General features: G+C 71.2%; 48 protein-coding genes (1 of these 48 only partly in view). 25 read left to right on the forward strand and 23 right to left on the reverse strand.

Going from position 1 to position 56,487, the window contains the following annotated elements:
• The first annotated feature begins 545 nt into the window (after positions 1-545).
• Positions 546-2,234, forward strand: coding sequence for a L,D-transpeptidase family protein (locus tag HV826_RS21215; protein ID WP_255217334.1), 1,689 nt, complete (start codon positions 546-548; stop codon positions 2,232-2,234).
• Positions 2,235-2,237: 3 nt separating this feature from the next.
• Here the strand turns inward: HV826_RS21215 and HV826_RS21220 are convergent, their stop codons facing one another.
• Genes HV826_RS21220 through HV826_RS21230 form a run of 3 tightly spaced genes read right to left on the reverse strand, consistent with a single transcriptional unit; the run spans position 2,238 to position 4,144 of the window.
• Positions 2,238-2,651 carry a secondary thiamine-phosphate synthase enzyme YjbQ gene (locus HV826_RS21220; protein WP_176418844.1) on the reverse strand — a complete coding sequence of 138 codons (414 nt, stop codon included), beginning with the start codon at positions 2,649-2,651 and terminating at the stop codon, positions 2,238-2,240.
• Between the two features lie 3 nt (positions 2,652-2,654).
• Positions 2,655-3,389 (reverse strand): alpha/beta hydrolase, encoded by a 735-nt coding sequence (locus tag HV826_RS21225; protein WP_176418845.1) that lies wholly within the window; start codon positions 3,387-3,389, stop codon positions 2,655-2,657.
• A 2-nt stretch (positions 3,390-3,391) separates the two neighbouring features.
• A complete protein-coding gene (locus HV826_RS21230; RefSeq protein WP_255217335.1) occupies positions 3,392-4,144 on the reverse strand; it encodes a peptidylprolyl isomerase in 753 nt (250 codons plus the stop codon).
• 188 nt (positions 4,145-4,332) lie between these two features.
• Between HV826_RS21230 and HV826_RS21235 the strand changes: the two genes are divergently transcribed.
• Together HV826_RS21235 and HV826_RS21240 are read left to right on the forward strand one after the other, a co-directional pair.
• The gene (locus tag HV826_RS21235) at positions 4,333-5,295 is read left to right on the forward strand and encodes a hypothetical protein (RefSeq protein WP_176418846.1); all 963 of its coding nucleotides are present in this window, start codon (positions 4,333-4,335) and stop codon (positions 5,293-5,295) included.
• Positions 5,296-5,383: 88 nt separating this feature from the next.
• On the forward strand, positions 5,384-6,481 hold the full coding sequence (locus tag HV826_RS21240) for a peptidylprolyl isomerase (RefSeq protein WP_176418847.1): 1,098 nt from the start codon (positions 5,384-5,386) through the stop codon (positions 6,479-6,481).
• 3 nt (positions 6,482-6,484) lie between these two features.
• Here HV826_RS21240 and HV826_RS21245 read toward each other — a convergent pair whose 3' ends face one another.
• Positions 6,485-7,468 carry a lipase gene (locus tag HV826_RS21245; RefSeq protein WP_176418848.1) on the reverse strand — a complete coding sequence of 328 codons (984 nt, stop codon included), beginning with the start codon at positions 7,466-7,468 and terminating at the stop codon, positions 6,485-6,487.
• 202 nt (positions 7,469-7,670) lie between these two features.
• On the opposite strand from HV826_RS21245, the gene speD reads away from it, so the two are divergent.
• The 7 genes from speD to HV826_RS21280 all read left to right on the forward strand — a co-directional run bounded on the left by speD (position 7,671) and on the right by HV826_RS21280 (position 15,945).
• Positions 7,671-7,949, forward strand: coding sequence for an S-adenosylmethionine decarboxylase (gene speD, locus HV826_RS21250; RefSeq protein WP_255208242.1), 279 nt, complete (start codon positions 7,671-7,673; stop codon positions 7,947-7,949).
• Positions 7,946-9,841, forward strand: coding sequence for a DUF4178 domain-containing protein (locus HV826_RS21255; RefSeq protein WP_176418849.1), 1,896 nt, complete (start codon positions 7,946-7,948; stop codon positions 9,839-9,841). Before speD ends, HV826_RS21255 begins: the two co-directional genes overlap by 4 nt.
• A 32-nt stretch (positions 9,842-9,873) precedes the next feature.
• Entirely contained in the window at positions 9,874-10,035 is a 162-nt protein-coding gene (locus HV826_RS21260; RefSeq protein WP_176418850.1) for a hypothetical protein, read from the forward strand.
• Positions 10,035-10,262 (forward strand): DUF350 domain-containing protein, encoded by a 228-nt coding sequence (locus HV826_RS21265; protein ID WP_002635242.1) that lies wholly within the window; start codon positions 10,035-10,037, stop codon positions 10,260-10,262. The genes HV826_RS21260 and HV826_RS21265 overlap by 1 nt, the downstream gene beginning before the upstream one ends.
• Before the next feature lie 47 nt (positions 10,263-10,309).
• Positions 10,310-11,806 (forward strand): polyamine aminopropyltransferase, encoded by a 1,497-nt coding sequence (locus HV826_RS21270; RefSeq protein WP_176418851.1) that lies wholly within the window; start codon positions 10,310-10,312, stop codon positions 11,804-11,806.
• Positions 11,797-13,431, forward strand: a complete 1,635-nt coding sequence (locus HV826_RS21275; RefSeq protein WP_176418892.1) for an NAD(P)/FAD-dependent oxidoreductase — start codon at positions 11,797-11,799, stop codon at positions 13,429-13,431. Before HV826_RS21270 ends, HV826_RS21275 begins: the two co-directional genes overlap by 10 nt.
• Before the next feature lie 156 nt (positions 13,432-13,587).
• Entirely contained in the window at positions 13,588-15,945 is a 2,358-nt protein-coding gene (locus tag HV826_RS21280; RefSeq protein WP_176418852.1) for an arylsulfatase, read from the forward strand.
• Between the two features lie 21 nt (positions 15,946-15,966).
• On the opposite strand, the gene HV826_RS21285 is transcribed toward HV826_RS21280, so the two are convergent.
• The 5 genes from HV826_RS21285 to HV826_RS21305 all read right to left on the reverse strand — a co-directional run bounded on the left by HV826_RS21285 (position 15,967) and on the right by HV826_RS21305 (position 22,407).
• Positions 15,967-16,554: a hypothetical protein gene (locus HV826_RS21285; protein ID WP_255217336.1), complete on the reverse strand. Its 588-nt coding sequence runs from the start codon at positions 16,552-16,554 to the stop codon at positions 15,967-15,969.
• Positions 16,555-16,581: 27 nt separating this feature from the next.
• Complete coding sequence (locus HV826_RS21290) at positions 16,582-19,140, reverse strand: hypothetical protein (RefSeq protein WP_176418854.1); 2,559 nt, start codon at positions 19,138-19,140, stop codon at positions 16,582-16,584.
• Positions 19,141-19,355: 215 nt separating this feature from the next.
• Positions 19,356-19,676 carry a hypothetical protein gene (locus HV826_RS21295; protein WP_176418855.1) on the reverse strand — a complete coding sequence of 107 codons (321 nt, stop codon included), beginning with the start codon at positions 19,674-19,676 and terminating at the stop codon, positions 19,356-19,358.
• A gap of 125 nt (positions 19,677-19,801) precedes the next feature.
• Positions 19,802-21,154, reverse strand: a complete 1,353-nt coding sequence (locus HV826_RS21300) for a sigma-54 dependent transcriptional regulator (RefSeq protein ID WP_176418856.1) — start codon at positions 21,152-21,154, stop codon at positions 19,802-19,804.
• Positions 21,151-22,407, reverse strand: a complete 1,257-nt coding sequence (locus HV826_RS21305; RefSeq protein WP_255217337.1) for a PAS domain-containing sensor histidine kinase — start codon at positions 22,405-22,407, stop codon at positions 21,151-21,153. The genes HV826_RS21300 and HV826_RS21305 overlap by 4 nt, the downstream gene beginning before the upstream one ends.
• Positions 22,408-22,487: 80 nt before the next feature.
• On the opposite strand from HV826_RS21305, the gene HV826_RS21310 reads away from it, so the two are divergent.
• Positions 22,488-23,639: a hypothetical protein gene (locus tag HV826_RS21310; protein WP_176418858.1), complete on the forward strand. Its 1,152-nt coding sequence runs from the start codon at positions 22,488-22,490 to the stop codon at positions 23,637-23,639.
• A 14-nt stretch (positions 23,640-23,653) separates the two neighbouring features.
• Complete coding sequence (locus HV826_RS21315; RefSeq protein WP_176418859.1) at positions 23,654-25,822, forward strand: bifunctional alpha,alpha-trehalose-phosphate synthase (UDP-forming)/trehalose-phosphatase; 2,169 nt, start codon at positions 23,654-23,656, stop codon at positions 25,820-25,822.
• A 27-nt stretch (positions 25,823-25,849) separates the two neighbouring features.
• Here the strand turns inward: HV826_RS21315 and HV826_RS21320 are convergent, their stop codons facing one another.
• The 3 genes from HV826_RS21320 to HV826_RS21330 form a co-directional block, all read right to left on the reverse strand.
• Positions 25,850-29,509 carry a DUF3857 domain-containing protein gene (locus tag HV826_RS21320; RefSeq protein WP_176418860.1) on the reverse strand — a complete coding sequence of 1,220 codons (3,660 nt, stop codon included), beginning with the start codon at positions 29,507-29,509 and terminating at the stop codon, positions 25,850-25,852.
• Positions 29,510-29,648: 139 nt separating this feature from the next.
• Positions 29,649-30,404, reverse strand: a complete 756-nt coding sequence (locus HV826_RS21325) for an arylamine N-acetyltransferase (protein WP_176418861.1) — start codon at positions 30,402-30,404, stop codon at positions 29,649-29,651.
• A 73-nt stretch (positions 30,405-30,477) separates the two neighbouring features.
• On the reverse strand, positions 30,478-33,183 hold the full coding sequence (locus tag HV826_RS21330) for a M1 family metallopeptidase (RefSeq protein ID WP_176418862.1): 2,706 nt from the start codon (positions 33,181-33,183) through the stop codon (positions 30,478-30,480).
• 160 nt (positions 33,184-33,343) lie between these two features.
• On the opposite strand from HV826_RS21330, the gene HV826_RS21335 reads away from it, so the two are divergent.
• Positions 33,344-33,496, forward strand: coding sequence for a hypothetical protein (locus HV826_RS21335; protein WP_255208266.1), 153 nt, complete (start codon positions 33,344-33,346; stop codon positions 33,494-33,496).
• A gap of 18 nt (positions 33,497-33,514) precedes the next feature.
• On the opposite strand, the gene HV826_RS21340 is transcribed toward HV826_RS21335, so the two are convergent.
• From HV826_RS21340 to rsfS, 5 genes are all read right to left on the reverse strand, one after another.
• On the reverse strand, positions 33,515-34,216 hold the full coding sequence (locus tag HV826_RS21340) for a double zinc ribbon domain-containing protein (RefSeq protein ID WP_176418863.1): 702 nt from the start codon (positions 34,214-34,216) through the stop codon (positions 33,515-33,517).
• A 19-nt stretch (positions 34,217-34,235) separates the two neighbouring features.
• On the reverse strand, positions 34,236-35,777 hold the full coding sequence (gpmI, locus tag HV826_RS21345) for a 2,3-bisphosphoglycerate-independent phosphoglycerate mutase (protein ID WP_176418864.1): 1,542 nt from the start codon (positions 35,775-35,777) through the stop codon (positions 34,236-34,238).
• 252 nt (positions 35,778-36,029) lie between these two features.
• Positions 36,030-37,187, reverse strand: a complete 1,158-nt coding sequence (locus tag HV826_RS21350; RefSeq protein ID WP_176418865.1) for an RNA ligase RtcB family protein — start codon at positions 37,185-37,187, stop codon at positions 36,030-36,032.
• A 63-nt stretch (positions 37,188-37,250) separates the two neighbouring features.
• Entirely contained in the window at positions 37,251-37,715 is a 465-nt protein-coding gene (locus HV826_RS21355) for a 23S rRNA (pseudouridine(1915)-N(3))-methyltransferase RlmH (protein ID WP_176418866.1), read from the reverse strand.
• Position 37,716: 1 nt separating this feature from the next.
• A complete protein-coding gene (gene rsfS / locus HV826_RS21360) occupies positions 37,717-38,274 on the reverse strand; it encodes a ribosome silencing factor (RefSeq protein ID WP_176418867.1) in 558 nt (185 codons plus the stop codon).
• Here rsfS and HV826_RS21365 point away from each other — a divergent pair.
• Positions 38,273-38,650, forward strand: coding sequence for a lipopolysaccharide assembly protein LapB (locus tag HV826_RS21365; RefSeq protein WP_176418868.1), 378 nt, complete (start codon positions 38,273-38,275; stop codon positions 38,648-38,650). The genes rsfS and HV826_RS21365 overlap by 2 nt on opposite strands.
• A gap of 9 nt (positions 38,651-38,659) precedes the next feature.
• Here HV826_RS21365 and HV826_RS21370 read toward each other — a convergent pair whose 3' ends face one another.
• On the reverse strand, positions 38,660-39,724 hold the full coding sequence (locus HV826_RS21370) for a hypothetical protein (protein WP_176418869.1): 1,065 nt from the start codon (positions 39,722-39,724) through the stop codon (positions 38,660-38,662).
• A 96-nt stretch (positions 39,725-39,820) separates the two neighbouring features.
• On the opposite strand from HV826_RS21370, the gene HV826_RS21375 reads away from it, so the two are divergent.
• Positions 39,821-40,357 (forward strand): hypothetical protein, encoded by a 537-nt coding sequence (locus HV826_RS21375; protein ID WP_176418870.1) that lies wholly within the window; start codon positions 39,821-39,823, stop codon positions 40,355-40,357.
• A 23-nt stretch (positions 40,358-40,380) separates the two neighbouring features.
• On the opposite strand, the gene HV826_RS21380 is transcribed toward HV826_RS21375, so the two are convergent.
• A complete protein-coding gene (locus HV826_RS21380; RefSeq protein WP_255217338.1) occupies positions 40,381-41,427 on the reverse strand; it encodes a TetR family transcriptional regulator in 1,047 nt (348 codons plus the stop codon).
• Positions 41,428-41,600: 173 nt separating this feature from the next.
• The gene (locus HV826_RS21385) at positions 41,601-43,010 is read right to left on the reverse strand and encodes a sigma-54 dependent transcriptional regulator (RefSeq protein WP_176418872.1); all 1,410 of its coding nucleotides are present in this window, start codon (positions 43,008-43,010) and stop codon (positions 41,601-41,603) included.
• A 162-nt stretch (positions 43,011-43,172) separates the two neighbouring features.
• Here HV826_RS21385 and HV826_RS21390 point away from each other — a divergent pair, with 162 nt between their 5' ends.
• The 3 genes from HV826_RS21390 (at position 43,173) to HV826_RS21400 (ending at position 46,696) form a co-directional block, all read left to right on the forward strand.
• Positions 43,173-43,754 carry an NUDIX hydrolase gene (locus HV826_RS21390; RefSeq protein WP_176418873.1) on the forward strand — a complete coding sequence of 194 codons (582 nt, stop codon included), beginning with the start codon at positions 43,173-43,175 and terminating at the stop codon, positions 43,752-43,754.
• 209 nt (positions 43,755-43,963) lie between these two features.
• A complete protein-coding gene (locus HV826_RS21395) occupies positions 43,964-44,707 on the forward strand; it encodes a TenA family transcriptional regulator (protein WP_176418874.1) in 744 nt (247 codons plus the stop codon).
• A gap of 189 nt (positions 44,708-44,896) precedes the next feature.
• Positions 44,897-46,696, forward strand: a complete 1,800-nt coding sequence (locus HV826_RS21400) for a methyl-accepting chemotaxis protein (protein ID WP_176418875.1) — start codon at positions 44,897-44,899, stop codon at positions 46,694-46,696.
• On the opposite strand, the gene HV826_RS21405 is transcribed toward HV826_RS21400, so the two are convergent.
• Positions 46,680-48,173 carry a HAMP domain-containing sensor histidine kinase gene (locus tag HV826_RS21405; RefSeq protein ID WP_176418876.1) on the reverse strand — a complete coding sequence of 498 codons (1,494 nt, stop codon included), beginning with the start codon at positions 48,171-48,173 and terminating at the stop codon, positions 46,680-46,682. The two genes, HV826_RS21400 and HV826_RS21405, sit on opposite strands and share 17 nt — an antisense overlap.
• A gap of 309 nt (positions 48,174-48,482) precedes the next feature.
• Between HV826_RS21405 and HV826_RS21410 the strand changes: the two genes are divergently transcribed.
• On the forward strand, positions 48,483-49,034 hold the full coding sequence (locus HV826_RS21410; protein WP_176418877.1) for a dihydrofolate reductase family protein: 552 nt from the start codon (positions 48,483-48,485) through the stop codon (positions 49,032-49,034).
• A 154-nt stretch (positions 49,035-49,188) separates the two neighbouring features.
• Here HV826_RS21410 and radA read toward each other — a convergent pair whose 3' ends face one another.
• Entirely contained in the window at positions 49,189-50,556 is a 1,368-nt protein-coding gene (radA, locus tag HV826_RS21415; protein WP_176418878.1) for a DNA repair protein RadA, read from the reverse strand.
• Positions 50,557-50,738: 182 nt separating this feature from the next.
• Here radA and HV826_RS21420 point away from each other — a divergent pair, with 182 nt between their 5' ends.
• The 6 genes from HV826_RS21420 to HV826_RS21445 all read left to right on the forward strand — a co-directional run bounded on the left by HV826_RS21420 (position 50,739) and on the right by HV826_RS21445 (position 55,622).
• Complete coding sequence (locus HV826_RS21420) at positions 50,739-51,008, forward strand: GlsB/YeaQ/YmgE family stress response membrane protein (RefSeq protein WP_176409613.1); 270 nt, start codon at positions 50,739-50,741, stop codon at positions 51,006-51,008.
• A 140-nt stretch (positions 51,009-51,148) separates the two neighbouring features.
• Positions 51,149-52,189 (forward strand): biotin synthase BioB, encoded by a 1,041-nt coding sequence (bioB, locus tag HV826_RS21425; protein ID WP_176418879.1) that lies wholly within the window; start codon positions 51,149-51,151, stop codon positions 52,187-52,189.
• 7 nt (positions 52,190-52,196) lie between these two features.
• A complete protein-coding gene (gene bioF / locus HV826_RS21430; RefSeq protein WP_176409615.1) occupies positions 52,197-53,372 on the forward strand; it encodes an 8-amino-7-oxononanoate synthase in 1,176 nt (391 codons plus the stop codon).
• The gene (gene bioD, locus HV826_RS21435) at positions 53,365-54,048 is read left to right on the forward strand and encodes a dethiobiotin synthase (protein WP_176418880.1); all 684 of its coding nucleotides are present in this window, start codon (positions 53,365-53,367) and stop codon (positions 54,046-54,048) included. Before bioF ends, bioD begins: the two co-directional genes overlap by 8 nt.
• A 132-nt stretch (positions 54,049-54,180) precedes the next feature.
• Entirely contained in the window at positions 54,181-54,459 is a 279-nt protein-coding gene (locus HV826_RS21440; protein ID WP_013935584.1) for a hypothetical protein, read from the forward strand.
• Positions 54,456-55,622, forward strand: a complete 1,167-nt coding sequence (locus tag HV826_RS21445) for a pyridoxal phosphate-dependent aminotransferase (protein ID WP_176418881.1) — start codon at positions 54,456-54,458, stop codon at positions 55,620-55,622. The genes HV826_RS21440 and HV826_RS21445 overlap by 4 nt, the downstream gene beginning before the upstream one ends.
• Positions 55,623-55,634: 12 nt before the next feature.
• Here the strand turns inward: HV826_RS21445 and HV826_RS21450 are convergent, their stop codons facing one another.
• Positions 55,635-56,487, reverse strand: partial view of an ABC transporter substrate-binding protein gene (locus HV826_RS21450; protein ID WP_176418882.1) — the 3' portion only. The gene runs 578 nt beyond the window's last position; 853 of the gene's 1,431 nt are visible here — the last part of the coding sequence; its start codon lies off the right edge, out of view — the gene reads right to left on this strand; the stop codon is at positions 55,635-55,637.

A 56,487-nucleotide genomic window follows, 5' to 3' on the forward strand; every position in this document is an offset into this window, starting at 1 on the left:
GGGGGATGGGGCCCGGCGGCAGGGGAGGCGGGCACCCGGGCGCCAGGCTCGGGGCTGCCGCGGGCTTCCGGGAACTGGCTTCACCGGCGCGCCGCCGTGGCCTGTATGCGGGGTGAGGAGCGGGAGCCCGTCGCGTGCCATGGGCCGCGGACCCTCATTTCCGCTGCATGTGACAAGGGCCGCTGCGATGGCACGAATTGCCCACTCACACGGAGCCCCACGCAGGCGAGCGTACCGTGGACGACGTTGAGTGTGCCGTCACTCCTCCGTACCGTGTCAGTTCCATGCGCCGTTGGCTTCCGCTCGTTCTGCTGCTGCCTGGAATCGCCTGCACGCCGCCTCCCGGCTCAGGGTCGTCTGAGGACGGTGGGGAGGTCCAAGCACCTCACGCCGACCCCAACGCCCCAGGCCAACTCCCCGCTGAGCCGGAGGTGTCCGTGGCCGTCACGGAGTCCGTGTCGGGACAACGTGCCCTGGCCGGCGCCGGAGCGCGTGCGCTCCCTGACGCCGCGGCGGACCCTCCCGGAGCGGGTGCCTCGCGCGCCATGACCGACGCCGCGGCGGAGGGCGGCAGCCCCCTCTTGCCGAGCGCGAGCGCGGATGCCCGGCGCACGGCCTCGGATGCGCTGTTCGCGGCGTGGCAGCGCACCACGGCGGATGCTGGGACGGACGGCGGCGTTGATGGCTCGGCCGAGGCGGCGCTGTCCCCGCCGCGACGCACGCCAATCGACGGGGCGGCCGTGGCGCACGACGAGGTGCCGGCGCTGACCGTCGACCCCGCCCTGGACGACCTCGCCCTCTCCGAGGGGGAGGAGGACCCGCCGGGCGAGGAGGCGCTCCCCCTGCCCGAGCAGCTCACCGTCATCCCAGACGGGCTGCGCCCAGGAGAGGAGCTGGTGCTTGGCCCGGACGGCGAGCCGCTCGAGGACACGGGGCTGGTGCTTGAAGACGTCGACCCGGTGCTGGAGCCGGTGAGCGGCGCGGCGGACGCAGGCACCTACGCGGTGCCCTTCACTCCGGACGCGGGCTCGCTGCGGGTGCGCCGGTCCATCGTGGTCCGCCAGGAGCCTCGGCAGGACGCACCGGCACTGGGCACCGTGGCGCAGGACATGCGCGTGCGCTGGCAGGGCGAAACGGCGGTGCGCGGGCCGGACTGCGAGGCCTGGATTCAGCTCGAGCCGCGCGGCTGGGTCTGCGAGCGCTACCTGGAGCCCAACTTCCGCGAGCCCCGCGTGCGCGAGCTCCCGAAGCTGCGCGAGGGCGAGCTGACGCCCGGCATCTACGCCCGGGTCGTGGGCAAGCGCGTGCGCGCCTATCGCAGCCTCGCCCTGGCGCGCGCCCGGCGAAGGGGCGTGCTGCTGAAGGGCTCCGTCTCGGTGCAGCTCCGCGGGCAGGTCCGCATCCGCCGCAGGACATACTGGCGCACCACCGACGGCCAGTACCTGGAGGCGCGGGTGCTGCGCGAGTACCGGCCCTCCTCCTTCGAAGGCGTGGACGCGGAGGCCATCGCCGAGCTGCCGCCGACGTTCGCCTGGGCCCAGTCCCGTACCCGTCCCTCCGCCGTTGTGGAAGTCCGCACGGCGCCAGACGCGAAGGCCCCCCGCGAAACGGTGCTGCCACCGCGCACGCTGGTCGCTGTGAAGGAGCTGTCCGAGGACGGCCACTGGGTGAGCATCGCGGAGGACCAATGGGTGGCGCGGGACGACCTGCACGTCGCCTGGTTCTCACACGCGCCGCCGCAGGTGGAGCCCGGCGCCCGCTGGCTGGACGTGGACCTGGATGCCCAGGTGCTGGTGGCCTACGAGGGTGAGCGGCCGGTGTACGCGACGCTCATCTCCTCCGGGAAGCAGGGCACGGACACGCCGGAGGGCCTGTTCCGCATCTGGGTCAAGTTCGCGGAGGCCGACATGACGGGCAGCGGCACCGCCGGCAACGACACCTACCGCGTGGCCACGGTGCCCTGGACCATGTTCTTCCAGGATGACTACGCGCTGCACACGGCCTACTGGCACGACCGCTTCGGCCAGCCCATGAGCCACGGCTGCGTCAACCTGTCGCCGAAGGACGCCCGCGCGCTCTATGCCTGGGCCGCGCCGCAGGTGCCCGTCGGTTGGTCCATGGTCCACGCGACGGAGGACGCGCCGGGCTCGTGGATCCGCATCCGCGGTCAGGCCCGGCCGACGGGCAAGCCGCGCAAGGTGACGGTCGCCGCGACGCGGGTGGGCGCGCCGTAGCGGTCAGCTCACCACGGACACGGTGACGCGGCGCCGGTGCGGCGAGGTCCGGTGCTCCCAGACGTAGACGCCCTGCCACGTCCCCAGGTCCGCGCGGCCGTCCCTCACGGGGATGTTGAGCGCGTTCTGCGTGAGGACGGTGCGCACGTGCGCGGGCATGTCGTCCGGCCCCTCCGCGTCATGGACGAAGAGCGGGTCCCCGTCCTTCACCAGCCGCGAGAAGAAGGACTCCAAATCCCGGCGCACGTCCGGGTCCGCGTTCTCACACAGCAGCAGGGACGCGCTCGTGTGATGAAGGAACACGGTGCACAGCCCCTGGCGAGCGCCGCTCTCCGCGACGGCGCGCTGGACGTCCGCGGTGATGTCGGTGAAGCCGCGGCCCCGGCTGGACACCGTGAGCTCCTTCGCGTGGAACATGGCTCAGCGTCCTCCCAGCCGCGCGGCGAGGAACGCGGCCAGGGCCTCCAACTCCTCGGTGACGATGGCGTGCGGCATGTCGTAGGCGTGGAAGTCCACGCTGAGGCCCGACGCCACGAACATGTCCCGCAGCCGCTCGGCGCCGCCCAAAGGCAGCAGCGGGTCGTGGCGCCCGTGGGCCTGGAACACGGGCAGCCCCGCGCGGCCCTGCGCGCGGGGGCGCCACTCCGGCTCCGACGTCAGCGTGCCGGAGAGGATGCACAGCCCGGCGGGCGGCTCGTCCAGGCGCAGGGCCACGTCCGTGGACACCATGCCGCCCTGGCTGAAGCCGCCCAGCACGATGCGCCCATACGGCAGCTTCATCGCGGCGCACAGCGCGTCCACGGTGCTCCTCAGCGCCCTGCGCGCGGCGGGCATGCCCGGGGGCACGTCGCGCGCGAACTGCTCCCAGTCGCGCTGCTCCCCGCGCATCACCGCGTCGGGCAGGGGGAACCAGGCGCGTCCGCCGTGCGCCCAGGCCATGGGTCCGCCGGGGAAGACGAACCGCACGCGGTCCGCCAGCGCCGGCTGGAGCGCCATCAACTCCGGTCCCAGGGGCACCAGGTCGGTGGCGGGCGCGCCCAGGCCATGGGAGAGGATGACGGCCAGCTCGGGCGTCGCGCCCTCGGGGAGCGCGTCGATGACGTGGCAGTCCAGCTCCCCCAGCCGTGTGGCCACGTGGCGCAGGGCGCGTTCCATCGTCACTTCTCGCTGCCGGCTGGCGCCTGGTCGCTCATGGCGATCTTCTGGATGACCACCGCCTCCAAGGGCTTGTCGCGCGGGTCGCGCTGCACGTTGGAAATCTTCTCCACCACGTCGTAGCCCGACACCACCTCACCGAAGATGGTGTGGCGGTTGTTGAGGTAGTCCGGCGTGGAGGTGGTGATGAAGAACTGGCTGCCGTTGGTGCCCGGGCCGGCGTTGGCCATGGCCAGCAGGCCCTTCTTGTCGAAGGTGCGGCCGCTCTGGAACTCGTCCTCGAAGCGGTAGCCCGGGTCGCCGCGGCCGGTGCCCGTGGGGTCGCCGCCCTGAATCATGAAGCCCGGAATCACCCGGTGGAAGATGACGCCGTCGTACAGCGGCTTGCCTGCCACGCGCTGGCCCGTCTTCGGGTCCGTCCAGGCCTTCTCGCCCGTGGCCAGGCCCACGAAGTTGGCCACCGTCTTGGGGGCATCCTTGGAGAAGAGGCGCACGACGATGGCGCCCTGGTTCGTCTCCAGGGTGGCGTAGACGTCCTGGCCCGCCTGGACCTTCTTCGTCCATTCACCCGAGGCGGCCTCGGCGGGGGGCGCCGCGGCCGGCACCTCGGCGGCGGAGGGCGTGACGGGCTTCGCCGGCGTCGTCGCGGAGGGCGGGCTACCACCCCCCGCGGATTCCTTCTTGTCGGAGTCCTTGCAGGCGGCGAGGGAGAGGCTGAGGCAGAGGAGGACAGTCGTCAGGTTTCGGGTCCGCATGGCGCGCGGACCTTAGCCCATTTCCAATGGATTCCAGGGGCTTGCGGGGGCCTTGGGTGGCTTCTGTCAGATACCCGGAGTGAAAATCGGCAAAGTCGGTGAGTCTGGACGCAACAATCCGAAAGAAAGCCCGATGATCCGGGTAGAGCTGCATAAAAGCCCTTCAAGTTCCCGTAGGAGCACACCCCATGGCGCCTCCGATTCGCCGCAACGAGCCCCGTCCCGTCCCGCCGCCTCCCGCGCCGGCGCGCCCGACTCCTCCGCCGCCTCCTCCGCCGGCGCGCACGGAGGCCCGCCCCGCGCAGGCTGACCGGTTCGAGGCCGCGCAGGGCCACATCAGCCGCGTCGCCAACGGCGTGCGCTCCGTTTCGGATGGCATCGCCGCCACCCAGGTGCGTGACGCCTTCGGTCCCCGCCGCCTCGGCCCCGCCAACCTGCCGGGTGGAAGCGGCAGCGTCGTCGAGGGCGCCAACACCCGCCTGGCGCGTGGCGCTGGCGCGGTCAGCCTCGCGGCCAACGTGGCGCAGCTGCCGGGCGCGGGCTACCTCGCAGCCCGCGACGTGCGCGACGCCATCCGCAACCCGACCGGGGAGAACATCCGCCAGGCGGTGGGCTCCACCGCGGGCGCCACCTCCACCGCCCTGACGGCGGCGCGTGACGGCCTGAACCTGGCGGGTAACGTCAGCAACTACCGCGCCGCCACCAACGCGGCGCGGACCGCCTTCACCGCGGCGGCCCCGGAGGCGACGCGTGCCGCCGCCAACCGCGTGGCCACCACCGCCGCCAACGTGGCGCTGGACGGCGCGTCGCGCCAGGTCGTGCGCCGCGCGGCCGCCGAGGTCGCAGAGCGGGGGCTGGAGGGCGCCGCCCGCGCCGCAGGCACCGCCGCTCGGGGCGCGCTCCAGGGCGGAGGCACCGCGGTGGCGCGTGCCGCCGGCCGCTTCGCTCCGGGCCTCAACGTCGCCATCGCCGTGGCGGACACCGCCGCCGCCGTGAGCACCATCGCGGACCCGAACGCCTCGACGGGCCGGAAGATTACCGCCGGAGTGACGGCGCTGGGCTCCATCGCCGCCGCCACCAACATCCCGGTGGTGAGCCAGGTGGGCGCGGCCGTCTCCACGGTGTCGAGCTTCCTCGGCTCCTTCTTCTAGGAAGCGCCGCGTCGTCAGTCCCAACGCTCCGGGGGGCTTCGGTCCTCCCGGAGCGTTGTGCTATCCGAGGTATCCGGAGCGAGAGACCATGACGACCCATGACGAATCGCAGGGTGGCCGCAACAACGCGCGTCCGTTGGCCGAGCTTCATGCGCTCGGCATCATGAAGAAGATGCCGGCGGCGTTGCAGCTCGACAGCACCGAGCCGGTGAATCTTCCCGCGGTGGAGGCGCCTTCGCTGGACGGGCTGTCGGTAGCGCAGGTGGCTCCCGCCCCCCTGACGGAGGAGGACCTCGTCGAGCGCTTCGATGCGCTCCGCCGCAAGCACGCGGACATCCGCGAGCGGCAGCCGGGCGAGGACGTGGCGGCCGACGACGACGTCCTGCTGGACGTGCTCGGCTTCGCCAACAACCGGCTGATGCCCTTCTCCGCCCGGGAGCACTGGTGGACGCGCGTGACCGCGGACCCGGTGCTGCCCGGCTTCTTCGAGGCCCTGGTGGGCGCGAAGGTGGGCCAGTCCTTCTCCATCGAGCTGACGCTTCCGGAGCGCTACCCCGTGGAGTCGCTGCGAGGTCAGCCGGCGCGCTTCCTGCTGGAGGTGAAGGCGGCGCGTGAGCTGAAGGTGCTGGACGACGACTCGCCGGAGCTGCTGGCGCGGCTGGGGACAGGTTCCCTCACGGACGTCATGCGCAAGCTCGGCGACGAGCTGGCCCAGGAGCGGCTCGCGGAGGCGGACCGGCTCACCCAGGAGCGCGTCATGGACGCGCTGGTGGAGCGCACGCCGGTGGAGGTGTCCGGGGTGCTGGTGGACGAGGAGCTTCGCCGCCGCTGGGCGGAGACCGAGCGGCCCATCCTCCTGCGCAAGGACTTCCAGCAGGACGAACTGCAGGAGGCGCTGGACGGGTGGCTTCAAGATCCGCTCTCCCGCACGGACGCCGCGTACCGCATCACCCTGGCGCTGGCCCTCCGTGCCATCGCCCAGCGCGACGGCATCCAGCCGGACCGCGCGGCGACGGACGCCATGCTGGAGGAGCTCGCGAACTTCACGGGCGTCAGCCGGCAGGAGCTGGGCGTGGCGGTGAAGGAGGACGAGGCGCTGGCGCGCCGCCTGTATGAGATGGCGCTGCGCTTCTCCACCATCGACCACGTGATGAAGAAGGTGACGCTGACGCCCGCCGCGGCGTGAGGCTCAGCGCGCCTCCAGCGCCAGGGCGACCATCACCTCGGTGAGGTCGCCCGGGTGGTAGCGCACCAGGCCCGGCAGGCCGCGCAGCGCGGCCTCCGCGTGGTCCATGTCATGGAGCCGCACCACGCGCGCGCCGGGCACCTCCGCGTCCACCGCCGTCACCATGCCGTCCGCCTGGTACCCATAGCGCTCGTGCAGGTAGCGCTGGAGCGGATACAGCGAGGAGAGGCGCGACAGCCGCGAGGTGGCCAGCGACACGGTGGGGATGTCCGCGGCGGGGTAGGGGTGCTGCTGGATGAAGGCCTGCCGCTGGGGATAGGACAGCTCCTCCACGGAGCGGGACACGCCGTGGAACAGCAGGGGGAAGGCGAAGTCGATGAGCCGCCGGAGCCGGGGCGTGGTGGCCAGGTCATGCGCGATGGAGGAGCCGCCATACGGTGCCTGCAGCGTCACCACCGCGCGCACCACGTGGCGCAGCTCCGGGTAGAGCGCCAGCGTGGCGGTGCACTCCACGCCGCCCTTGCTGTGGCCCACCATCACCACGCTGCGGCCGAAGTACTCCGCGTCGCGCAGCACCTCGCGGAGCACCGCCACGTTGTCCGCGAGCAGCCCTTCGGTGTCCACCGCGGCCTCGCGCACGCTCAGGCCCCGGCGCTCCAGCCGCTGCACGTTGTCCAGCAGGTAGCCGGGCAGCTCGTCGCCCAGCATGCCGCGCACCAGCACGTACTGGTGGCGCCGGGCCTCTTCCGGCAGCACCGGCAGCCCCTGGCGCACGCGCGCGTACAGCGCGTGGAAGCGGGGCGTGAGGTCCTCGGGGGGGAGGGGCAGCGCCGCCCGCTTCAGCCAGCCGGCCATGCCCGCGCAGCCGGGGCCCCACCAGCGCTCGGCGGGAGGCAGCCCGCGCAGCGTGCGAGCGAGCCGGGTGATGGCGCCGGGCGCCGGTGTTGGGGACTGCGGACGTGGAGGCTCCAGCTGCGGCGGCGTCATCTCTTAAGTCAGCGTAGCGGGAAGCGAAAGCCGGATGCCAACGCGGCCTTGAAAAGCCGCGGGCGCGACTTGCGCGCGGACGCGAGGGTGGGCCCGTGATAAGAAGTCCGAGGACGGGAGGATTTCGAAGCTGACCACCGGACAGGAATGGCTGGTTGACGCCAGCGGCTGCGCGCCTGGCAGCCTCAAGGACGCGGCGGCGCTGGCGGCGCTCTTCGAGGCGCTCATCGTCGCGCTGGACCTGAAGGTCGTGGGCCAGCCGCAGTGGCACGTGTTCCCGGAGCCCGGTGGCATCACCGGGCTGACGCTGCTGGCCGAAAGCCACCTGGGCATCCACACGTTTCCGGAGCACGGGTTCGCCGCGCTCAACGTGTACTGCTGCCGGGAGCGCCAGCGTCCGGACTTCGAGGCGCTGCTGGCGCGCCACCTGGGCGCGACGGCGTGCGTGGTGCGTGAGCTGAAGCGGGGGGTGACGGCGTGACGCAGGGGAAGTGTCCATCGTGCGGTGCGATGGTGGAGTTCACCGCCGGCTCGGCGCAGGTGGTGGTGTGCGGCTACTGCCAGACGGTGGTGGCGCGCAAGGGCTTGGACTTCGAGTCCCACGGGAAGATTGGCAGCATCGTCCCCACCGACTCGCCGCTGCAGCTCCGCGCGGAGGGGCGCTACCGCAAGGTGGCGTACACCATCGTCGGCCACCTGCAGAAGGACCACGGCGAAGGGCCGTGGGACGAGTGGTACGTGGAGTTCGCGGACGGCCGCACCGGGTGGCTGAGCGAGTCCGAGGGCGCCTTCCACCTGATGTTCGACATGGGGCCCGAAGAGGGCGTGGCGCTGGAGGACCTGCACCCGGGAGAGCGGCTGCACCTGCGCGACCGCGCGTGGGTCATTGAAGAGCGGGGGCACGGCCGCGTGGTGGCCGCCGCGGGCCAGCTCCCCAGCGACGTGGACCCCACGCAGGACGCCTGGTACGTGGACGCCACGGGGCCCAAGGGCGCCTTCCTCACGCTCGACTTCGGCACGCGTGGGCACTCGCCCGAGGTCTTCGTCGGCGAGGCGCTGAAGCTGGAGCAGTTGGGCATCCCGGCCGGGCAGCTCCGGCCCCGCGTGCGCAAGGTGGAGCTGCAGCAGGCGCGCTGCACGCAGTGCAACGGCAACCTGGACCTGCGCGCGCCGGACAAGACGCTGCGCGTGGTGTGCCCCTACTGCGGCGCGCTGCTGGACGCGCGCCAGGGCAAGCTGTCCTTCCTGCGCCTGCTGGAGAAGCCGAGCCGGCCGCTCACCATCCCCCTGGGGACCCGGGGGAAGCTGGATGGCGCGGACTGGGTCTGCATCGGCTACCTGGAGCGCTCGTGCAACGTGGAGGGCGTGCGCTACCCGTGGGAGGAGTTCCTCCTCTACAACGCGTCGCGCGGCTTCGTCTGGCTGATGAACTCCAACGGCCACTGGGTGTTCCTCAAGCCGTTGCCCGCGGGGGACGTGTCGCTGTCGCCCGGCGTCGCCGCCTTCCACGAGCACCGCCGCTACAAGTGCTTCCAGCACGTCATCGCCGTCACGGACAAGGTGCTGGGGGAGTTCTACTGGACGGTCCAGGTGGGCGAGCGGGCCCATGCGTCGGAGTACGTCGCCGCGCCGTACTCGGTGAACGTGGACGCCACCGACGACGAGGTGTCGTACACCCACGGCGAGTACCTGGAGCCCGAGGTGGTGAAGGAGGCCTTCGGCTTGAAGGCGCCAATGGAGCGGCGGGAGGGCATTGCCCCCAGCCAGCCCAACCCGCACCAGGGGGGCGTGCGCTCCTCCTTCGTGTGGACGGGCGTCTGGATACTGGCGTTGTTCGTGCTGTCGGGCGTGCTGTCCGCGTCCGCCGCGAAGGAGCAGGTGCTGGAGCAGGCCGTGGTGGTGGCGCCGGGCACCGCGCCGGGCTCGCCCGCGGCGATGCACTTCAGCGAGCCCTTCGAGCTGTCCAAGCGCGGCAACATCAAGGTGGACGTCTTCGCCGCGCTGGACAACGAGTGGCTGGGCATCCAGGGCGACCTGGTGAACCAGGATACGAACGACGTGGTGACCTTCTACGAGGAGCTGAGCTACTACCGCGGCCGTGACAGCGACGGGAGCTGGAGCGAGGGCAGTACGTCCGGCAGCGCCTACCTGTCCCCGTTGCCCGCGGGCAAGTACGTGCTGCGCACGACGGCGGCCTTCGACGCGAAGCCGAACCGGACGTTGCCCATGACGTACAAGGTGAAGCTCATCCACGACACGCCCAACGGGAGCTGGTTCTGCTTCGCGCTGGTGTTGATGGGGCTGGGCCCGGTGGTGGCGTTGTATCGCTCGCACAGCTTCGAGACTCGGCGCTGGGCGGAGAGCAACGTCTAGGTTTGCGTCGTCATGGGTGACGGAGGCGCGTCATGAAGTGGTTTGGAGGACTGGTGCTGCTGGGCTACGCGGCATTGATGATTTCGGGCTGGTCCCCCTTCACGAAGGAAGCGCGGGACAAGGTGCCGGGCAACGTGCGGCGTGGGCCGGGCGGCGTCCTGCTGTGGACTGGCGGCTACATGGGAGGGAAGTGATGTTGTTACTTGGCGTGGTGGTCAGCGTTCAGGGTGTGCTGGCGAGCATCATCTACTCGCTCATTGGCTTGGCGGTGTTCGTGGCGGGCTTCTACGTCATCCGCCTCATCATGCCCTTTGACGTGCACAAGGAGCTGGAGGCCGACCAGAACACGGCGGTGGGCATCGTCATCGGGTCCTTCATCATCGGCCTGGCCATCATCGTGGCCGCGGCCATCAGCGGATGAGGGCGCGCGCACCGCGCGCCCAAACCTGTACGAAGTGAAGTGACGCCGTGAACAAGACGCTGCTGTACATCACCGTCATCGTCATCGCGACGTGCGGGCTCGTCTATGAGCTCGTCGTCGGGGCGCTCGCGAGCTACCTGCTCGGCGACTCCATCACCCAGTTCTCCACCGTCATTGGCGGCTACCTGTTCGCCATGGGCATTGGCAGCTACCTGTCGCGCTACATCGAGCGCGGGGTGGCGCAGCGCTTCGTGGAGGTGGAGCTGGCGGTGGCGCTGCTGGGCGGCCTCTGCGCGCCGATGTTGTTCCTCACCTTCACGCTGACGGACCTGTTCCAGGTGGCGCTGTACGGCAGCGTGATTGCCATTGGCGCGCTGGTGGGCATGGAGATTCCCCTCCTGCTGCGCATCCTGAAGGACCAGCTCAAGTTCAAGGACCTGATAAGCCAGGTGCTGTCGCTGGACTACGTGGGCGCGCTCGCGGCCAGCGTGGCCTTCCCGCTGCTGCTGGTGCCGAAGCTGGGGCTGGTGCGCACGTCCCTGCTGTTCGGCGTGCTGAACGCGGCGGTGGCGCTGTGGAGCACCTGGCTTTTGGCGCCGCTGCTTGGCAACCCGCTGCGGCTGCGCGTCAAGGCGGTGGGGCTGACGGTGCTGCTGCTGGTGGGCTTCGTCATGGGGGACCGGCTCACCACCTTCTATGAGGACCAGCTCTACGCGGACGAGGTGGTCCACGCGTCCAGCTCTCCGTACCAGCGCATCATCCTCACGCGCGGCAAGCGGGGCTTCTCGCTGTTCCTCAACGGTAACCTCCAGTTCGCCAGCCTGGACGAGTACCGCTACCACGAGTCCCTGGTGCACCCGGCCATGGTGCGCGCGGGCAAGGTGGAGAACGTGCTCATCCTGGGCGGTGGGGACGGCCTGGCCGCGCGGGAGGTGCTGCGCTACCCGGAGGTCCGCTCCGTCACGCTGGTGGACCTGGACCCGGCGATTACCAGGCTGGCGACGAACTACGGGGAGCTGGCGAAGCTGAACCGCTATGCGCTGACGGACCCGCGGGTGCGGGTGGTCAACGGGGACGCGATGCAGTTCCTCACGGAGGGCGGCGCGCGGTACGACGTGGTGGTGGTGGACTTCCCGGACCCGAACAACTTCGCGCTGGGGAAGCTGTACACCACGGGCTTCTACAAGCTGCTCAAGAGGCGCATCGCGCCAGACGGCGTGGGGGTGGTTCAGAGCACCAGCCCGCTGTTCGCCCGGCGCTCCTTCTGGTGTGTGGAGACGACGCTCAAGGCCGCGGGCTTCTGGACGGAGCCGTACCACGCGCTGGTGCCGTCGTTTGGTGAGTGGGGATATGTGCTGATCGCGCACGAGGCGCCCTCCCGGCGCCGGCCGCTGCCCGAAGGGCTGCTCTTCCTGGATGACGCGACGATGGCGTCGCTCACCCAGTTCCCTCCGGACATGGGGCCGTTGCCCGCGGAGGTGAACCGGCTGAACAATCAGGTGCTGGTGCACTACTACGAGGCGGAGTGGCAGCGGTGGAACTGACGCGGCGGGAGCTGGTCGCCGCGTTCCTCGGTTCCGCGGTGGCGGCCAGCGCGTGCCGGAAGTCAGGGCCGAGGGCGCGTGTCCCCGGCGCGGTGGTGGACCAGTCCGTGGAGCTGGGGCACCGGCTTCGCGGTGGGCCGCTGCCGCGCGCGGACCTCGTGGAGCCCGTGGAGGTGCTGGTGGTGGGCGCCGGCGTGGCGGGCCTGTCCGCGGCCTGGCGCCTGGCGGGCGCGGGCGTGCGCGGCGTGCGCGTGCTGGAGCTGGAGGCGGAGCCGGGAGGCACGTCTCGCTCCGGGCACAACGGCACCTCCGCCTACCCGTGGGGCGCGCACTACCTGCCTGCGCCGCTGGAGGACCAAGGCCCCGTCGTCCGGTTGCTGCGGGAGATGGGCGCCGTCTCCGACGTGGATGATGCGGGCCGGCCGCGCTTCGAGGAGTCGTTGCTCATCCACGAGCCGGAGGAGCGCTTCTTCTACCGGGGGCACTGGTACGAAGGGCTCTACCTTCACGCGGGCGCCAGCGCGGAGGACCTGGAGGAGCTGCGGCGCTTCGAGGCGCGGATGAACGGCTTCGCCTCCGCGCGAGACGCGAAGGGGCGCAGGGCCTTCGCGGTGCCTTCCGGCCTGTCCAGTGACGACGCGGAGTGGACGGCGCTGGACGCGCTGAGCATGGCGGCCTGGATGGCGCGCGAGGGCTTCCGTTCGGCGCGGCTGAAGTGGGTGGTGGACTACGCGTGCCGGGACGACTTCGGCACCACCGCCGAGCATGTCTCCGCCTGGGCCGGCATCTGGTACTTCACCGCGCGGCAGGACGGGAATGGGGAGCGCAGCGAGGGCTACCTGAGCTGGCCCGAAGGCAACGGCCGGCTGGTGCGGCAGCTGGTGTCGGCGCTGCCGAACGGCGCGGTGGAGCGCAACGTGCTGGTGCACACCGTGGAGCCCGTGGAGGGCGGCTGCCGCGTGGACGCGCTGGAGGCGGGCACGGGCAAGCCCCGGGCCTTCCTGGCGCGGCAGGTGGTGCTGGCGTGCCCGCGCTTCATCGCGGCGCACGTGGTGGCGCCGTGGCGGCGGGAGCGGCCGGCGTGGCTGAAGGACTTCACGTATGGGCCGTGGGTGGTGGCGAACCTGACGTTGTCGTCGCCGCCGCGCTCGCGGGGCTTCCCGTTGGCCTGGGACAACGTCTTCTATGAGAGCCGCAGCCTGGGCTACGTGGTGGCCACGCACCAGACGCTGCGCCAGGACGAGCAGGGCCCCACGGTGCTCACCTGGTACCTGCCCATGGACGGCGCGGACGTGAAGGCCGAGCGGGAGAAGGCGCTGTCGGCCAGCTACGCGGACTGGGAAGCCCTGGTGATGGCGGACATGCTGCCAGCGCACCCGGGCATCGCCGGGCAGGCGCAGCGGCTGGAAGTCCAGCGCTGGGGCCACGCCATGGTGCGGCCTACGCCGGGCTTCATGTGGGGCCAGGCGAAGCAGGCCGCGGGGGAGAGCCTGGGGCGCTCGCTGCACTTCGCGCACTCGGACCTGGGCGGCATGGGCCTCTTCGAGGAGGCGAACTGGTTCGGCGTGCGGGCCGCGGAGCGCGTGCTGGCGGAGCTGGGCCGGCGTGAGGTGAGCTGGCTTTAGCCGCCGGTGTGCACCTGCCGGACGCCTCCGGCAGGTGGTGCCCCGTCTGCCCGCCTCCGCCTGGAGGACAGGGGGCATTGTCGGGTCGCATGTGCATCTCCCTCCACGAGGCCCCGCGGCACGTTCGTTCCCGCGCGTCCTCTTGGAGGCCGCACCATGTCGCTCAAGGAATACCCACCTGGAACCGCGTTCCCCGGTGTCATCGGCAGGACGGATGAAGCGTCCTCGCCTGCCTGGCCCGCGCCGCTGCGCGCGAAGCCGGGGGCACCCAACGTCCTCTTCATCGTCCTGGACGACACCGGCTTCGGTCAGCTCGGCTGCTATGGCTCGCCCATCCGCACGCCGAACCTGGACCGGCTGGCGGAGGGCGGGCTGCGCTACAACAACATGCACACCACCGCGCTCTGTTCGCCCACGCGCTCGTGCATCCTCACCGGCCGCAACCACCACTCCAATGGCATGGCGGCCATCACCGAAATCTCCGTGGGCTATCCCGGCCGCAACGGCTCCATCCCCTTCGAGAACGGCTTCCTCTCGGAGATGCTGGCCGGGCACGGCTACAGCACCTACTGCGTGGGCAAGTGGCACCTCACGCCCGCGGAGCAGACGAGCGCCGCGGGGCCCTACTCGCGCTGGCCCCTGGGCCGCGGCTTCGAGCGGTACTACGGCTTCCTCGGCGGAGACACGCACCAGTACTACCCGGACCTCGTTCACGACAATCATCAGGTCCGTCCGCCCAAGACTCCGGAGGAGGGCTACCATTTGACGGAGGACCTGGTGGACCGCGCCATCGGCTTCGTCGCCGACGCGAAGCAGGTGGCGCCCGACAAGCCCTTCTTCCTCTATTTCTGCACCGGCGCCATGCACGCGCCCCACCATGTCCCCCGGGAATGGGCGGACCGGTACAAGGGGCAGTTCGACGACGGCTGGGATGCCTACCGCGAGAAGGTCTTCCAGCGTCAGCTCGAGACAGGCGTGCTGCCGCCGGGCACCCAGTTGTCGCGCCATGACCCGGACGTGCAGGACTGGGACAGCCTGTCTGCGGAGGAGCGGCGGCTCTACGCGCGGATGATGGAGGTGTTCGCGGGCTTCCTGGAGCACACGGACCACCACATCGGCCGGCTCATCCAGTCGCTGGAGGCGAGCGGGGAGCTGGAGAACACGCTCATCATGGTCATCTCCGACAATGGCGCCAGCCCGGAGGGCGGCCTGCATGGCTCCGTCAACGAGCTGAAGTTCTTCAACAACACGCCGGAGTCGCTGGAGCAGAACCTGGCCGCGCTGGACGACCTGGGAGGCCCGCGCCACTTCAACCACTATCCCTGGGGCTGGGCCTGGGCGGGCAACACGCCCTTCAAGCGGTGGAAGCGCGAGACGTATCGGGGCGGCACCACGGACCCCTTCATCGTCCACTGGCCCCGAGGCATCCAGGCGCGGGGCGAGCTTCGCTCGCAGTACTGCCACGCCATCGACATGGTGCCCACGGTGCTGGATTGCCTGGGCATCGAACCACCCACGGAGCTCCGCGGCGTCACGCAGTCACCCATCGAAGGCGTCAGCTTCAAGGACTCCTTCCACGACGCGGACGCGGAGAGCCGGCACCACACGCAGTACTTCGAGATGTTCAGCCACCGGGCCCTGTACCACGACGGGTGGCGGGCGGTGTGTCCGTTCCCCGGGCCGTCCTTCACGGAGTCGAAGGAGCCGTTCGGCATGCTGAAGCTCACCGAGGCCAGGCTGCGCGAGTTCGATACGGAGGGCTGGGAGTTGTACCACGTGGCGGAGGACTGCTCGGAGACTCGGGACGTGGCCGCTGGGGAGCGCGACAAGCTCATCGAGATGATTGCCCGCTGGTACGTCGAGGCGGGCCGGTACGACGTGCTCCCACTGGTGACGCCGTCTCGTGAGCTCTTCGCCGTGGAGCGCCCGCAGCTTTCGCGGGAGCGGGAGCGCTACGTCTACCGGCCCCATACCTCGCCCGCGCCGGAGAACGTGGCGGTGCATGTCCTCAACCGCGCCCACGCCATCACCGCGCGCGTGGAGGTGGAGGACGGCGCGGAGGGCGTGCTGCTCTGCCACGGGGGATTGACAGGCGGGTACTCGCTCTTCGTCAAGGATGGCAAGCTGCACTACGTCTACAACTTCGTGGGCGAGAAGGAGTTCCACCTGGAGTCCTCCGCGGAGGTGCCGAAAGGCCACGCGGAGCTGCGCTTCGAGTTCCAGCCCACGGGCACGCCCGACCTGCCCGCGGGCCGGGGCGCGCCGGGCCGGGGACGCCTCTTCATCAATGGTGACCTGGTGGCCCAGCGCGACATCTCTGAGACGATGCCGCTGCTCATCAGCCTGGGCGAAGGACTGACGTGTGGCCGCGATGAGAACTCCTCGGTGAGTCCGCGGTACCAGCCGCCCTTCGCGTTCAAGGGCGGGACGCTGACGGAGGTGGTGGTGGACGTGTCGGGCGAGCACGTCCACGACGCCGAAACGGAAGTGAGCACGGCCATGGCGCGGCAATGAGCGCATGCGTGGTGGCCTGACTCAGGGTGGCCGGGTGACGTCACAGCGCGCGTTGGCGACGCGGGCGAGGTCCTCGGCCACCGAGCGCAGCAGCACGGTGCCCGTGAGGGTGTTGCCTTCCTCGCCAGGCGCCTGCTCTCCCTGCGTGAGCCACGCGGCCACCCGGCCCAGGCTGGCGGCCGTCACGACGTGCAGGCGGACGCTGATGCGCACTTCATGGCGCGCGGTTGGCTCTGGCCTCTGTTCCAGGGTCCACGCCACGCGCTCCAGCGTCAGTGAGGACGGACCTTCCGGCAGGGGACGTCCATCCAGTACGTAGGCGCCCTTGGAGAAGGCGAGCACCTGCGTCAGCCGGGCGGTGTCCATTCGTGCGTCGAACCAGACGGCGTTGCGCTGCCAGAGCGTCAGCTCCACCTCCAGCCTCCCCGCCATGCCCAGCCGCACCAGCCGGTCCAACTCGGGCGAGACGAAGTCGAAGGCTTCGGAGCGGACCATGACGCGCCGTCCGGACAAGGTGGCGGTGCAGGTGGTGCGCGGCTCCTCCGCATGGGCCGTGGGGGCGTGCAGGCTCGCCACGGCGATGAGCGCCATGCCGAGCCCGCGTCCCATGTGTTGGCGTGACCCGTCCATGCGTCCTTAGAAGGTCCGCTGGAAGAGCAGCCGCGCCTCGGGCGTGGCGGTGGCCCGCTCATCCGTGCGCCACGCGACGTCCATCCGCACGTTGTCGCCGAAGTGGAGGCTGGCGCCCAGGCCGAGCCGCGCATCCGTCCAGGCGTCATCCGCCCGCACCGTGCCCAGGTCCGCGAAGACGCCCAGGGCGCTCCATCGGTACTCCGCGCTGGTGAGCACGGACACGTCGCCGCGGTATTCCTTGAAGCCGAAGCCGCGCAGCGCCGTCCATCCACCCAGCGCCTCGCGCTTCTGTTCGGGCAGGTGGTGGCCACCCGCGGTGCGCACGCGCAGCGACAGGCCGGTGTCCCAGCCGGTGGGCACCTCCAGCGCGAGGTCGCTCACCAGCTTCCAGAAGCGCGCGTCACCGCCCGCGCTCCCCGGACCGTTGCCCACCTCCAGCGTGAGCAGTCCCCGGAGCGAGGCGCGGCTCTCCCAGTCGCCATCCCGGTCGAAGAGCGACGTCTCCGGCGTGCGGAACAGCGAGCCCACGGACGCGGCGGCGGGCACGTTGCTGGCGTACTCCATGCGCACCACCACGGAGTCGAAGCGGCCCTGGGTGACGGGCGCGTTGGGGAAGGGGGCGGAGTCGTTCCGGAACAGGGAGAAGGGCGGCGTGAAGCTGCGCATCGACTCGTAGCGGTCGCTGCGGTACTCGACGCCCGCGAGCCAGTCGTCCGCCCAGCGCCAGGTGGCGAAGGCCGTGAGGCCCTTGCGGCGGAAGTAGTCGCGGTCCGGCCGGTTGATGAGGGCCGAGTAGAGCGACGAGTCGATGTCGCCCATCCGCCACCGGTCCAGCGTGTCGGTGAAGTCGTAGACCTGCGCGCCCAGCTCCGCGAGCCCCACCCGCGGCACCTGGAGCTTCGCCCCGCCGAGCATGTTGAGTCGCCGCTGGCGCTGCGTGCCCTCCGGGTCATCCGGCAGATACTGGCCACCCCACCGCAGCGGGATGGTGAGCGCGGCGTCCACGGTGAGGTGCGCGCGGTCCTTCGCATCCCAGAGGCGCAGTCGCCCCGACAGGCCCGGCGAGAAGCCCGTCACCTGCGTGTGCATCGGAAGCAGGTCCACGTCGAAGTCCGGCCGCCGCGTGCGCAGGTGCACCACCAGCTTCTTGCCCTCGAGGGTGATGCTGTCGGCAGAGTCCACTTCGTCCCACCAGTCGGCGAACTGCCTCCAGTTCAGCTCGAACTCCACCTGCTCCCGGTGGCGCGGCTTCGCGCGCGGTGCTTCCTGCGTGTGGTAGGCGCGGGTGCCGTCCGGCGCGCGCGTCTCGATGATGTGGGCGCGCTGGGAACGCGGGCCGTCGGAGTCCTCCACGTCCGCGGGCTCCAGGAAGGGGAGCCGCGAGGTCAGCCGCTGCACGGCGCGCTTCGCGTCACTGCGGAGGAACACGGTGCCGGGCCGCAGATCCAGCGCGTCCTGGACACGCGCGGCGATGTCGGCGTCCACGCCGCGCACCTCGACGGACTCGAGCCGGCCTTCATCCACCGTCACCACCAGCTTGCCGTCCGGCGACCACACCGCGGACAGGCTCGCGAGCATGTAGCCGTCGTCACGCAGGCGCTTGAGCGTGCGCTCCAGGCCGTGGGCCACGCCGCCCAGGAGGATGCCGGGGTGCAGCGTGCCGCGCTCCAGCCGGCCCACCCAGTCACGGGGCGGGTATCGCGGCGGGCAGGGACGGACGATGGAGAGCGTGCCGCGCCGCGAGTCCACGCGCAGCGTGGCGGTGAAGGACTCTTCGTCTTCGTTCTCGTCCTTGGTGGGGAACCGGTACGGGAGCCGGAGCAGCTCCTCGAGAATCTCGGTGGACTGCAGGTCCTGGAGCCCGTTCACCTCCACGGCGGAGACGACGGGGTTCTCCTCCAGGTGGACTTCGAGGACCGCGGGTTGAGGCGCCTCGGCCACGCGCACGCGCGGCTCCACGCGGGCGAACAACCCCGAGCGAGCGAGCCGCCGGAGGAACAGGTGGAGCTCGTTCCCGCCCAGCACGTCCTGCGCGTCCGCGGGAGGCGCTCCGATGTAGGTCCGCACCTGCGCCTCCGTCAGCCAGTGGAGCCCATGCAGCTCGATGCGACCGGGCGTGAGCGGGCGCCCGTCCACGGTGAGCTGGAGGGGGGACAGCACGCCGCGCTCGTCCGGATTTTCCTCCGCGTCATCGAAGTCGTCGGGGCAAGCGTTCCGTTGCTCCTCGCGGGACTCCGTGCCGACCTGGGTCGCGCGCGACGAGCGGCCCTGTGCGGCGGAGGTTCGCGCGTCGTCCCGCGTCTCCTGGGCCTTCGCGGGGCGCACGTCGCGCGGCGTCACCTGAGCGTTGGTGGAGGGCGACGCGGCGGGCTTCTCTACATCCGGCGTGGCTCTCGATGTGGAGGGTGGGGCAGCGGGCCGCGCTTCATCCTGCGTGGAGGGCTGCGAGGCGGCGGTGTGGGGCACTTCCGCCGTGGCCGTGGATGCCCCGGTCGCCGGCAGCGTGGGCTGGGCGAGCGCGGTGGCGGTGAAGAAGCAAACGAGGAGAGCGAAGCGGTTCATGCACGCAGGGAGAGCACGCGCCGTTCCAGCCAAAGGCTCTGGGCAAGTGCTCGAAAGGACGAGGACCGGGCAGCCGCGTCGATGTCAGGGACACATCCGGATGTGAATCCGTGATGTGATACTGACATCGCGCGCGGCGATTGCACGCGGCCTCGACACGGCGTGCCTCCGTCCCAGCAGCATCCGGCGAAGATTGCTGCCGGGCCGAGCCGCCTTCAGGAGTCGCGGCCGGTGTACTCGGCCTGGTGCGTCTCCCACCACGACAGCCAGTCACGCCGGGTGGCGTCGAGCTTCCCCACGACGCCATCCCCGAACGTGCTGATGCCGGTGATGCGGCGCAGGGCGGCGCCCCAGAAGAGGCTGCCTTCGCGGTAGCGCTCGAAAATCAGGGGCACGGCGGGACGTCCCAACGCCACGAGCGCCTCGAAGGCGGGGTGGTTCAGGAAGGCGTACGGGTTGGACGCCTCGCGGTGCTCGGCGCAGTGTGCTCCCCACTCCTTCGCGAGCCGGTCGAAGCGGGCAGCGACATTACGCATGAGGCGTTCACCGGGGACTGGCGGGGACGCACGTAGACGCGCACCGGCTCACCATATGAAGGACCGCTGAGGTCGTCAGCGCTGTTGTTCCGGATGAGGGGCTGCGTCGCGCCCTTGGCGTGACTTCAGGTGACGGGGAGTCCGAGCGCCTTGATGCGCCGGTAGAGGTTGCCCCGGTCGACCTGCAGCAGCCGCGCGGCCCCGGCGATGCTCTCGCCTTCCTGGAGCGCCGCGCGGATGAGCTCGCGCTCGAAGTCCTCCACGTGCTCGCGGTAGCTCTTCTGTCCCAGTGAGGGGCGGCTGGCCGCGGCGGCGGCTTGCGGCGCGGAGACGAGCTCCGGACCGATTGTGAGCGGACCCTCGCCCCGGAGCAGGTTGAGGCGCTCGATGAGGTTGCGCAGCTCGCGCACGTTGCCCGGCCACGCATAGGCGCGCAGCGAGGTCTCCGCGCCGGGCGCGAGCACCAGTGGCACCTGTGGCCCCGCGAACTCCGCCGCGAAGGCGCGCGCCAGGGGGAGCAGGTCCTCCGGCCGCTCGCGCAGGGGGGGCACCTGGAGCGGCATCACGTTGAGGCGGAAGTAGAGGTCCTGTCGGAAGCGGCCCTCCTTCACCGCGCGGGCGAGGTCCTGGTGCGTGGCCGCGACGACGCGCGCGTCCACCGGCACGGGCAGGCTGCCGCCCAGCCGCTCCACTTCCTTCGTCTCCAGGACGCGCAGCAGCTTGGCCTGGAGCTCCAGCGGCATGTCGCCCAGCTCGTCGAGGAACAGCGTGCCGCCGTGCGCCTGTTCGATGCGGCCCGCGCGCCGCGACAGCGCGCCGGTGAAGGCGCCCTTCTCGTGGCCGAACAGCTCGCTCTCCAGCAGGGTGGAGGGAATGGCCGCGCAGTTGACGGCGACGAGCCGGCCCTTGCGTCCCGACGCGAGGTGCAGCGCCCGCGCGACGCGCTCCTTGCCCGTGCCCGTCTCGCCGGTGATGAGGATGGCGGTGTCGCTGGGGCCCACGCGCGCGATGAGCTGGCGCAGTGACGCCATGCCGGGGCTGTCACCCACCAGGTGGCCGGGGCGGGCCAGCGCGTCCAGCAGCCGCTCCCGCTCTTCCTGGAGCGAGCCCAGCGCCAGTGCGTTTCGCACGGCGGTGAGCAGCCGCTCGGGGGAGGGCGGCTTCTCCACGAAGTCCGTCGCGCCCAGCCGCAGCGCCTGCACGGCCTCGGCGGGAGACGCCTCGCCGGACAGCACCACCACGGGCGCGGGGAAGGGCCGGGGCAGGCGCGCGAGCAGCTCCAGGCCCGTCTCGCCCGGCATGCGCAGGTCGAGCAGCATCATCGCCGGGGGCCCTTCGGGCGCTTCGAGCAGCCGGGAGGCCTCCGCGGCGGAGCAGGCCTCCACGGGCGTGAAGCCCTCGTCGCTCAGCAGTCCGCGCAGGGCCCGGAGGACGCCAGAGTCGTCATCGACGATGAGGATGCGAGGGCCGGGCTTCATGTGGGCGGAGGCGGGGTGAGGGGCAATTCCACGCGCGCGAGCGTACCGCCTCCAGGCGCGGGCTCCAGGCGCAGGTTGCCGCCGTGCTCGTGGACGATTTTCTGGGAGATGGGCAGGCCCAGGCCACTGCCGCCGGGCTTGGTGCTGAAGAGGCCGCGCGTGAGGGCCGGGCCCTCGAGGACGGAGGGGACGCCGCTGCCCCCATCCGCCACGGTGACGCGCACGGTGCCCGGCCGCGGCGACTCCAGCGTGACGTGGACCGGCGCGGTGTTGGCGGAGGAGGCCTCGGTGGCGTTCTTCACCAGGTTGCCGAAGAGGCGGCGCAGGCCATCCGGGTCCGCGCGCAGCGTGGCCTCTTCGCCAGGGCGAAGCTCCACGGGCACGGGGGACGTGCCCGCGTACAGGGTGCACACCTCGGCCAACAGCGGGCGCAGGGGCACGTCCTGGAAGCGCGGCGCGGGCAGGCGCGCGAAGGTGGAGAAGCTCTGGGTCATCCGCATCAGCAGGTCCACCTCCTCCTGGAGGAGGGCCACGGCCTCGGTGATGCGGGTGGTGTCGTGGGGCGTGGACGCATCCGTCCGGTGCAGACGCGCGAGCGACAACTTCATTGCGGTGAGGGGGTTCTTCAGCTCGTGGGCGAGCGCGCGGGCCACGTCCTGCCAGGCGGCAATCTGTTCAGCGGACTTGAGGCGCTCGCGCTGCGACAGCAGCTCCTGGCCCATGCGGTTGAACTGGCCCAGGAGGAATTGCAGCTCGTCGCGTGGAGGCTCGGGCGCGGCGAGCCGCACGGAGAGGTCGCCGCGCGCATAGGCCCACATGCCTTCCGTGAGCGTGCGCACCGGGCGCGTGAGGGCCCGCCCGAGCAGCACCGAGGCCACCGTCAGCGCCGCGCCCGACACGAGCACCAGCGCGGTGATGAAGGCGGGCACGCGGCGCACCAGGGCGCGCCGCGCCAGCTCCGCCTGCGCGAGGTTGAGCCGCGCCTCGTTGAGCGAGTCCTGCGGCAACTCGCGCCGCGTGAGCTCCGAGGCGACCTCCTCCAGCACGCCCTCCACCGGGGCGATGGACACCGACAGCACCCGCTCCAGCGCGGCCTGTACCAGCACGCCGAGCAGCACCAGCGGCACCCAGCTCGCGAGCAGCATCACCGCCAGCAGCCGTCGCCGGAAGCGAGCAGGCGGCAGCGGAAGGTCCGCGGCAAAGCCCACCCTGTCACCGTGCGTACGGGCCTCTGTGGGCGCTGCGGCGTGCATGGGACGGTTCATACCGCATCCGGAAGCGGGCCCGGTGCCGAGTCCCTGGCGCGGAGACTCTGGTAGGCTGCGCGGCTCCGATGCTTCGTCTTCTCGCGCCCTCCCAGGGCTGGCTGTTCAGTCCGGGAGTGGACCTGTCCGTCTTCGCTGGCAGCGCGCTCGTCTCCGTGGCTTTCGTGCTCGCGGCGCCCTGGCTCGGCGTGGCGGGCGGCACGCCGCTGTGGGCCTGGCTGCTCTTCGTCGTCTGCGTGGACGTGGCTCACGTCTGGTCCACGCTCTTTCGCACCTACCTGGACCCGGACGAGCTGCGGGCCCGTCCCGGGCTCTACCTGGGCGCGCCGCTGGCCGCCTACGTGGCGGGAGTGCTCGCGTACCTGGTGTCGCCGGGCGCGTTCTGGACGCTGTTCGCCTATGTCGCGCTCAGCCACTTCGTGCGGCAGCAGTACGGCTGGGTGGCGCTGTACGGACGCAAGGCGCGCGTCTCCCCGCTGGAGCGGCGCCTGGATGCCGCCGCCGTCTATGCCGCCACGCTGGGCCCCGTCGTCTGGTGGCACGCGAACCTGCCGCGCGACTTCTGGTGGTTCGTGCCGGGGGACTTCCTGTCCGGCCTGCCGTCCTGGGCGGGCACCGTGGGGCTGGGGCTCCACGCGGGGGTGCTCGTCGCGTGGGCCGGCTTCCAGGTCGCGCGCGTGGTGCGCGGCGAGGGCGTGCAGGCGGGCAAGGTGCTGCTGGTGGTGGCGACGTGGGTGGCGTGGTTCGGCGGCATCGTCATCGCGCGGGACGACTTCACCTTCACCGTGATGAACGTGGTGCTGCACGGCGTGCCGTACTTCGCGCTGCTCTTCCGCTATGCGCGGGGACGCCTGGAGGAAGGTGGCTACGGCGCGGGCGCGGCGCTGCTGCGCGCGGGGCTGCCGGGCTTCCTGCTGTTCCTGGTGGCGTTGGCCCTGGCGGAGGAGTTCCTGTGGGACCAGGCCGTGTGGCGGGAGCACGGCGCGCTCTTCGGCGAGAGCCCCGTGACGTTGCCGCCGGACGTGCTGTCGCTCGTGGTGCCGCTGCTCGCGCTGCCGCAGGCCACGCACTATGTGCTGGATGCCTTCGTGTGGAAGCCGGGCCGGCAGCCCGCGTTGCTGTCCCGCCTGGGCTGGGCACCGATGGCCACCCGACACGAGGGTCCACCATCTGGCATGAAGCTCGATTCGACCATGGTCATTCCGGTCCAGAGTGACTAATGCAGGAGGGGCCTATGTCCCGACTCCTACTCGTCTCGAATCGGCTTCCTGTCACCGTCAAGGTGGAGAAGGACACTGTCTCCGTGGTCCGCAGCGCGGGGGGCCTGGCCACTGGCCTTCGCCGTCCCCACGAACGCTCGGGAGGGCTGTGGCTTGGCTGGCCCGGGGATGTCTCCCGCCTGACGGAAAACCAGCGCGCCCGCGTGGACGCCCAGCTCGCGGAGCAGCGCTGCGTGCCGCTGACGCTGTCCGCCAGCGAGGTGAGCCGCTACTACGAAGGCTATTCCAACCGCGTCCTGTGGCCGCTGTGCCACTACATGCTGGAGCGCATCCCGCGCCAGGACCGCGATTGGGAGGTGTACCGGAAGGTCAACGAGCGCTTCGCGGACCTGGTGGCGAAGCACTACGAGCCCGGGGACACCATCTGGGTCCATGATTACCAGCTCATGCTGGTGCCCGGGATGCTGCGCCAGCGGCTGCCCGGCGCGCGCATCGGCTACTTCCACCACATCCCCTTCCCGTCGTCGGAGATCTTCAGCACGCTGCCGCGCCGGCGCGAGCTGCTGAAGGGGCTGCTGGGCGCGGACCTCATCGGCTTCCACACGGTGAACTACGTGCGGCACTTCTCCGGAGCGCTGCTGCGGCACCTCGGGCTGGACACGGACATCGACCGCGTCATCTGGGAGGGGCGCGAAGTGCGCGTGGGTGCCTTCCCCATGGGCATCGACGCGCAGGCCTTCGAGTCCATCGCGAGCGAGCCCGGCATGCTGGAGGAGGTGGTGAACCTGCGCCGGTCCTCCGAAGGACAGCGCATCCTGCTGGGCATCGACCGGCTGGACTACACCAAGGGCATTCCGCGGCGCCTCCTGGCGGTGCAGCGCGTGCTGGAGCGAACGCCCGCGTGGCGTAGCCGCCTGCGCTTCATCCAGGTCGCGGTGCCCAGCCGGACCCAGGTGGAGGCGTACGCCAACTACCGCGAGTTGGTGAACGAGCTGGTGGGGCGCATCAACGGGCTGTACGGCACGGTGCACAACGTGCCGGTGCACTACCTCTACCGCTCGTTCAACGAACGGCAGCTCGTGGGACTGTACCGGGGCGCGGACGTGATGCTCGTCACGCCGGTGCGGGACGGGATGAACCTGGTGGCGAAGGAGTTCTGCGCGGCGCGTCCGGATGACGACGGCGTGCTGGTGCTCAGCGAGTTCGCGGGCGCCGCGGCGGAGCTGGGGGGCGCGCTCATCGTCAACCCCTATGACGTGGACGCCATGGCGGACGCCATCGAGAAGGCGCTGGGGATGGCGGAGGAGGAGCGCCGCACGCGCATGCACACGCTGCGAAAGCAGGTGAAGTCGCGGGACGTGCACTGGTGGACGTCGTCCTTCCTGGACCGGCTCCAGTCGCTGCCCGCGGTGGCCGTGCGCGCGGAGGCGGGCGCGCCCGAGGCGCTGGCGCAGATGAAGCAGGCAGAGCGGCTGCAACTGCTCCTGGACTACGACGGGACGCTGGTGGGCTACGCGCCCCGGCCGGAGCTGGCCGCGCCGGATGCGGCGCTGAAGGCGCTGCTGGCGAAGCTGGTGGCGCAGCCCGGAATCTCGGTGAGCATCGTCAGCGGCCGACCCAAGGAGACGCTGGAGGAGTGGCTGGGCGACCTGGCCATGGGCCTGTATGCCGAGCACGGCCTGTGGTCCCGCCCGGCGCCAGGTGAGACGTGGCGGATGCTGGAGGGCGTGACGTTCGACTGGAAGGAGCGCGTGCGGCCCGAACTGGAGACCTTCTCCGCGCGCGTGCCGGGCTCCTTCGTGGAGGAGAAGACGGCGTCGCTGGCGTGGCACTACCGCCTGGTGGACGCGGAGTTCGGCGCCATCCAGTCCCGCGAGCTGCGGCTGTACCTGGCGGAGAAGTTCGCCGGGCAGTCCATGGACATCCTCCCCGGGGACAAGGTGGTGGAGATTCGTCCACAGGGGGTGCACAAGGGCCGCGTGGTGGGCGAGGCCACGAAGGGCGCGGCGCCCGGCGCCCTCGTGGTGGCCATTGGCGATGACCGCACGGACGAGGACCTCTTCGCGTCCATCCCGCCCGGCGGGCTCACCATCCACGCGGGCAACAAGCCCACGCGCGCGGCGTTCCGGGTGAAGGGCCCGACCGAGGTCCGCGCGCTGCTGGCGGGGCTGCTGGAGCCGTAGCCGCTCCAGGAGCCCGCCCAGGGTTCGCTACGGCGTCGAGGACGCGGTGCGGTTGGCCGCGTTCTGGACGAACACCCGGCGGCCGAAGGCGCGGTCCACGCGGCCGAGGAACTCACGGAACGCGGGGTAGTCGTCCGCGGACACGCGCGCGGTGGTGAGGGCCACCTCGCCCTCGGCCACCAGCTTGCCGCCCTCCAGGCGGTAGCTCAGCTTGAGGTGGCCGAACTTCGTCGTCTCCTCCACCGCCTGGGGCAGCTCCGCCACCGTCCAGCCGGCGGGCAGCGCGTAGCGCAGGAGGAAGCCGTTGGTCCACGGGCTGGACATCACCAAATCAAAGCGGCGCTGGGCCAGCGACGCATAGGCCTGCTGGTAGGTGCGCCCGGTGCCGAAGGGCAAGAAGCGCATGCCGCCAGGCAGCACCTCCGAGTAGCGCGGGATGCTCATCTTGAAGTCCAGCGCCACGTTGTCATCCAGCCGCGTGGTGTCGCTCAGCTTCACCTCGTGCACCGTGAGGCCGGGGAAGCTCTGCGCCCAGGCGCGCTCGAAGGTGGACTTGCGCGTGGCCTCCGGCCGGTAGGCGCGGCGGTAGTCCGGCGCCTGCTGCCCGCCCACGGAGGTGGCGCCGGTGATTTCAGCGCCGCCGTCCGCGCGGAGCGTCACGTCCAGCGACATGCGCGTGGTGTTGTCCGCCGCCTTCGCCTCCGGCGTGGTGAGGAAGGTGCTCTTGCCGTTGGGCTCCACCACCAGCACGTTGGCCACCCGGTCCGCGCTGGGCAGCTCGTTGGCGCCGTGGAACTCCGCGGTGCCGTCCAGGTACAGGTCGAACTTGGGCACGTAGGCGATGGCGTGGTTGAAGGCCGCCAGGCTCGCGGGCTCTTCGCCAATGGCGCCCAGGTTGCGCATGCGCAGCAGCACCAGCCGGCTCTCCACGCCCGCCACTTGCAGCATGGAGTGGATGAGGCTCGCCTTGTCCTTGCAGTCGCCGAAGCGGCGCGCCAGCACCCGGTCCACGCGGTAGGGCTTGAAGCCGTGGATGCCGAACTCCAGCGCCACGTAGCGCGTGTTCGTCACCACGAAGTTGTAGATGGCGCGCACCACCGCCAGCTCATTCTTGCGGTCCACGCCCTGGAGCACCTGGTCCACCGTCTGCCGCAGCTCCGCGTTGGGCTGGAGCTGGTCGCGCACCAGGCCCCACCAGTAGCGGCCCACCTGGTCCCACGTCTGGTAGGTGGAGACGTGGAGGTTCTGCGCCACCTCCGCCCAGCCAGGCATACCGGGCTCTGGCACCACCTTGGCGACGTGCTGGGAGTTCCAGCGGTACAGCACGCGGCCGGCGTCCAGCGGCTCCTGCGCGCTCGCCACGCCGGTCAGCTTGCTCTTGTTCCAGTACAGGGGCCGCTCCTTCGGCATGTCCACCAGGTACTGGAAGCGCACCTTCGGGTAGACGCCCTGAACGCTCTCCACGTCACCCCAGTAGTCCGACAGGAGGTTGTCCTGCGCGGTGTCGTCCAGGCGGTACGTCAACTCCAGCGTGTCGCCCGCCGCCAGCGACGGGAAGGAGAGAATCTTGGCGCGGGCGTCGTAGTACATGCCCGTCCACGGCTCGTTGATGTTGCGCTCGTTCTCACCGTAGCTCTCCACCACGGAGCCATCCGCCTTGATGACGCGGGCGCGCAGCACGCGCACCTCCTGGCGGTCCGGCGAATAGGTGACGGGGACGGTGCGGAACGCGTCCACGCCGCGCGCGTTGAAGACCTTGACCACCGTCTGGCGCAGGCGGCTGGACAGGCCGCTCTGCTGGACGCGCACGTAGGTGTTGTCCACCAGGTAGAGGGCGTCCTCGTGGACGTAGGCATCCGCCTCCTTGGCCAGCGGCTGGGCGTCCACCAGGTACTGCATGCCGGTGCCGGTGCTCTCCCCCTTGAGGGTGCGCAGGGCCTCCTTCAGGCCCGGGTTCTGCGGGCGCAGCACCAGGGAGCGCTCGAACGAGGCCAGCGCGGGCTCGCGGCGGCCCGCGGCCAGCAGGGCGCGGCCCTCGCGCTCGTAGACCTCCGGCTCGTCCGGGGACAGCGCGCGGGCCTCGGCGAAGAGGGCGACGGCCTCCTCCACCGCGCCGTTGCTGGCCTTCAGCTCCGCCAGCCGCACGCGGGAGCCATTGTCGAAGGGGTTGAGCTTCACCAGCTGCGCGTACTCGCGCTGGGCGGACTCCACCTGTCCGGCCTCCGCCAGCATCGTGGCGAGCATGTGGCGCATGGTGGTGTCGTCGAAGCGCAGCGCCAGCACCACGCGCATCCGGTCCATGGCCTCGCGGCCGCGGTCGAGCTGCCGGGCCACCTGCGCCGCGGCGCGCACCGCGCGAGGCACGCGGGGCTGCAGGCGGAACGTCTCCTCCCGCAGGGCGTGGGCCTTGGGGCGCTCGCCCAGGGCCTCATGCGCGCGCGCCAGCACCAGCCGCGCGTTGACGTCATCCGGCGTCTTCTCCAGCACGGGCGCCACCAGCGCCTGTACGCGCTCGGGATGGCCGCGGTCCAGCTCGTGGTCGGCCAGCGCCACCCGCGCCTCCGGCATGGCGGGGTCGGCGGCGATGGCGGCTTCCAGGAAGCGGCGGCGCTCGTTCAGGTCATCCCGCTGCGTCTGGGCGGCGAGCAACTGGAGGCCGGCGTCCTTGGGGGCTTCCTCCGCGGCGCGCGCGGCCTCGGCGCTGGCGGTGTGCTCGCGCTCGTCGTAGGCGCGGAAGAAGCTCAGCACCCGGGCGTAGTCGCCGCGCAGCGCGGCGTCATCCGGGTGCTTCTCCACCAGGGCCCGCAGGGCGGAGGTGAGGGTGGGCAGCGCCTGCGGCTGCGGCGCGGCGCCGCGCTCCAGGGCGGGCGCCTTCGCCGGCAGCGTCGCGCGCACGGTGGACGACTCCTGGCGCAGGTAGAAGCCCAGTGGGCCTGACTCCTGGCACACCTTCACGAGCACGCGGTTGAGGCCCTTGCGCAGCTTCACGGACACGCGGGACTGGTCCGGGCGCGGCAGGTTGTAGCGGTCCTCCTTCGCGGCGAGCTGCCCGTTCACCCACAGGCGGAACGCGCCGGACGTGCCCACGCCCAGCGACACGCGCGACTCCTGGGGCGCCTCCAGCCAGGTGACGGCGTAGGCCACGGCCTCGCGGTTGGGGCGGATGGCGGTGGCCAGGTCGATGTAGCCATCCGCGGTGTTCGCCGTCAGCTTGCGCCAGGTGGTGTTGCCGCCCTTGGCCGCGGGGTAGGTGGCGGACAGGTCCAGGTTGGCGGCCTCGGGGCCGAAGTCGGTGTCACAGCCGGCCTTGCCTTCGTTCTCGAAGCCGCCGGTGACGTAGTAGTCGCCCACGTAGCCCAGCCACTGCTTCACCTCGTTGGCGCGCACCAGCCGGCCCCGGGCGCGCTCGGTGTCCAGCAGGAGCATCTGCGCGGTGGCGCGGGTGTTCGCGTCGGAGCTGCGGCGGGAGGCCACGTAGGCGTAGGTGCTCAGCAGGGGCGTGAGGTCCTCCACCTCGTCCACCAGCGCGTGCATCTTCAGCAGGCTGGCGGCGCCTCGGGGGGAGGAGGCCTGCTTCATCGCCTCGGCCGCATGGACGCGAGCGGTCTCATCCGCGGCCGGCTTCGCCTGCGCCCACAGCGGGCAGGTGAGCACGAAGACTGCGGCCAGCAATGTGAAGCGGGACATCCGTTCTCCTGGGTGGGCGGCTACGGTGAGGGGCGCCAGCCCCGGGGAGGGGCGTCGACGCGGATGAACAGGCGAACCCTGCGAGGGCTTCCCTGCATCGCCATCCTACGATGGGGGGTGGGGTGGGGACAGGTGCGCCTTACGTCGAAGCTGGGAGGATGACGCCGAAGTGTTCGACGAGCGCGCGCCGCAGGGCGTCTTCGTCGGCGAGAGGCAGCTCCGTCCGAACCCCGCTCCGGGTCAGGACGAGCGTGCCCTCCTTGGCGGTGACGCGCCCCTCCGGCGTCGCCCGGGTGCACAGCCGCCGCTGGGTGAAGATGGAGTCCGGGGAGGTCTGGTGGTAGCGGCACATGCCCTCGAAGTCCGCGAGCTGGCGGGGCACGAGGGAGAGGCGGTACTCGGCCTCCCAGCCCGCGGCCTTCTCACTCCAGAGGATGAGGTCGTCACCCGCCGGGGAGAGCCGGTAGGCGCGTCCGGCGCGCACCTGGACGTCGTGGGTGTCCAGGCGCAGGGGCTCGGTGAAGCACTCACCGAAGCCGACATCCGCCAACCAGCGTCCCTGGCCGTCTTCCACCTGGAGGGCCAGGTGGTCGAAGTCGGGGCCGTAGGCGCTGCCGTCCGGTGACGTGGCGACGCCCGCGGACAGCAGCGTCACCCGGTGGCCCAGCGCCGTCAGCAGCCGGGCGAAGAGGCCGTTGAGCTCGTAGCAGAAGCCGCCGCGCCGCTGGACGACGACCTTCTCGAAGAAGGCGTCCGTGTCGAGCCGGATGGGCCGCTTCAGGTGGATGTCCAGGTTCTCGAAGGGCACGGCCTCCAGGTGGGCCCGGTGCAGCCCCGCGAGGGACTGCGCCGCCCCCACGCCGATTCGCTCCAGGTAGCGCGCGACGTCGAACATGCGTGCATGTCTAACGCACTCCGGGCCGGCGAGGCGATGCGCCAGGGGGACACCTCGCCCGCCGTGGAGTCCCTCAGCGCGCGCCTGACAGCGCGGGGGGCTTCTTCAGGAAGTCCCTGACGCTCTGCTCGTTCAGCGTGCTGGACGCGGCGCAGAGGCGGATGGACTCCAGGGCGCGGGTGAGGGCGCGAGGCGCGTTCTCCAGCTTCGCCGTGCGGGGCGTGAGGAAGGCCTCCGCTTCGGCGGCGGTCTGCTCATCGCACAGCGTGCCCACCAGTCCAATGAGCCCGGCGACTTCGTCCGAGCGCATTCGGCTGGCGAGCGCGTCGAAGTGCTCCTGGTAGAATGTCCAGGCGAGCGCCCGTGTCCGCGGCGTCGTGATGGCCCCCGCGAGGATGGGCCGGGTGTCGCGCACGTCGAACTCGCTGCCGACCACCAGCGCGAGCGCCTCGCGCACGAGCGCCGGGTCTCGGAAGGCGCCCAGGGTGGTGAAGACACGGCTGCGCTCGGTCCGGTCCTCGGTGGCGCGGGCGCGAGCGAGCAGCGTGTCGAAGAGGGCCTTGTCGCCGTTCCGAGCCGCGACCCTCAGCGCGAGGGGAACGGCTTCTGGATGGACGGACTTCCGGTCCGCCAGCCACGCCTTCACCAGTCGGTTCGCTTCCTGGACCAGGGCCGGGTCCTCGCCGCCCAGCGCCGCCAATGCCAGGAGGTGGGGGCGCAGCGACTTCACCGCGTCGTCGTCGCTGGGCTTGGGCTCCCAGCCCAGCGAGCGGGCCTGCGGGCCGTACAGCGCGGCGACCCACTGCCGATAGCGCGCGCGCTCATCGTCGGACAGCCGCTCCTCGTGCACGAAGTTCAGGAGCCAGGCGCCGCGCTGCCGGATGAGGCGGTGTTCAGCCTTGGCCGTGGTGGGGACGTAGCGCAGGATCTCACCCAAGGGCAGGTCACCCCGGCGCACCCCGGCCTCCATGTCGGACAGCAGGGTCAGGCGCTCGCGCACCGTCAGCGCCTCCTCGGGCGCGGCCAGCACGCGGGTGAGCTGCCCGGGCGTGTAGCCGGAGCGGTAGTAGCCGGTGCCACCCGCGTTGAGCAGCACCCAGGACGGGCAGCTCTTACCGGGCAGCGCCAGCTCGCTCGTGGTCCCGGTGAGCAGCGTGCATGTGCGCTCGGACGTCTTGCCGGAGCCGGCGCGCACGCACACCGGGATGGTCCACGTCTGGTCCTTGCTGGCGGTGGAGCCCGCGGGGACGTAGCGCTCCTGGGTGAATTTCAGCTTCGCGGGCGCGCCCGGCTGGCATTGCAGCTCGGCGGCGATGCGCGGCGCGCCCGGCTGGTCAATGAAGCTGCGGAAGGCGCGCGCGACGTCCGGCCCCGCGGCGTCCGACAGCGTGGCGGCGAAGTCCTCCGACGTGGTCGCGCCCCATGCGTGCTTCCGGATGTGGCCGCGCAGCAGGTCGCGCATGCGCTCCTCACCGAGCCACGCCTCGAACATGTCGATGATGGCCGAGCCCTTGGCGTACGTGGTGCCGTTGTCGAACGCGCCCAGCACCTCGTCATGCGTGTTGGCGGGCTTGCTCACCGGCAGCGTGGCGGCGAGCGTGTCCGTCTCCAGCGCGAAGCTGGCGGACTGGGTGCTCTGCTCCAGGCCGAAGCCCCAGCTCGGGTCGAACGGGTCCACCGTCTTGCGGTCTAGCCACGAGGTGAGCGACTCGTTGAGCCAGATGTCGTCCCACCACTGGCAGGTGACGATGTTGCCGAACCAGTAGTGCCCCAGTTCGTGGTTGGCGATGTTCACGTACCACTTGCGGCGCGCGAGCGTCTCCTCGCCGGGGCGGATGAGCGTCAGGGGCTGGCCGAGCGCCACGAGGCCCGGGTGCTCCATGGTGCCCCAGTAGCGCGGCACCACCGCGACATCGAGCTTCTCGTAGGGGTACGGCATGTCGAAGTAGTCTTCAATCAGCGTGACGATGCGCGGCGTGACGCTGGCCGCGTAGGCCGTCTCCGCTCCCCGGCCGCGAGGCACGATGAAGCGCAGCGGCGCGGCGTCGCGGCCCGCGGTGCCCGCGTCCACCACGTCGAAGGGGCCCACCACGAACGCGACGAGGTAGCTGGGCATCGGCTTGCTCTCGGCGAACGTGACGCGCGCGAGGCCCCCCGGCAGCTTCTCGCGCGAGACGATGGGGTGGTTGGCGAGCGCGACGTGGTCCTCCTTGGCGGTGATGCGCAGCGTCCAGGGCACCTTGAAGCCCGGCTCGTCGAAGCAGGGGAAGGCGCGGCGCGCGTCGACGGGCTCGAAGAAGGTGTAGAGGTAGGGTTCGCCGCCTTCCTCCACGGCGTAGAGGCCCTGGCTGCGCTCGCGGTCGACCTTGCCGGTGAAGGTGAGGTGGATGCGCGCCTTGCCAGGCGCGAGCGCTTCGGGGAGCAGCAGGCCGAGCCGCCCTTCGCTGGCGGTGACGGGCCGGGCCTCCAGGGTGCGGCCTCCCGCTTCGATGCGGGCCTGCGAGACTTCCAGGTCCTGCCCGTGCAGCCAGACCTGGCGCACCGGCTCGCTCACGTCCACGTCGATGCTGACGCTGCCGGAGAAGGTGGGCTCGGCGGGCAGCAGCTTCAGGTCGAGCGCGTAGCGCGTGGGGCGGACCGAGTCGGGCAGCCGCAGCGCGGGAGGTTGGGGTTCGGGCCACTCGGGGGCGGCGGTGACGGGAGCGGCGGGGGGCGTCTCGGGCGCGTGGGCGCAGCGGAGGACGGCGACCGCGAGTGCAAGTGGGAGGAGCGAGCGCATGGGCTGACGCTAACGCCAGTCAGCCCCGGGGCCAGAGTCCTTGCGTGTGGCAATTCGCTGATGAACGCGGTTCTTTCAGGAGAGGCGGAGAGTGGGGCCGTGTGCGTTGAGCGTCCGCGTCATGGGATGCCTCACTCCAGGACGCGAACGCGGCTATGCGGTGATTCAGGTCCCGCGTGTCGGAAGCGTTCGCCGCGTCATCCCGTGGCTCGAACAGCGCGCGGAAGAGGAAGCCCACCAGCGAGAAGACGCGGAGCGCCGCGTGGCCGAACTCCAGGTCGAGCTGGAGCGGGTCCGGGCCTCCCAGAAGTAGCCCTTGGGCGCCGTCCGCTCACTCCAGGCTGAAGGCTCGAGCCAGCGTCAGCATCTCTACCTGAACGGCGCCCGCTTCGAGCAGGGCCGAGGCCGCCGCCCGGGCGGTGGCTCCGGTGGTGAACACATCGTCCACCAGCAGCACGCGCTGCCCCGAGACACGGGATGACGCGGCGAACGCCCCCGCGACGTTGCTTGCCCGCTCCGCCTCGCTCAGCCCCACCTGCCGCTGTGTCTCACGGTGCCGCGTCAGCAAGCCCACCGGCGCCTTGCGCCCCGTGGCCTTCGCCAGCGCGCCCGCCAGCAACTGCGCCTGGTCGTACTTGCGCGCGTGATAGCGACGCGTGTGCAGTGGCAACGCGACCACCAGCTCGGGTGCATGGCTGAGGAAGCGGTGCGCCTCTCCCGCCAGCAACTCTCCCAGCGGGCCCGCGAGGTTGGGGTGGTCCTCGTACTTGAACCGGTGGATGGCGCGCGCCAGGGGCCCCTCATGCGCGAAGGGCGCCCAGGCGCGGGTGAAGGGCGGCGGGGCGGCACGGCACCGGGGACACGTGCCCCCGGGAAACGCGCCGGGCTCAGCGCAGGTGCGGCAGCACGCGGGAGGAAGCCGCTCCACCGCGGTGTCGCACGTCTCGCAGAAGAAGCCCTCGGGGCTCGGCAGCACCTTCGTGCACGCGAGGCACGAAGGGGGATAGAGCACGTCCAGCAGGGCCTTCAGCACGGGCCGTGCCCCGCGCGCATCACGGCAGCAGGCCCTGACGGTTCATCTCCTTGGACTGCGGCAGTCCCATCACCTTGCACAGGGTGGGAGCGATGTCCGCGAGGATGCCCGGGCGCAGCTTCTGCCCCCGGAAGTCCGGGTGGATGAGGTGGAAGGGCACCGGGTTGAGCGTGTGCGCGGTGTGGGGCTCGCCCGTCACCAGGTCCACCATCTGCTCGCAGTTGCCGTGGTCGGCGGAGATGGCCAGCACCCAGCCGTTGCGCTCGCACGCCTTGCCCAGCGCGCCCAGACATTCATCCACCACCTTCACCGCCTTCATCGCCGCGTCCAGCCGGCCGCTGTGGCCCACCATGTCCGGGTTGGCGAAGTTCACCAGCGCGAAGTCGTACTTCCCGGAGTCGAGCCGCTTCACCAGCTCGGCCGTGACCTCGTAGGCGGACATCTCCGGCTTCAAGTCATACGTCTTCACGTCGCGCGGGCTGGGCACCAGGTGCCGGTCCTCGCCCGCGTAGACGACCTCTCGGCCGCCGTTGAAGAAGAAGGTGACGTGCGCGTACTTCTCCGTCTCCGCCGTGCGGAACTGGCGCAGGCCCTGACGCGCCAGCAGCTCCGGGAAGATGTCCTGCGGCTGGTCTGGCTCGAAGAGCGCCGGCAGCTTGAACGTCTCGTCGTACTGGGTCATGCAGACGTAGCGCCCCAGCCGCAGCCCGCTCCGGTCGAACTCCTTGAACTCCGGGAACGCCAGGGCCTGCGTCAGCTCCCGCGCGCGGTCCGCGCGGAAGTTGAAGAAGAGCACCGCGTCGCCGTCCTGGATGCGGCCCACCGGCGCGCCGTCGCCGCCGGCCAGCACCGTGGGCTTCACGAACTCGTCGGTGACCTTCTCCGCGTAGGACGCGCGGATGGCGCTCAACGCATCCGGCGCCTTGGGGCCACGGCCGAGCACCAGCGCCTCGTAGGCCTGCTGCACCCGGTCCCAGCGCTTGTCGCGGTCCATGGCGTAGTAGCGCCCGCTCACGGTGGCGATGCGACCGGTGTGCGTCTCATGGAGGAAGCGCTCCAATTCCTCCACGTAGCCCAGCGCGCTCTGCGGCGGCGTGTCACGCCCGTCCAGGAACGCGTGCACGTAGACCTGGGCCACGTTGCGTTCCTTCGCGGCCTTGAGCAGCGCGAACAGGTGGTCCATGGACGAGTGGACGCCGCCGGGCGACACCAGCCCCAGCAGGTGCAGCGCCTTGCCGTCCGCCTTCACGCCGTCCAGCGCCGCGCGGAGCACGGGGTTCTGCGCCAGCTCTCCGGACTCCGCGGCGCGGTTGATGCGCACCAGGTCCTGGTAGACGATTCGCCCCGCGCCGATGTTGGTGTGGCCCACCTCGGAGTTGCCCATCTGCCCCTCGGGCAGGCCCACGGCCAGCCCCGCCGTCTGCAGCTCGGTGAAGGGGTAGGGGCTCGCCAGCTTGTCGAGGTGCGGCGTGCCGGCCAGGACGATGGCGTTGTTGTCACGCTCCTGGCGGATACCCCAACCATCCAGGATGCAGAGCAGGACCTTGTGCGCGGGCGTCATGCTCCGAACCCTAACCATGCAGGTGCCAGACGGGAGAGGACAAAAAGTGGGCGCGCCTTGCTGAGGCGCGGGCAGCGCGCCCAGCCGGGTCCACGAGGTGCCTCGCCCAGAGGGTCGGTTGCTCGCTTCCCAGGCGTGCGATGCCGGTGCCAACGCGGAAGCCTCGCGCGGAGCACGGTGAGCGCCGGCGAGCGCGCAACGCCTTGCGTCAGGTTCCACTCCGCCTCGGGTTCCGTCCGTCAGTGGGCCGCGTCACTCCGGCCGGGCGCGCGTCTTGTATGTGAGGACGGGGGCCAGCGTGGCCACCACGCGGACCAGTCCCGCTTCCACCAGGTCCGTCACCACGCGGTCGATGGGCTTGTACGCGGGCGGCGCTTCCTCGAAGAGGAGGTCCTTGTTCTCACACACCACGTGGCTCTTGAAAGCGGTGCGCGTGAGGGACTCCGCGGTGAAGCGCTCGCGCATGCGCTCCCGGGCGGAGGAGCGCGTCCACTTGCGGCCCGCGCCATGCGCCAGGCTGTGCGCGCTGGTGTGGCCCTCCCCCGTGGGAACCACCAGGTAGCTGAGTGCGCCCCGGCTGCCGGGAATCACCACCGGCCCTTCGTCCGACGGCGCCGCGCCCTTGCGGTGCAGCCACTGCGTCCGGCCCGTGTCACGCCGTGGAGTGACGCTGTTATGGCACACGTCCAGGACCCGCTGGCCCAGGGCGCCGATGCCGTCCAGCATGCGCCGCGCCACCAGGGCACGATTGGCCTGGCCCCAGGCCACCGCGTGGTCATGCCGGGTGAGGTAGCGCCGCGCCTCGGGCGAGTCATCCACGAGCCCGCCCGCCGCGTGCCGGTCCACATGGGCCCGGAGAATGGCCTCGCCGAGACCGCGCGAGCCGGAGTGCACCAGCAGCAGCAAGCGGTCCGCGGACAAGCCCAGGGCGGTGAAGACCTTCGCGTCATGGACCGCGTCCACGCGCTGCAGCTCCGCGAAGTGGTTGCCGCCGCCCACCGTGCCCAGCGCGGCCTCGAAGCCCGAGGACTTCACGCCGTGCTCCTGGAGAAAGCCTTCCGCGTCGCCCGTCCACGGGCCTTCCAGGTCCAGCTTGCCGGCCCAACGCTCGGGTTTGGCTTTGCGGGCCAGCAGGTCCACGTTCCACAGGCCCATGCCACAGCCGATGTCACTGCCGACCAGATAGGGATAGAGGAAGCCTTCGGAGGTGAAGGCCGCGCCCACCGGAGCCCCCTTGCCGGGGTGCAGGTCCGGGAGGCCCACCGCCAGCTTCATGCCTGGCAGGCGGGCCATGGCTTCGAGTTGCCGTACCGCCTCGCCTTCCACCCAGGACTGGGCAGAGGCAATGACACGCACGGGCGCCTGAGGCGCGGAAGTGGGGAGATTTCCAGAAGAGGCGTCAGTGCGCATGCCCGGGCTGACGGCACCTGCGCGCCACGCCTGACGGTGGCGCCGGGGCGCGTGCCCGGCCGCCTACTTGTGGTACGGCTCGCCCTTGAGGATGGTGAACGCGCGGTAGAGCTGCTCGATGAGCACCACGCGCGCCAGCCGGTGAGGCAGCGTCATCTTCGACAGGGACAGCGTGAGGTTCGCCGCGTCCCGAACGCGCGTGTCGAGCCCTTCGTCCCCGCCAATGACGAGCAGCAGGTCCTTGGCGCCTGTCTGCGCCTTGCCGACGTAGCGGCTCAGCTCGACGGAGTCGAGCAGCGCGCCGCGCTCGTCCAGGGCCACCAGCCAGTCCTGCGGCTTGCGCTTGGAGAGAATCGCCTCGGCCTCGGCGGCCTTCGCGTCGCCGGGCTTGAGCCGCTTGCCGCTGGCCTCCGCCAACTCCACCAACTCGAAGCGGGTGTAGTGACCCAGGCGCCGGGCGTACTCCTGGACCGCGGGCTCATACAGGCCCGAGCGGTCCTTGCCGATGGAGAGGAGCCGGACCTTCACCTCAGGCCAGCTTCTCCCGCGACGCGTCGGCCCAGAGGCCCTCCAGGTCGTAGTGCGCGCGCAGGTCCGTGAGGAACAGGTGCGCCACCACCTCGCCGTAGTCGAGCAGCACCCACTGGCCCGTCTCGAAGCCCTCGGTGCCGATGGGACGCAGGTTGCCTTCGCCCGTCTTGAGCTGCACCTGGACGTTCTCCGCCATGGCGCTCACCTGGCGGTCCGTCTCCGCGGAGGCGATGACGAAGTAGTCCGCGTAGGACGTCATCCCGCGCACGTCGAGGATGACGACGTCCTCCGCCTTCTTGTCCACCAGCAGGTGGCCGATGCGGTGCGCCAGCGCCTTGGCGGCCGGGTTCTCCGCGGGGCCCGCCTTCTGGGACGAGGCAACTGGGAGCTTCGCCTTCTTCTTCTTCGCGGGCGCCTTGGCGGGGGCCTTCGGCGCCGACTTCCTGGCGGCGGGGACCTTCTTCTTCGCGGGCGTCCTGCCCGATACCGTCTTCTTCCGGGCCGCCGGGGCCCGGGTGGTGGTCTTTTTCGCGGTCGTCTTCTTCTTCGTGGCCATGTGCGGCGCACCCTACCGCACCCTTGGCAACACGGAAGCGGTCCTCTATCTGCTGGTGTCCATGAGCGACGCCCGGCTGGAACAGTTCAAGAAGATGGTGGCGGACTTCCCGGACTCCCCCATGAGCCATTTCTCCCTCGGGAAGCTGTACCTGGAGCGGCGGCAGTACCCGGAGGCCGCCCACGCCCTGGAGTCCGCCGTCCGGTTGGACTCCACCTATGCGGCCGCCATGGTGGCCCTGGGGGACGCCTGGGCGGGGGCGGGGGAGCCCGACAAGGCGCGCGAGGTGCTGGGCCGGGCCCGGGAGCACGCCCTGTCCCAGGGGCACGCGGGCCTCGCCGAGGAAATCGACGAGCGCATCGCGGACCTTTCGTAGGCCGCGCCCTCAGTAGCGCCAGGTGAAGCCGGTGCTGAAGACCTGGCGCGTGTAGGTGAGCTCGTTGCGGGGCAGCCGGGTACTCCAGATGCCCCAGGACACCTCCACGTCCAGCGCCGCCGTCAGCGGCCGGGCCAGCTTCACCGAGAGCGAGTTCTGCCCCTCGTCCTCTTCCACCAGGATGATTTCCGGGGAGAGGTAGATGCCGTCCGGATATTGGATGACGCCCAGCGAGCCCTGCGCCAGCAGGGTCACCCGCCAGGGCAGCCGGACGCCGGCGTTGGCCGACACCCGGTGCCGGCGGATTGTCTCGCCGTAGCTGTTGGAGGAGACCTCCTGGAAGGCGTACGTCAGCCCCAGGGCCACCGGGCCCCGGTAGGTGTACGACGCTCCCGCCGTCAGGGCCCCGTCTTGACGGCGGCCGGGGAGGAGTCCCGAGCCGCCCCCCGTCCCCGGCGGGCGTGCCCGGGGCTGGGTGCCGAAGCGCCGGGAGTTCCAGTCGCCGAAGACGGACAGGTTGTGCCGGCGGTCGAAGCGGTAGCGGCCCAGCACACCCACCTCGGGGCCTCCGAAGTTGGCGGTGGGGTCCGGTCGGTACACGAAGCGCCGGGCGCCTGCCCGCACTCGCAGCGCCAGCCTGACGTCCGGTGCGTACTCCAGGAAGGCCGTGGCCCCCAGGTCCGAGTACGAGCGAGAGCCGCCCCGCCGGTCCTTCGCGTGGCCCTCCAGGCCGATTCCCAGCGCCGTGCCCACGGCGTGTGAGGCCTCCACCGCGCCCGACTGCACCAGCGTGTTCTCGTCCTGGTAGAGGACGTACAAACGCGTGCCCAGCTCGTAGCGGCCCACCAGCTGGGCACGCTCGAAGGCGCCGCGGCCCTCGGCGGAGCCCAGCAGGCTGAAGGCGAAGTCCCGCTCCGCGCTGGCGGTGAACGCGTCGGAGAAGTCCCGAGGCGCGTTGGTGTCCAGCAGCAGGCGGCCGGTGCCCCTCAGTGCGCCGTCCCACTCCGCCGCGGGCGCACGGCCGGCGGCGAGCATGGCGAGGACGAGCAGGAGCGGCGCGAAGGAGCGGACCACGGCGCGCGCACCATACCCCGTCGCAGGAGGGCAGGGGCGGCCGTCCGGGCGCTCCCACCGGTGACGCCGCCCCCGGCGGCCCGTTACATTGGGCCCATGCGCCTTGTGTCCTTTCTCGCGGTGGCCTGGCTGGGCCTGTCCGCCTGCGCCTCCTCCTCCTTCACCACCGAGGTGAAGGGGGAGTCGACCGTGCCCGCGGGCACGCCTGGCGTCGACACGCCCCTCAACGGCCTCCCCGCCATCAGCAGCTTCGCGGGGATGGACTTCGACAAGAACCAGGACTTCAAGAACCAGGGGATTCGCAAGAGCGAGGTGACGTCCGTCAAGGTGGAGTCCCTCACGCTCAAGGTCCTCAACCCCAATGACCAGGACCTCCGCTTCCTGGACTCAGTGGAGTTCTATGCCCGCGCGGGAGACCGGGAGGCGCGCATCGCGGCGCGCCAGGACGTGTCCGCGCTGGATTTGAGGCCGCCCAACCCCGTGCTGTCGCTGCGCGTGGACAACGTGGAGCTGCAGCCCTTCGTCTCCGCGCCGTCCATGAGCATCATCATCCGCGGCCGCGGCATCATGCCGGCGCGCGAGGTGCGGCTGCAGGCGGTGGTGAAGCTCCAGGTGGAGACCGGGCTCTTGTAGTCCGGTGCCGGGAGGCACGTCCCTCAGGGGGCGCCCAGCTCCTGCGCGCGCCGCTCCAGCTTCGTGGCGCGGCCTTCCAGTTCCCCGGCCAGCGTCTCCAGCCGCGCGGCCTCGGCCTCCAGCGCCGCCAGGTCCACGGGTCCACCCGCCGCCAGGTCCTGGGCGCGCGGCGTTTCAACCTGGGGCCGCCGGTCCGTGGCCCGGGCCGACAACGGCGTCGGATAAGGGGGGCGGCTCGGGTCGACGCCTTCATCGGGGCGTCCGCCCATGTTGGGAGGCGGCGCGTCGGAGCTGCCATCCTGGAAGGAAGGCGCACCGGGGCCGGGCACGGAGCGCTCCACCTGGATGCTCCGGTCGCTGCCCATGCGCAGCCGCAGCCGCCGGTCCTGGTCGTCGAACATCGACTCCTCGCCGAGGAAGTCGTTCATGCGGCGGTCCAGGTCGCGCTCCTCGCGCACCTCGGTGATGCGGCCGCGCAGCGCCTTCAGCCGCTCGCGCACCTTGTCCCGGGTGTCGCGGAGCGTGTCCGCCTGGGCCAGCAAATCCTCGGGGTCATCACCGCCCGCGGTGGCCTTGTCCAGCGAGGGCACCTGGGACGCGGGCAGGGCGGCGCGGATGGCTTCCCGCTCGGCGCGAACCGAGCGCACCGCCTCCAACAGCGTCTCCCGCTGCCCCCGGTCCGCCGTGCCTTCCCACGCCGCGAGCAGCCGCGACAGCTCGTCCGACAGCGCCGTGTGCAGGGCCAGGTGCGCGCGCTCCGCTTCGCCCTCCGCCGCGACGACGGCCTGCGCCAGTCCGGTGAGCTGCCCGCTCAGCTCCTGCGAGCGCCGCAGCGCGTCCTCCAGCTCCGTCCCCGCCATCAGCCGGCCCTGGCGCCGCGCCTTCAGCGTTTCGATGCGCGCCGCCAGCCCGTTGAGCTCGTCGCGCAGGCTCTGCTGCTGACCCCGCAGGGAGCGGGTCTCCGCGCGCGCCGACTGGGCCCGCCCCCGCATCGCTTCCAGCCCGGACGCGGCCTGACCGGGCATGGCCAGCAGCAGGCTCAGCAGGAGGGCGAGGGCGCGGAGATTCATCAACGACAGCCCCAGAGCAAGGTGGGTGCCAGCCTGCTTGCCCATCCCCGGGGTTCGCGGCCACTCGGCGCCCAACAATTCCGGACACCTGGCGCATCCAGGGGGACAGGGGCGGAGGTGGGATACCGGTGAAAAGTCATGGGGGGCGGGGACGGATGACAGATTTTCGAGGATCAGCGCTCCTCGGGCGGCGTTCCCTTGGGGAGGAAGCCGTACTTCTCCAGCTTGTAGTACAGCGCGGACGTCTTGATACCTAGCAGACGGGCCGTCTCCGTCTTCACGCCGCTGGCCTTCTCATAGGCCCGGGCGATGAGCTGGCGCTCCAAATCTTCCAGGATGTCGGGCAGGGGCCGGTCGCCCTGGAGCACTGGCAGGCCCGCCTCGACGCGCGGGGTGCCGCTGGCGGTGAGGTGTGAGGGCAGGTCCAGGTCGGTGAGCTGCTCGCCTTCGGCGAAGACGAGCGCCTGTTCGATGACGTTCTCCAGCTCGCGCACGTTGCCAGGCCACGCGTGGCGGGCCAGGGCCCGCAGCGCGCTGTCGTCCAGGCCCATGACGCGCCGGTTCACGCGCATGGCGTGCTTGGCCACGAAGTGCCGGGCCAGCAGGGCGATGTCCTCGGGCCGCTCGCGCAGGGGCGGCAGCACCACCGGAACGATGTGCAGGCGGTAGTAGAGGTCCTCGCGGAAGCGCCCGGCCTTCACCTCGGCCTGGAGGTCCCGGTGGGTGGCGCTCACCACGCGCACGTCCACCTTGAACGTGTCCTCTCCGCCGACGCGCTGGATTTCCTTCTCCTGGAGCACGCGCAGGAGCTTCGTCTGCACGGAGGCGGGAACCTCGCCAATCTCGTCCAGGAACAGCGTGCCGCCGTCGGCCAGCTCGAAGCGCCCCAGCTTGCGCTTCACCGCGCCGGTGAAGGCGCCGCGCTCATGGCCGAACAGCTCGCTCTCCAGCAGCGACTCCGCCAGCGCCGCGCAGTGCACGACGATGAAGGGGCCGTCTCGGCGCGGGGAGCGCTGGTGGAGCATGCGCGCCACCAGCTCCTTGCCGGTGCCGCTCTCTCCGCGCACCAGCACCGTGGCGTCGCTCTGCGCCACCTTGAGCACCTGGGACACCAGCCGCTGCATGGGCTCGCTGTCGCCCACCAGGCTGCCGTGCGTGAGGGCCGCGTCCGTGTCGTGTGCGGCGGTGCGCGCCGTGAGCCGCTCCACCTGCTTGCGCGTGGAGGCCAGCTCCAGCCCCTTGTCCACCTTGGCGCGCAGCACCTCGGGCGGGAAGGGCTTGGTGATGAAGTCGTAGGCGCCTTGCTGCATCGCCTGCACCGCGGTCTCGATGGTTCCGAAGGCCGTCACCACCATGACGACGGCGCCGGCATCCAGCGCCCTGAGCGAGCGGGTCACCTCGATGCCGTCCATGCCGTCCATCTTCAGGTCGGTGACGACCAGGTCGAACGGCGCCTTTCGGTAGGTGGCCAGTCCGTCCTGGCCGCTGCGCACCGCGGACACGGTGTGGCCCGCGCGGGTGAGGGTGACAGCCATCCCTTCACGCAGCGTGTCGTGGTCGTCGATGACGAGGATGCGCGCCATGGCGTGAGTCGATTCTCCCTGCAACCCGAGGCCGGCCGCCTCCTGGGGCCGCCGCATGAGAGCACATCCGGACCGGCTCGCTCCACCGGCTCAGCAGGTTGTCACACGCCACGGGCGTGCGAAGGTGCTGGCGCCGCCTGTCCGGGAGCAGTACGGGGAGGCATGGACTCCGAGGTTTCTTCCGCCACGTCCCTCCTGGCCCTGCTCGAGCGCCACGTCCCCGAGGACGTGAAGGAGCGCGAGGACCTGGAGCGCATGCGCCACTTCGCCCGCTCACTGGCGCGGCCCTTCTCCCGGGAGCAGCCGGAGGCTCACTTCACGGGCAGCGCGGTGGTGGTGGACCCAGCGGGCGCGCGCGTCGTCCTGTTGCATCACCGCAAGCTCCAGCGCTGGCTGCAGCCCGGAGGACACGCGGATGTCACGGACGCGGGCCACATGGAGGCCACGGCGCTGCGTGAAGCCCGTGAGGAGACGGGATGTCGCGTGTCCCTGCACCTGTCCGCGCCTCGGCCGCTGGACGTGGACATCCACACCATCCCCGCGCGCCGCGACGAGCCGGAGCACCACCACCTGGACGTGCGCTTCCTCGTGGTGGCGGAGGACCCCGACGCCCTGACGCATGACCCGGCGGAGTCCTTCGGCGTGCGGTGGCTCACCTGGGCCGAAGCCATGATGCACGCGGACGAGGCGCCCCTGCGCCGCATGCTGGAGAAGGCCCGGCGCGTGGTGGCCTCCGCGCCCTGAAGCGCTCGAAAGCGGAAGCGCGCAGGGCCTCGCGGTCAGGGGCTCTGTGGCTTCGCGGACCGAGCGCGCGCGCCCGCACCCGGATTTGAAACAAAATACGGAAAACACGGCCTGACTGCCTGAGGCGATTGCAACCATGCCGTCCTGCTTGGGCGGGTGAGGGAGGCCATGCCGGCCTGTCACCTGCCGGGAAGCCAGGAGCCGTGCCCATGTCGTCCGCCGCGCCGCACCGTTACAGCCCCCCTGTGCTCACGCCCACCGCGCACCCGCGCTGGTTGGAGTCGATGCTGGAGTCCCTGCGGGACGAGTGGAGCGCGGCCTGCTGGCCTCCGTTGTTCCGCGCGACGGCCGACGGCCAGCGCCCGCCGCTGCGTCACTGGCGGCGGGTGCTGGCCAACTTCTTCCTCATCGTCGAGTCCTTCCCCAAGTACATGGGCCTGTCACTGGCGAAGACGACCTACGGTCAGCGTCCCGGAGACGCGAGCGCCCGCCGCTGGCTGCTGCAGAACCTGGGCGTGGAGGCGAAGCACGCCGAGTGGTTCATCGACTGGATGCGCGGCATTGGCCTGGCGCCGGAAGACGTCTTCACCCAGCGCCCCTTGCCGGAGGTGCGGGCGCTGCACGAGTTCCTGCTCGACACCTGCGCGCACGGGACACTGGCCGAAGGCGTGGCCGCGTCCAACTGGGCGGTGGAGGGCATCACCGGTGTGTGGACGCGCGAGGTGGTGGAGCCCTTCCGCGCCTATGCCGTGGACGGCGCGCGCATCGACGCGCATTCGATGATGTGGCTCAAGGTGCACGCGCGTTATGACGACCAGCACCCGGAGGAGGCGCTGGAAATCATCAAGCTGTCCACCGACGTGGATTCTGGTGAGGCCTTCCGCGTCCAGGCCGCCGCCAGGAAGTCGCTGCGGATGTATGCCGCCGCGCTCCACGCGTGCTGCCCCGACTGAATCGCGCGACACCCACGCACAGGCCTCCGGTGTGTCTCCCGCGCACCTCGAGGCCCGGCGTGTGCTCGCGAGCCTCGTGCTTCACGCGCTCTGTCCGGAAGGCGGCAGCTTCCGGATGACCCGCCTGTCCGCTTCGCGTGGAGAGTGCCGTACTTGCGGGTGAGGACTTCCGGCTCGGTCCTCGGGGGGATGTGCCACATGAATGCCAAAGACAAGGTCATCCAGGAGTACCGGGGACGTGCGCTCAAGGTGTTCATGTTGTGGGTGCTGCCGGTGGCGCCCATCGCCGCGTATCTCAATGGCATGGCCATGGGTGTGGCGGGCGGGGCAGGCCTGATTGCGGTGGCGTGGGTGCTGCCGCCCATCATCGTGGGCCTGGGCATCGCCTATCCCGCGCTGGTGCTGCACGTGCTGGTGGACGGCGCGCTGCGGGAGCGGCCGGAGGATGCGCCCGGCGCGCGGTTGGAGCGAATCCTGCGCCTGCCGTGGCGCGCCGCGGTCGCATCCTCATGGGGCGCGTGGACGCTGGGGGGCCTCTGGTTCAGCCTCCACGTGTGCCTGTTGTGGAAGAAGGACTTGTCCCTGGTCGTGGTGGGCACGCTCATCGGCATCTGCTTTGGCGTGGTGTTGGGCTTTCCCATTGGCGTCACGCTGGAGCGGCTGCTGTTGCCGGTGGCGCTGGAGGAGCAGCGCAAGGACCCGACGCTGGCCCTCAAGGGCGGCGGCTTCTTCTGGCCACGGCAGGCCTGGTTCATGCCCGTCACCTTCATCGGCTCCAGCGTCTGCGCGCTGGTGCTGAGCGGGTGCGTGGTGCTGGTGAAGCTGCAAGGCGTCCGGGACGAGCTGCACCGGGCGCTGGTGGCGGAGGGCGCGCACGGTTCGGCGGAGACGCTGATGGGCATGGGCGGGCTGCTGGCGGCGGAGCTGGCCTTCGGGTTGGCCTGGGTGGGTGGGCTGCTGGCGATTCCCGCTGTCACCACCTGGATGCTGGCGCGTCGCCAGGCGCACGCGGCGGGCACGGTGGGCGTGGCCATCGAGGCACTGTCCGCCGGGCGCGTCGTCTCACCCGCCTGGGTGTCCACGGATGAGATGGGGGACTTGTCGGCTGGCATGAACGCGGTGCTCATCCGCCTGCGGCAATTGCCCCTGTCGCTCAATGCCTCCGCCACGCGGCTGAGCGGCGCGGGGCGCCACCTGCGAGACTCGCAGGATGAGCACCAGCAGAGCCTGGTCCGTCAGGCGTCCGCGCTGCACGAGGCGCAGATGACGTCGGAGGAAATCAGACGCACGTCGCTGATGGCCGTCGAGCGGGCGGAGGAGGTGCTCCAGGTGGCCCGCCGCTCGGAGGCCCTGGGACAGCAGGGCGAGGCCGCCGTGGAGCGGAGCCTCAACGGCCTGACGGACATCCGCCGCGTGGTGGACGGCATCCAGGAGCGGCTGATTCGGCTGGCCCAGAGCACCACGCAGATTGGCGAAATCACCGAGTCGGTGAAGGACCTGGCGGACCAGTCCCACCTGCTGGCAATCAACGCGGCCATCGAAGCGGCGCGCTCGGGCGAGCAGGGGCGTGGCTTCGCGGTGGTGGCCCGCGAGATTCGCGGCTTGTCGGACCAGTCCATCCAGGCCACGCGGCGCATCCGCGGCATCCTCCAGGACATCAGCACCGGCATCCGCGACGCGGCGAAGATGGGCGAGGCCGGCGTGCAGACCATCGGCACGGGGCTGGACCAGATGCGGGCGTCGGGGGACTCGCTGCGGGAGCTGTCTCGCATCGCCCAGGAGAACTCCACCGCGGCCCGGCAGATTGCCGCCGCGGTGACGCAGCAGGATGCCGGCTTCACGCAAATCTTCGACGCCATCGCGGACCTGTCGCAGCTCATGGACGCCACGCTGAAGCGGCTGGAGTCCACGCAGGAGGCCACCGACACGCTGGGCGTTGTCTCGGACGAGGTGGCGCGGATGGCGCGGCAGTTCAACGCGGCGGGGTGACGGGAGCGCCGTGGCCCGGCGTCCCACCCAGCGGCAGCGTGAGGATGAAGCGCGTGTCTCCAGGCGCGGAGTCCAGCCGCAGCGCGCCGCCGTGCGCGAGCGCGATCTTGCGCGCCAGTGGCAGGCCCAGGCCGGTGCCCTTCTCGCGCGTGGTGAAGAAGGGCTCGAAGATGCGGTCGCGCTCCGTGCCGGGCACGCCGGGGCCCGTGTCGCGGACCTGGATGGTGTAGTGGCCGCCGCTGGACGCGCCGGACACCTGCACACGTCCGCCCGGGGGCGAGGCCTGCACCGCGTTCTTCACCAGGTTGACCAGCGCCGCGGTGAGCAGGCTGCCGTCGGCTTCCAGCACCGCTGGGGTAGCGTCGATGTCCACCGCGACGTCGCGGGCGGTGGCCTCGGCGGCCATCAGCTCGCAGGCGATGGAGAGCAGGGCCGGCGCCTCCACGGGCGCGCGGGCCAGGGGCTGCTCGCGGGCGAAGGCGAGGAAGTCCTCGACGATGCGCTGGAGGTAGGCGACCTCGCGTTGGATGCGCTCCACGTGCGCGCCCGCGTCGGCGTGGGCGCCGGCCTGGAGGTCCTCCTTCAAGATTCCGGAGAAGAGGGCGATGCCGCCAATGGGGTTGCGCACCTCGTGGGCCACACCCGCGAGCATCATCTTCAGCTGTCGGTCCCGGCTCTCCAGGGCGCCTCGCATGTCCTCCAGCTCGCGCGCGAGGACGCCGATCTCCAGCGTGGGCTCCGGTGGCACCGGGGTCGTCAGGTCGCCCCGACCGATGCGCAGCGCGGACGCCATCAACCGCCGCAGCGGCCGGGCCAGCCCGCGCGCCGTCACCACCGCGATGACGGCGAGCACGGCCAACACCACCGCGCCCATGACGGCGTAGGTGCGCGACAGCTGCTGCAGGGGGCCGAAGAAGGCGGCGCTGCCCTCCACGCCCACGGCGCCCACCACGCGGCCCTCGTACAGGATGGGCGCATACCCCGTCTTGTAGAGCCGCCCGTCCGAGCCGGTGAAGAGCACCTGGCTGGCGGCGCGCTCCCCGGCGAAGACGCGGGTGAGCTCCAGCCTGTCGCGCGCCAACTCCGGCATCTCCGCGCCCACTGGCAGCCCGCCCCCGACGTCCACGCGCATCCGCCCCTGCGTGTCCACGGCGTAGACGCGGCGCACGCCGCTGGCCTCCGCGATGTTCTCGAAGGTGCGGACGAAGTTGCGCCACGTGCGGGTGCTCGCCACGTCGTCGCCGGGCTCGATGGTCAGCAGCCGCTCGCCATGGACCTGGGTGGCGGTGGCGGCGGCGATGCCGCTCAGGCTGGTGCCCAGCTCCTCTTCCAGGATGACGCGCGCGAGCTGGTAGACGGCGGTGCCCGCCACCGCGACGAAGAGCAGGGTAGGCACGAGGAACGCCACCAGCAGCCGCGCGGAGAGCGAGCCCAGCGCGTCACGCCATCGCGAAGTGTGTGCGGCACCGTGAGGCATGTCCGGGGCGGGACTCTAGTCGAGCCTCGTCTCCCACGCGGGGATGGTGCTTTCGCCCCGCTGCCTGCCTGGACGGGGGTTGCCGAGGGCGTCGTCGTGTGCGTAACTTATGCGTGGCGCCTCACGGCGCTGTCCCATGACCTCCGCTCGCTAACCCAGGCTTCCGTGATTGCCCTTGCCGCTCCGGCCGATGTGCCGTGGCGTTGACGTGGGCTGTTGTCCGGATGCGTGGGTCCCCGCTGTGTCTCCCAGTCGTCTCACTGAACCCGAATGACCGGCGCCTTTTCGCGCGCGGCATGGAGAACACGTATGCGAAAGCTCAAGTACCACGTTGCCACCAGCGTCGACGGTTTCATCGCCCACGAGGACGATACCTACGGCGCCTTCATGCAGGACCGCCTCATCCAGGACAGCGAGCACGTCGCGGACTACGTCGCGTCGCTGGCGACCTATGCGACGGCGCTCATGGGCCGGCGCACCTACGAGGTCGGCCTCAAGGTGGGGGTGACGGACCCGTACCCGAAGATGGACACCTACGTCTTCAGCCGCACGATGAAGGAGCGCCCGGACCCGCGCGTGACGCTGGTGTCGGACGACGCGGTGGGCGAGGTCCGGCGTTTGAAGTCGCGGGAGGGCGGTGACATCTACCTGGCTGGCGGTGGCGTGTTCGCCGGCCTGTTGCTCGCCGAGGGGCTGGTCGACGAGGTCCTGCTCAAGGTGAACCCGCTGATACTCGGCTCGGGCATCCTCCTGACGTCCTCGCTGCGGCAGGTGGTGGACCTGGAGCTGAAGTCCACCAAGGTCTACGCCAACGGCGTCGTGCTGCTGCGCTACGCCGTGATGCCCCGGTCGAAGGCCTAGCTCGGGGCAGCTCGGGAGGGAGCGTGTCCGTGTGGCTTGGACGCGCTCCCTCGCGTGGGTTGCCCGTCTGGCGGTTACTGGAGGGAGGCGGCCTTCACCGCGTCCCAGCGGTACGTGCCCGACGCGGAGCGCTGCTGAATCTTCGCGGCCCCGCTCAATCAAACATCGCGACCAGCGCCTCGCCGAGCGTCTCCACGCCGACCACCTTCATCTTCGGGCCCGCGTCCTCCAGCCGCCGCGCGCTGCCGGCGGGCATCACCACGCGCTGGAAGCCCATCTTCGCGGCCTCCGCCAGCCGGGGCTCCACCTGGCCCACCGCGCGCACCTCTCCCGCGAGGCCCACTTCACCGAGCACCAGCGTCTTCGGATCCAACGGCCGGTTCTGGAGGCTGCTCACCAGCGCCGCGCAAACGGCGAGGTCACACGCCGGCTCCGTGAGCTGCATGCCGCCCGCCACGTTGACGAACAAGTCGCAGCCTACCAGCGGAATCTCTTCCTTCTTCTCCAGCACCGCCGCCAGCAGCGCCACGCGGTTGCCGTCCACGCCAATCGCCGTGCGCCGCGCGGTGCCGTAGCCCGTGGGGGCCACCAGCGCCTGCACCTCCACCAGCAGCGGCCGCGTGCCATTCAGCGTGCTCGTCACCACGCTGCCGGACTTGCCCACCGGCCGCTCCGACAGGAAGAGGGCGGACGGGTCCGACACCTCCACCAGCCCCGCGCCCTTCATCTCGAAGACGCCAATTTCGTTCGTGGAGCCGAAGCGGTTCTTGTGCGCGCGCAGGATTCGGAACGGGTGGCCACGCTCGCCCTCGAAGTAGAGGACCGTGTCCACCATGTGCTCCAGCACGCGCGGGCCCGCGATGGAGCCTTCCTTCGTCACGTGGCCCACCAGGAACGTGGGCACCCCCGTGCGCTTCGCATAAGCCATCAGCCGGCCCGCCACCTCGCGCACCTGGGTGATGCTGCCGGGCGCGTTGCCCAGCTCCGGCAGGTACATGGTCTGGATGGAGTCCACCACCAGCGCCTGGGGCTTCAACGCCTCCGTCGCCGTCAGCACCCGCTCCGCGTCCGTCTCCGCGAACAGGTGGATGGCATCTCCCTCCACCCGGAGCCGCTCGGCGCGCATCTTCGTCTGCCGCAGGCTCTCTTCACCGGAGACGTAGAGCACCGGTCCGTGCCGCGCCAGCCGGTCCAACGCCGCCAGCAGCAGCGTGGACTTGCCGATGCCCGGGTCGCCACCCAGCAGCACGAGGGAGCCACTCACCACGCCGCCGCCCAGCACGCGGTCGAACTCGGCGATGCCTGTGCGCCGGCGCGTCTCCGTCTCGCCGCTCACTTCCTTGAGCAACATGGGCCGCGCCGCGCCGCCCGAGGCGCCCCAGGCCGGACGTCGTTCATCCGCCTTCGGGTCCGTCTCCTCCAGCAGGGAGCTCCACGCGCCACAGTCCGGGCACTTCCCCAGCCACTTCGCCGCTTTGTAGCCACACGCCTGACAGGTGTAGTGCGTCTTCGCCTTCGCCATGGGTTGGGTGAATAGCGCGGAACCCTGACGTTTTTGCGGCCTTACAGGCAGGCACGACCGCAGAGCAGGCAGGCACCATGTCAAGCCCCTCGCGGCAAGTTGTACGGAGGGGAGGGGCAACCCAGGTTTGCTCCCAGGTGGGCGTCGCACCCTGCGTCGCTAAACAAGCAAGGGAGGTAGTCATGGGGATTATCGCGTTTCTGGTCATTGGTCTTCTCGCGGGTCTGATTGCCCGCGCGCTCATGCCGGGCAACCAGTCGATGGGGCTCATCGCCACCACGCTGCTGGGTATCGCCGGCTCCTTCGTGGGCGGGTTCGTCGCATCGCTCTTCCGCAGTGACGGCAACGTCTTCGACCTGCACCCGACGGGCCTCCTGTTCTCCGTCCTGGGCGCACTCCTGGTGCTGTTCCTGGTGGGCCTGGCCGGCAGGGGGCGCCGCGTCCACGTCTAGCGCCGCGCGTCCGCTGACGCGCTGAGCCCCTCCCGAGGGGCGCGGGACCCTGGAAAGTCGTCAACCTGGCTGCTCGCGGGCGTTGACAACTTTCCGGGGTCCACGCACGTTCGGGCCCTCATCTGTCCGTAGAGGAGCCCATGCCCGACACCGCCACTGTCTCCCGCGAGAGCGAGTTTTCCGGTCACGCCCACGTCGCCGCGCCACCTCCGTCTGGCGTGGACGTGCGCCATGACTGGTCGCTGTCCGAGGTGCGGGCCCTCTATGAGCTCCCCTTGCTGGACCTGGTGCACCAGGCCCAGACGGTCCACCGGGCGGTGTTCGTGGACAACAAGGTCCAGCTCTGTTCGCTGCTGTCCATCAAGACGGGTGGCTGCCCGGAGGACTGCTCGTACTGTCCGCAGGCGGCTCGCTACAAGACGGGCGTCAAGGCGGAGAAGTTGATGGCCGTTCCGGACGTGCTGGATGCCGCGTCCAAGGCCCGCGCCGCCGGAGCCACCCGTTTCTGCATGGGCGCCGCGTGGCGCGAGGTGAAGGACGGTCCGCAGTTCGACAGCGTGCTGGAGATGGTGCGCGGCGTGCGCGCGCTGGGCATGGAGGCGTGCGCCACCCTGGGCATGCTCTCCGAGAGCCAGGCGAAGCGCCTGCGCGAGGCCGGCCTGTCCGCGTACAACCACAACCTGGACACGTCGCCCGAGCACTACGGCGACATCATCTCCACCCGCACCTATGAAGACCGGCTGCGCACGCTCAACCGCGTGCGCGACGCCGGCATCTCCGTGTGCTGCGGCGGCATCATTGGCATGGGCGAGTCGGTGGAGGACCGCTGCAACCTGCTGCGCACCCTGGCCAACCAGGAGCACCATCCGGAGTCGGTGCCCATCAACGCGCTGGTGGCCGTGGAGGGCACGCCGCTGCAGGAGCAGCAGCGCGTGGAGACGGTGGACATGGTGCGCACCATCGCCACCGCGCGCATCCTGATGCCCCAGTCCATGGTGCGCCTGTCCGCGGGCCGACAGCAGATGAATGAAGAGGCGCAGCTCTTGTGCATGATGGCGGGCGCCAACTCGCTCTTCTTCGGCGAGAAGCTGCTCACCACCGGCAACCCCGAGTACACCCAGGACATGGCCCTGCTGGAGAAGGCGGGCATCCGCCCCCTGGAGCCGCGTCAGGAAGGCTGAGCCCATCGTGAGTGATGAAGCCGTCGCGGCGGCGTGGGCCCGGGAGGACCTGGAGGCCCTGTCCGAGCGCGACCTGCGCCGGTACCTGGAGCCCCTGGATTCTCCTCAGGGGCCCGTGGTGCGCGTGGGGGGCGAGACGCTCGTCAACTTCGCGTCCAATGACTACCTGGGGCTGGCCGCGTCGCCCACCGTGCGCGCCGCGGCGCTGGCCGCCGTGGAGCGCTACGGCGTGGGCACCGGCGCCAGCCGGCTGGTGGTGGGGGACACCGCCGCGCATCACCGGCTGGAGGCGCGGCTGGCCGCCTTCGAGCGCGCCGAGGCCGTGCGCCTGTTCAACAGCGGCTACGCGGCCAACACCGGCATCATCCCCGCGCTGGTGGGGCCCGAGGACGCCGTCTTCTCCGATGCCCTCAACCACGCCTCGCTCGTGGATGGCTGCCGCCTGTCCCGCGCCCGCGTCCGCGTCTATCCACACGCGGACGTGGAGGCGCTGGGGCGCGCCCTGGCGGAGACGCCCGCGCGCCGCAAGCTGGTGGTGACGGACACCGTCTTCTCCATGGACGGGGACGTGGCCCCGCTGCGCGACCTCGTCGCCGCGTGCCGGGCCCACGGCGCGGCGTTGATGGTGGATGAAGCGCATGCCACCGGCGTGCTGGGCGCCCGCGGCGCCGGCCTCTGCGACGAGCTGGGGTTGGAGAACGAGGTGGACCTGCGCATGGGCACGCTGAGCAAGGCGCTGGGTGGCATGGGCGCGTACGTGGCCACCTCTCGCGCGGTGGCGGACCTGCTGGTGTCCCGCGCGCGGCCCTTCGTCTTCTCCACCGCGCTGCCCGCGCACCTGTGCGCCGCCGCCGAGGCCGCCGTGGACGCCGTGGAGGGCGACCCGGACCTGCGCGAGCGGCTGTGGCGCAACATCCGCCGCTTCGCGGACGGACTGCGCGGCCTGGGCGTGCGCGCCGAGCCGCGCAGCGCCGTGTTCCCCATCATCCTCGGCGAGCCCGAGCGGGCCCTGGACGCCGCGCGCCGCCTGCGCGAGGCCGGCGTGCTGGTGAAGGCCATCCGCCCGCCCACCGTCCCCGAGGGCACCAGCCGCCTGCGCTTCTGCCTGTCCGCTGCCCACACGGTGGGCCACGTGGACCTGGCGCTGGAGGCGCTGCGCACCGTGGGAGTCCGTCGTGGCTGAGCGTGACAAGCCGTTCCAGATTTTCGTGACGGGCACGGACACCGGCGTGGGGAAGACGCAGGCGTCGTGCGCGCTCCTGTCGCTGCTGGCGGACGCGGGGCTGCGGCCCCAGGGCTTCAAGCCCTACGAGAGCGGCTGCGCGTCCCTGCGCGCGCCCGCGGACGCGCTCGCCCTGCGCGCGGCGGCGGGCAGCTCGCTGCGCGTGGACGAGGTGTGTCCCCACCGCTTCCGCCTGCCCGTGGCGCCGGGCGTGGCCGCCAGCCGCCTGGGGCGCGAGCCCGACTGGGACGTCACGCTGGCCGCGTGGCGGCGGCTGCGCGGGGGCAACGCCGTGGTGGAGGGGGCAGGGGGCCTGTTCGTGCCGCTGGACTCGAAGCACGACGTCATCGACCTCATCGCCACGTTGCGACTGCCCGTGCTGCTGGTGGCGCGCGCGGGCCTGGGCACGCTCAATCACACCGCCTTGTCACTCCAGGCGCTGGCCGCGCGCCGCATCCCCGTGCGAGCCGTGCTGCTGTCGCGCGGGACGTCCGCGAAGGATGTCTCGGAGCGCGACAACCGGCGGCTCCTGGAGGCGCGCCACGGCGTCCCGGTGCTGGGACCGGTGCCCTTTCTTGCCGACGCGCGGCGCCGCCATGCCGCGTTCCGCCGCGCGCTCCGGCCGCTGCTGCCCTGAACGCGCGGAGGCCGGAAATTCGGCCTCCGGCGCGTTTCCGTTCCAGGGCCAGTGCTACAGGTCGCGCAAGTTTTCGGGACATGCGGCCGTGAAATGGACGTGCCGTTTTTTCCGCGCGAGAACGCCTCACGAATGGCGGACATCATCGATCTCACGTTCCTCGCGGACGTCCGGCGGCTCTACAAGAAGCTCATCGACCAGAGGGGGCTCTCTTACTTCCTGCAAAAGGAAGGGCCTCGGCTCTTTCACATCGAGCCCTCCAAGGTCGAGCTCGTGCTCCGGACCGCGCTGCGCGCGCGCGACCCTCAACTTCCCCGGCCTCATGACAAGGCCATCGAGCACTGCCGCAAGGAGGTTCGCCGCGACCTGATTCGTCGTGTCGCGAACGCCATGCTGCAAACGGGCCTGTGAGCCGCTTCTCCGCGCGGACGGACTTCGCACGGACCCCCAACCCGTTGGCACTGGCGCTCGAAAGGCACCGCGCCAGCGGCCGCCCCCTGCGGGACCTCACGGAGTCCAACCCCACGCGGGTGGGGCTGCCCCTGCCGGACGCGGCGCTCCTGGCCCCCGAGGACGCCTTCGCCTACGAGCCCGAGTCCCTGGGGCTCGCCTCCGCGCGACACGCGCTGGTGGCGGACTTCGCGGCCCGAGGCGCCTCCGTCTCCGAAGCACACCTGCTGCTGACCTCCAGCACCAGTGAAGCCTACGGCTGGCTCTTCAAGCTCCTGTGCGAGCCAGGGGACAACGTCCTCGTCCCGGCCCCGTGCTACCCCCTGTTCGAGCACCTCGCGCGTCTGGAGGGCGTCCAGACGCGCTCCTACGCCTTGCCCCGCGCGCATGGCTTCGGCCTGGACGCGGGGCGGGTGGCGGAGTCCTGCGACGCGCGCACCCGCGCGGTGCTGGTGGTGAACCCCGGCAACCCCACCGGCCACTTCCTGCACGAAGGCGAGCTGGCGGCGCTGGCGGACGTGTGCGCGCGCCGCCGACTGGCGCTCGTCTGCGATGAGGTCTTCGCGCCCTTCGCCTGGGCCTCGGCGCCCGGGCGCGTGGCCACCGTGGCGGGGCGCGCGCTGCCGATGCTGACCTTCGCGCTGGGCGGCCTCTCCAAGTCCGCGGGGCAGCCCGGCCTCAAGCTGGCGTGGACGCACGTGGGCGGGCCCGCGGCCCTCCGTGACGAGGCGCTGGCCCGGCTGGACTGGGTGGGGGACACGTACATGCCCGTGGGCACGCCCGTGCAGCGGGCCCTGCCAGCGCTCCTGGCCCACGCGCCGCGCTTCCAGGCGGCGGTGCTGGAGCGGGTGCGGGGCAACCGGCAGCGCCTGCTCAATGCCCGGGCTCGCGACGCCCGCTGGGACGTGGTGCCGGCGGAGGGCGGGTGGAGCGCGGTGGTGCGGATTCCCAGGGCGCCCGGCGAGGAGGCCACCTGCCTGGCGCTACTGGACGCGGGCGTGCGGGTGCAGCCGGGCTACTTCTACGACTTCGGCGGCGGCGCCTTCCTCGTGCTGTCGCTGCTGCCCCAGCCCGAGGAGTTCGCCGCCGCCGTCGAGGTGCTCGCGCGGACGCTGGGGCCCTGAGGCCCCTTCACCTCAGTCCACGGGCGGGGCGATGAGCTGCACCGTCACGAACTCGCCGGCCTGTACGCGGAACAGCTCGTACTCGGACGGGGCCTCGCCGTCGGCGTTGAAGTCGAGGTTGCCGCTGGCGCCCGTCACGTTGATGACCGTGCCGTTGCGGATGGCCGCCCGGGCCCCCGCGAAGCCCTCCGTGCCCAGGTTGTACGCCTGGACGGAGGCGCCCTCGGGCGGCGTCACCAGCGCCAGGCCGTCCGCGATGCGCGTGCCGGTGATGGGCAGCGGGGTGTTGACGTCGGGGCCCGCGGCGTACGCGGCGCCGAGCGCCACCAGGTACATGGCGTCATACGCGTGCGCGGTGAAGGAGTACTGGCCCGGGTCCGTCTGGTTGTTGGCGGAGCGGAAGCGCTGCGCGAACAACTGGTAGACGAGGTCCGGACGGGCCTGCGCGGGCGACGTGCCGTAGGCGCCCTCCACCAGGTTCGTGTTGGCGCCCAGCGCGGTGAAGAGGCCGCGGTCCTTGCCGGCGTCGGTGAAGAACCACCGCTGGCTGGTCCGGCCCGCGGTGGCCGTCTGGTTGATGATGCGCGCGTTGTCCTCGGAGAAGCCGATGAGGACCTCGACATCCGGCTGGTCGGTGGTGATGTGCTGCACCACGCTGCTGATGTCGGTGCCGTTGCGGCTGTACTGGGCGGACGTCACGGTCCGCTGGGTGGCGTCGATGCGGCCCAGCGTCACGCCGAAGAGGCCCTGTCCGTAGGCGTCATTCACGTAGCTGATGCCGACCTTGGAGACGCTGTCGTAGAGCGGGGCCCCGTTCACGAGGATGTCGCCCTGGAGCAGGTCGCCGATGATGCGCCCCTGCACC

Source organism: Myxococcus sp. AM010, assembly GCF_013372585.1.
In the GTDB taxonomy this organism is placed as follows: domain Bacteria; phylum Myxococcota; class Myxococcia; order Myxococcales; family Myxococcaceae; genus Myxococcus; species Myxococcus vastator.

Bases quoted from the DNA above. Each gene is read 5' to 3' on its own strand.
- HV826_RS21305 (WP_255217337.1), bottom strand. From the start codon at position 22,407: ATGCACGCCGCAGCGCCCACAGAGGCCCGTACGCACGGTGACAGGGTG.
- HV826_RS21330 (WP_176418862.1), bottom strand. From the start codon at position 33,183: ATGCGCTCGCTCCTCCCACTTGCACTCGCGGTCGCCGTCCTCCGCTGC.
- HV826_RS21285 (WP_255217336.1), bottom strand. From the start codon at position 16,554: ATGGGACGCGGGCTCGGCATGGCGCTCATCGCCGTGGCGAGCCTGCAC.
- HV826_RS21390 (WP_176418873.1), top strand. From the start codon at position 43,173: ATGGACTCCGAGGTTTCTTCCGCCACGTCCCTCCTGGCCCTGCTCGAG.
- HV826_RS21290 (WP_176418854.1), bottom strand. From the start codon at position 19,140: ATGAACCGCTTCGCTCTCCTCGTTTGCTTCTTCACCGCCACCGCGCTC.
- HV826_RS21280 (WP_176418852.1), top strand. From the start codon at position 13,588: ATGTCGCTCAAGGAATACCCACCTGGAACCGCGTTCCCCGGTGTCATC.
- HV826_RS21385 (WP_176418872.1), bottom strand. From the start codon at position 43,010: ATGGCGCGCATCCTCGTCATCGACGACCACGACACGCTGCGTGAAGGG.
- HV826_RS21350 (WP_176418865.1), bottom strand. From the start codon at position 37,187: ATGCGCACTGACGCCTCTTCTGGAAATCTCCCCACTTCCGCGCCTCAG.
- HV826_RS21395 (WP_176418874.1), top strand. From the start codon at position 43,964: ATGTCGTCCGCCGCGCCGCACCGTTACAGCCCCCCTGTGCTCACGCCC.
- radA (WP_176418878.1), bottom strand. From the start codon at position 50,556: ATGGCGAAGGCGAAGACGCACTACACCTGTCAGGCGTGTGGCTACAAA.
- HV826_RS21420 (WP_176409613.1), top strand. From the start codon at position 50,739: ATGGGGATTATCGCGTTTCTGGTCATTGGTCTTCTCGCGGGTCTGATT.
- HV826_RS21315 (WP_176418859.1), top strand. From the start codon at position 23,654: ATGTCCCGACTCCTACTCGTCTCGAATCGGCTTCCTGTCACCGTCAAG.
- HV826_RS21260 (WP_176418850.1), top strand. From the start codon at position 9,874: ATGAAGTGGTTTGGAGGACTGGTGCTGCTGGGCTACGCGGCATTGATG.
- rsfS (WP_176418867.1), bottom strand. From the start codon at position 38,274: ATGGCCACGAAGAAGAAGACGACCGCGAAAAAGACCACCACCCGGGCC.
- HV826_RS21215 (WP_255217334.1), top strand. From the start codon at position 546: ATGACCGACGCCGCGGCGGAGGGCGGCAGCCCCCTCTTGCCGAGCGCG.
- HV826_RS21240 (WP_176418847.1), top strand. From the start codon at position 5,384: ATGACGACCCATGACGAATCGCAGGGTGGCCGCAACAACGCGCGTCCG.
- HV826_RS21225 (WP_176418845.1), bottom strand. From the start codon at position 3,389: ATGGAACGCGCCCTGCGCCACGTGGCCACACGGCTGGGGGAGCTGGAC.
- gpmI (WP_176418864.1), bottom strand. From the start codon at position 35,777: ATGACGCCCGCGCACAAGGTCCTGCTCTGCATCCTGGATGGTTGGGGT.
- HV826_RS21320 (WP_176418860.1), bottom strand. From the start codon at position 29,509: ATGTCCCGCTTCACATTGCTGGCCGCAGTCTTCGTGCTCACCTGCCCG.
- HV826_RS21375 (WP_176418870.1), top strand. From the start codon at position 39,821: ATGCGCCTTGTGTCCTTTCTCGCGGTGGCCTGGCTGGGCCTGTCCGCC.
- HV826_RS21410 (WP_176418877.1), top strand. From the start codon at position 48,483: ATGCGAAAGCTCAAGTACCACGTTGCCACCAGCGTCGACGGTTTCATC.
- HV826_RS21405 (WP_176418876.1), bottom strand. From the start codon at position 48,173: ATGCCTCACGGTGCCGCACACACTTCGCGATGGCGTGACGCGCTGGGC.
- HV826_RS21325 (WP_176418861.1), bottom strand. From the start codon at position 30,404: ATGTTCGACGTCGCGCGCTACCTGGAGCGAATCGGCGTGGGGGCGGCG.
- HV826_RS21440 (WP_013935584.1), top strand. From the start codon at position 54,181: ATGGCGGACATCATCGATCTCACGTTCCTCGCGGACGTCCGGCGGCTC.
- HV826_RS21230 (WP_255217335.1), bottom strand. From the start codon at position 4,144: ATGCGGACCCGAAACCTGACGACTGTCCTCCTCTGCCTCAGCCTCTCC.
- HV826_RS21295 (WP_176418855.1), bottom strand. From the start codon at position 19,676: ATGCGTAATGTCGCTGCCCGCTTCGACCGGCTCGCGAAGGAGTGGGGA.
- HV826_RS21220 (WP_176418844.1), bottom strand. From the start codon at position 2,651: ATGTTCCACGCGAAGGAGCTCACGGTGTCCAGCCGGGGCCGCGGCTTC.
- HV826_RS21310 (WP_176418858.1), top strand. From the start codon at position 22,488: ATGCTTCGTCTTCTCGCGCCCTCCCAGGGCTGGCTGTTCAGTCCGGGA.
- HV826_RS21265 (WP_002635242.1), top strand. From the start codon at position 10,035: ATGTTGTTACTTGGCGTGGTGGTCAGCGTTCAGGGTGTGCTGGCGAGC.
- HV826_RS21300 (WP_176418856.1), bottom strand. From the start codon at position 21,154: ATGAAGCCCGGCCCTCGCATCCTCATCGTCGATGACGACTCTGGCGTC.
- HV826_RS21400 (WP_176418875.1), top strand. From the start codon at position 44,897: ATGTGCCACATGAATGCCAAAGACAAGGTCATCCAGGAGTACCGGGGA.
- HV826_RS21245 (WP_176418848.1), bottom strand. From the start codon at position 7,468: ATGACGCCGCCGCAGCTGGAGCCTCCACGTCCGCAGTCCCCAACACCG.
- HV826_RS21365 (WP_176418868.1), top strand. From the start codon at position 38,273: ATGTGCGGCGCACCCTACCGCACCCTTGGCAACACGGAAGCGGTCCTC.
- bioB (WP_176418879.1), top strand. From the start codon at position 51,149: ATGCCCGACACCGCCACTGTCTCCCGCGAGAGCGAGTTTTCCGGTCAC.
- HV826_RS21235 (WP_176418846.1), top strand. From the start codon at position 4,333: ATGGCGCCTCCGATTCGCCGCAACGAGCCCCGTCCCGTCCCGCCGCCT.
- HV826_RS21380 (WP_255217338.1), bottom strand. From the start codon at position 41,427: ATGAATCTCCGCGCCCTCGCCCTCCTGCTGAGCCTGCTGCTGGCCATG.